This window comes from Polaribacter sp. (assembly GCF_051251875.1).
GTDB lineage: Bacteria > Bacteroidota > Bacteroidia > Flavobacteriales > Flavobacteriaceae > Polaribacter.
Map to the genome: position 1 here is coordinate 1 of NZ_JBPOGL010000033.1, position 43,072 is coordinate 43,072.

General features: G+C 30.7%; 36 protein-coding genes. 22 read left to right on the top strand and 14 right to left on the bottom strand.

The window, feature by feature from the left end:
- Positions 1-159: 159 nt before the first annotated feature.
- Complete coding sequence (locus tag ACSHW5_RS13545; protein ID WP_435676679.1) at positions 160-366, bottom strand: hypothetical protein; 207 nt, start codon at positions 364-366, stop codon at positions 160-162.
- Between the two features lie 156 nt (positions 367-522).
- Here ACSHW5_RS13545 and ACSHW5_RS13550 point away from each other — a divergent pair, with 156 nt between their 5' ends.
- Positions 523-906 (top strand): hypothetical protein, encoded by a 384-nt coding sequence (locus ACSHW5_RS13550; RefSeq protein ID WP_435676680.1) that lies wholly within the window; start codon positions 523-525, stop codon positions 904-906.
- Positions 907-1,089: 183 nt separating this feature from the next.
- Here ACSHW5_RS13550 and ACSHW5_RS13555 read toward each other — a convergent pair whose 3' ends face one another.
- The 3 genes from ACSHW5_RS13555 to ACSHW5_RS13565 form a co-directional block, all read right to left on the bottom strand.
- Entirely contained in the window at positions 1,090-1,383 is a 294-nt protein-coding gene (locus tag ACSHW5_RS13555; RefSeq protein ID WP_435676681.1) for a thioredoxin family protein, read from the bottom strand.
- Positions 1,384-1,468: 85 nt separating this feature from the next.
- Complete coding sequence (locus ACSHW5_RS13560) at positions 1,469-2,692, bottom strand: metallophosphoesterase (protein WP_435676682.1); 1,224 nt, start codon at positions 2,690-2,692, stop codon at positions 1,469-1,471.
- Positions 2,693-2,840: 148 nt separating this feature from the next.
- Positions 2,841-3,668, bottom strand: a complete 828-nt coding sequence (locus ACSHW5_RS13565; RefSeq protein WP_435676683.1) for a universal stress protein — start codon at positions 3,666-3,668, stop codon at positions 2,841-2,843.
- A gap of 341 nt (positions 3,669-4,009) precedes the next feature.
- Between ACSHW5_RS13565 and rimP the strand changes: the two genes are divergently transcribed.
- The 3 genes from rimP to infB are packed head-to-tail and all read left to right on the top strand — an operon-like array spanning position 4,010 to position 8,718.
- Entirely contained in the window at positions 4,010-4,471 is a 462-nt protein-coding gene (gene rimP / locus ACSHW5_RS13570) for a ribosome assembly cofactor RimP (RefSeq protein ID WP_435676684.1), read from the top strand.
- Positions 4,472-4,483: 12 nt separating this feature from the next.
- Entirely contained in the window at positions 4,484-5,740 is a 1,257-nt protein-coding gene (gene nusA, locus ACSHW5_RS13575; protein WP_435676685.1) for a transcription termination factor NusA, read from the top strand.
- 59 nt (positions 5,741-5,799) lie between these two features.
- The gene (gene infB / locus ACSHW5_RS13580; protein WP_435676686.1) at positions 5,800-8,718 is read left to right on the top strand and encodes a translation initiation factor IF-2; all 2,919 of its coding nucleotides are present in this window, start codon (positions 5,800-5,802) and stop codon (positions 8,716-8,718) included.
- Between the two features lie 112 nt (positions 8,719-8,830).
- Here the strand turns inward: infB and ACSHW5_RS13585 are convergent, their stop codons facing one another.
- Complete coding sequence (locus ACSHW5_RS13585) at positions 8,831-9,202, bottom strand: SPOR domain-containing protein (protein ID WP_435676687.1); 372 nt, start codon at positions 9,200-9,202, stop codon at positions 8,831-8,833.
- Positions 9,203-9,398: 196 nt separating this feature from the next.
- Here ACSHW5_RS13585 and ACSHW5_RS13590 point away from each other — a divergent pair, with 196 nt between their 5' ends.
- The 16 genes from ACSHW5_RS13590 to ACSHW5_RS13665 all read left to right on the top strand — a co-directional run bounded on the left by ACSHW5_RS13590 (position 9,399) and on the right by ACSHW5_RS13665 (position 33,214).
- Positions 9,399-10,700, top strand: a complete 1,302-nt coding sequence (locus tag ACSHW5_RS13590) for a cytochrome c3 family protein (protein ID WP_435676688.1) — start codon at positions 9,399-9,401, stop codon at positions 10,698-10,700.
- A gap of 73 nt (positions 10,701-10,773) precedes the next feature.
- On the top strand, positions 10,774-13,836 hold the full coding sequence (locus ACSHW5_RS13595) for a TAT-variant-translocated molybdopterin oxidoreductase (RefSeq protein ID WP_435676689.1): 3,063 nt from the start codon (positions 10,774-10,776) through the stop codon (positions 13,834-13,836).
- A 101-nt stretch (positions 13,837-13,937) separates the two neighbouring features.
- Positions 13,938-15,389 (top strand): NrfD/PsrC family molybdoenzyme membrane anchor subunit, encoded by a 1,452-nt coding sequence (gene nrfD / locus ACSHW5_RS13600; RefSeq protein WP_435676690.1) that lies wholly within the window; start codon positions 13,938-13,940, stop codon positions 15,387-15,389.
- A gap of 2 nt (positions 15,390-15,391) precedes the next feature.
- The gene (locus ACSHW5_RS13605) at positions 15,392-15,919 is read left to right on the top strand and encodes a DUF3341 domain-containing protein (protein ID WP_435676691.1); all 528 of its coding nucleotides are present in this window, start codon (positions 15,392-15,394) and stop codon (positions 15,917-15,919) included.
- 10 nt (positions 15,920-15,929) lie between these two features.
- The gene (locus tag ACSHW5_RS13610) at positions 15,930-16,469 is read left to right on the top strand and encodes a c-type cytochrome (RefSeq protein WP_435676692.1); all 540 of its coding nucleotides are present in this window, start codon (positions 15,930-15,932) and stop codon (positions 16,467-16,469) included.
- A 26-nt stretch (positions 16,470-16,495) separates the two neighbouring features.
- Positions 16,496-17,938 carry a quinol:cytochrome C oxidoreductase gene (locus ACSHW5_RS13615; protein WP_435676693.1) on the top strand — a complete coding sequence of 481 codons (1,443 nt, stop codon included), beginning with the start codon at positions 16,496-16,498 and terminating at the stop codon, positions 17,936-17,938.
- Between the two features lie 37 nt (positions 17,939-17,975).
- Positions 17,976-18,983, top strand: coding sequence for a cytochrome c oxidase subunit II (locus ACSHW5_RS13620; RefSeq protein WP_435676694.1), 1,008 nt, complete (start codon positions 17,976-17,978; stop codon positions 18,981-18,983).
- A 32-nt stretch (positions 18,984-19,015) separates the two neighbouring features.
- A complete protein-coding gene (locus tag ACSHW5_RS13625; RefSeq protein ID WP_435676695.1) occupies positions 19,016-20,797 on the top strand; it encodes a cytochrome c oxidase subunit I in 1,782 nt (593 codons plus the stop codon).
- A 108-nt stretch (positions 20,798-20,905) separates the two neighbouring features.
- A complete protein-coding gene (gene ruvB, locus ACSHW5_RS13630; RefSeq protein WP_435676696.1) occupies positions 20,906-21,928 on the top strand; it encodes a Holliday junction branch migration DNA helicase RuvB in 1,023 nt (340 codons plus the stop codon).
- 85 nt (positions 21,929-22,013) lie between these two features.
- Positions 22,014-23,741, top strand: coding sequence for a SulP family inorganic anion transporter (locus ACSHW5_RS13635; RefSeq protein ID WP_435676697.1), 1,728 nt, complete (start codon positions 22,014-22,016; stop codon positions 23,739-23,741).
- A gap of 167 nt (positions 23,742-23,908) precedes the next feature.
- The gene (locus tag ACSHW5_RS13640) at positions 23,909-25,315 is read left to right on the top strand and encodes an MBL fold metallo-hydrolase (RefSeq protein ID WP_435676698.1); all 1,407 of its coding nucleotides are present in this window, start codon (positions 23,909-23,911) and stop codon (positions 25,313-25,315) included.
- Between the two features lie 4 nt (positions 25,316-25,319).
- Positions 25,320-25,685, top strand: coding sequence for a rhodanese-like domain-containing protein (locus tag ACSHW5_RS13645; protein WP_435676699.1), 366 nt, complete (start codon positions 25,320-25,322; stop codon positions 25,683-25,685).
- 5 nt (positions 25,686-25,690) lie between these two features.
- Positions 25,691-25,957: a heavy-metal-associated domain-containing protein gene (locus ACSHW5_RS13650; protein ID WP_435676700.1), complete on the top strand. Its 267-nt coding sequence runs from the start codon at positions 25,691-25,693 to the stop codon at positions 25,955-25,957.
- 76 nt (positions 25,958-26,033) lie between these two features.
- The gene (locus tag ACSHW5_RS13655) at positions 26,034-29,315 is read left to right on the top strand and encodes a tetratricopeptide repeat protein (protein ID WP_435676701.1); all 3,282 of its coding nucleotides are present in this window, start codon (positions 26,034-26,036) and stop codon (positions 29,313-29,315) included.
- Entirely contained in the window at positions 29,302-31,227 is a 1,926-nt protein-coding gene (locus ACSHW5_RS13660; RefSeq protein ID WP_435676702.1) for a transglutaminase-like domain-containing protein, read from the top strand. Before ACSHW5_RS13655 ends, ACSHW5_RS13660 begins: the two co-directional genes overlap by 14 nt.
- Before the next feature lie 19 nt (positions 31,228-31,246).
- Positions 31,247-33,214: a DUF3857 domain-containing protein gene (locus tag ACSHW5_RS13665; protein ID WP_435676703.1), complete on the top strand. Its 1,968-nt coding sequence runs from the start codon at positions 31,247-31,249 to the stop codon at positions 33,212-33,214.
- A gap of 168 nt (positions 33,215-33,382) precedes the next feature.
- On the opposite strand, the gene ACSHW5_RS13670 is transcribed toward ACSHW5_RS13665, so the two are convergent.
- The 7 genes from ACSHW5_RS13670 to ACSHW5_RS13700 form a co-directional block, all read right to left on the bottom strand.
- The gene (locus ACSHW5_RS13670; protein ID WP_435676704.1) at positions 33,383-34,246 is read right to left on the bottom strand and encodes a sigma-70 family RNA polymerase sigma factor; all 864 of its coding nucleotides are present in this window, start codon (positions 34,244-34,246) and stop codon (positions 33,383-33,385) included.
- 32 nt (positions 34,247-34,278) lie between these two features.
- Entirely contained in the window at positions 34,279-34,470 is a 192-nt protein-coding gene (locus ACSHW5_RS13675; protein WP_435676705.1) for a hypothetical protein, read from the bottom strand.
- 297 nt (positions 34,471-34,767) lie between these two features.
- Positions 34,768-37,116, bottom strand: a complete 2,349-nt coding sequence (locus ACSHW5_RS13680) for a TonB-dependent receptor (RefSeq protein WP_435676706.1) — start codon at positions 37,114-37,116, stop codon at positions 34,768-34,770.
- Between the two features lie 591 nt (positions 37,117-37,707).
- Positions 37,708-38,112: an alternative ribosome rescue aminoacyl-tRNA hydrolase ArfB gene (arfB, locus tag ACSHW5_RS13685; protein WP_435676707.1), complete on the bottom strand. Its 405-nt coding sequence runs from the start codon at positions 38,110-38,112 to the stop codon at positions 37,708-37,710.
- A gap of 87 nt (positions 38,113-38,199) precedes the next feature.
- A complete protein-coding gene (locus ACSHW5_RS13690; protein WP_435676708.1) occupies positions 38,200-38,859 on the bottom strand; it encodes an AAA family ATPase in 660 nt (219 codons plus the stop codon).
- Positions 38,820-39,452 (bottom strand): nicotinamide riboside transporter PnuC, encoded by a 633-nt coding sequence (pnuC, locus tag ACSHW5_RS13695; RefSeq protein WP_435676709.1) that lies wholly within the window; start codon positions 39,450-39,452, stop codon positions 38,820-38,822. The genes ACSHW5_RS13690 and pnuC overlap by 40 nt, the downstream gene beginning before the upstream one ends.
- A 125-nt stretch (positions 39,453-39,577) precedes the next feature.
- A complete protein-coding gene (locus tag ACSHW5_RS13700) occupies positions 39,578-40,204 on the bottom strand; it encodes a 4'-phosphopantetheinyl transferase family protein (protein WP_435676710.1) in 627 nt (208 codons plus the stop codon).
- A gap of 62 nt (positions 40,205-40,266) precedes the next feature.
- Between ACSHW5_RS13700 and ahcY the strand changes: the two genes are divergently transcribed.
- Positions 40,267-41,580, top strand: coding sequence for an adenosylhomocysteinase (gene ahcY / locus ACSHW5_RS13705; protein WP_435676711.1), 1,314 nt, complete (start codon positions 40,267-40,269; stop codon positions 41,578-41,580).
- 401 nt (positions 41,581-41,981) lie between these two features.
- Here ahcY and ACSHW5_RS13710 read toward each other — a convergent pair whose 3' ends face one another.
- Complete coding sequence (locus ACSHW5_RS13710; RefSeq protein WP_435676712.1) at positions 41,982-42,140, bottom strand: hypothetical protein; 159 nt, start codon at positions 42,138-42,140, stop codon at positions 41,982-41,984.
- Positions 42,140-42,391 carry a hypothetical protein gene (locus ACSHW5_RS13715; protein WP_435676713.1) on the bottom strand — a complete coding sequence of 84 codons (252 nt, stop codon included), beginning with the start codon at positions 42,389-42,391 and terminating at the stop codon, positions 42,140-42,142. Before ACSHW5_RS13715 ends, ACSHW5_RS13710 begins: the two co-directional genes overlap by 1 nt.
- 136 nt (positions 42,392-42,527) lie before the next feature.
- On the opposite strand from ACSHW5_RS13715, the gene ACSHW5_RS13720 reads away from it, so the two are divergent.
- Complete coding sequence (locus ACSHW5_RS13720; RefSeq protein ID WP_435676714.1) at positions 42,528-43,013, top strand: DUF1569 domain-containing protein; 486 nt, start codon at positions 42,528-42,530, stop codon at positions 43,011-43,013.
- The last annotated feature ends 59 nt before the right edge of the window (positions 43,014-43,072 follow it).

Below are 43,072 nucleotides of genomic sequence, written 5' to 3' on the forward strand. Positions count from 1 at the left end.
AATTCCACCATGAGGAACATTATAATTTTCAAGTTTCAGAAAATTAAAATTCCACCATGAGGAACATTATAATTTTCTAGTTTCAGAGAATTAAAATGTAGGAATAATCTAAATAGTATTACTTAATGAAAAGCCGATTCTGAAAAGAGTCGGTTTTTTTTAATTTCCAGCTAAAATACGAATGGCAACAAAAATAGCAATCACTAAGATTCCGTAAATTAGTACCTTTTTACCAGTATTTTTATAATAACGCTCATGATTTTTAATGTCTTTTCTATAGCTATAAATCATTAATGCTATAAAAGAAACAATAAAAAAGATCATAAAAATAATTCTACCTGTGGTAAAATATGCGTTTAAAAACATGCTTTTATTCTTTATAAGTTGTGAATTAATAGGCTAGAATAACGCTCTGTTTTTCATAAAGTTTCTATATATTGACTTTTTAAAAAATAGAGAATAATTTCTTTTGCAAAATTACAACTTAAAAAAAGAACTTCTTTAAAATTATAATTCAAAAAAATGAAAAACAAAATAGCCGCAGTTACGGAGTTTCACACCGCTTTTAAGTTAAATATGAATAAAAAACCAATAGCAGATATTGGTAAAGATAGAAACTTGCTACGTTTTAACTTAATGAAAGAAGAAAATGAAGAGTATTTAGAAGCAGCAGAAAACAATGATTTGGTTGAGGTTGCTGATGCCTTAGGAGATATGCTTTACATTTTATGTGGCACCATAATAGAACACGGAATGCAAGAAAAAATTGAAGAAGTTTTTAATGAAATTCAACGTAGTAATATGAGTAAATTAGGTGAAGATGGTACACCTATTTATAGAGAAGATGGTAAAGTTTTAAAAGGTCCAAATTATTTTAAACCGAATATTTCGGAAATTTTAAAGTGAATTTTTTATGATGTTGGCTATTGTAAATTATTAAATCAGAGAATATCTTTCAAATCTTGGTTACCAACTATCGCCATAATTCTACGATAGTATTATTTATTTTGTAATATATGAGTAAAATAGGTAAAGATGGTGCTCTAATTTATAGAGAAGATGGTAAAGTTTTAAAAGTAATTAGAAACGTTACAAATATTGCAATATCAACCCAATTAAGGTTTTTGCATCTTGTGCGCCGGTTTGACGCCATTTCATTTCGCCATTTTTGTAAATCATAAACGTAGGATTTCCTTTTACCCGCAACGCTTCGGCTAAGGTTTCATTCTTTTTAATATCAATTTTTATAACCTTTGCTTTATCACCTAAAGCAGCAGCTACATCTCTTAAGGTGCCAATACTATTTTCTGCTTCACTCCAATCTGCATAAAAATCGATAAGAACAGGCTTGTCTGCATTTATTAATTCGCCAAATTTTGTCATAAATTAAAGTCTTTAAAAGGAAAACATCAACATTATTAAATCGTTTATAGACAAATATAAGAATTCTATTTGAATATGTTAACTATCAACCTTTTTTCAATTCAATTACTGTGATTTCTGGCCAAATTCCTACTCTTCCGGGAAAGGCATGATACCCAAAACCTCTATTTACGTTGATGTATCTTCCAAATTCTTCATACAAACCTGCCCATTGTTTGTATGCATATTTAGACGGACTCCATTTTATCCAACCAGGAATTTCTATCCCCATTTGTAATCCATGTGTGTGACCGCTTAAGGTTAACTGATAATTAAAATCGTCATTTTTTACTTTATATTCCCAATGACTGGGATCGTGAGACATTAATATTTTAAAATCTTCTTGGTTGATGTTGGCAGTTGCTTTTGGTAAGTCTCCTGCCTGATTAAATCCTTTTCCCCAGTTTTCTACACCAATTAGAGCAATCTTTTGTCCATCTTTTTCTAAATAACGATGTTCATCTAGCAATAAATCGAAACCTATTTTTTGATGAATATCTTTTACTTGTTGAAAATTATTGATTTTATCTTGTGGATTTTTCCAATCCATATAATCTCCATAATCATGATTTCCAAGAATAGAATACTTACCTTCTTTAGCTTCTAATTTGTCAAAAACATCAATCCAAATATCCATTTCATCAGCTTTATTATTTACAATATCACCGGTAAAAAGCATGAGATCAGATTTTTGTTCATTTATCAAATCAACACCATATTTAATTTTTTCTTTGTTGGTAAAACTTCCAGAATGAATGTCTGATATATGTGTAATTGTATAGCCATCAAAAGCGGGTGGTAAATCTTTAAAGGTTAAACTGTATTTTATGACTTTGTAATTGTATTTTCCTTGAATTATACCGTAGATAAAGGCTGCAAACGGAATGGAAGCCAAGCCTAAAGCCAATTGCGAAATAAATTTTCTTCTACTGGCTAGGTATTTTGTTTCATTTGATGAAATTGCAGAAATCAGTTTAAAAACATATCTGTAAATATCTTCTCCAAACAAGAATAATAAAATAATTAATTTAGGAATTAGAAAGGTAAGTACAATACCAGCAGTCATTTGAAAATACGGGGTTTGACCGTTACTTCTAGAGTAATTTAAAACCATGTACAATAAATTTATATAAACGGCAAGACTTATAAAAAGTGAAAAATACCGGACAAATTTATTTTTTGAAATGGTTTTAAAGGCTTGAAAAGTATAAATTTCTAGAATAATAATAAAGACAGAAAGTATAATGAGAGGAAAAACCCAACGTGGCATACATTTAATTTTTTTCCAAATTTAGGGTATTTATGGCTTTACTATTTTAATTTTTAGAAGAGTTTAACATAAAAAAAGTAAAAGAAAAGTTTTAAAGAAAGAATCAATAACCAACCTAAAAATAGTTATTGATTCTTGTGTTTTACTTTTACACTTTAATAGTTAACATGGGTTTTAAAGCGTTTTTAGATAAGTTTTTGGTTACACTTGCAGAAAATAAATGAGATAAACCACTTCTACCATGTGTACATAAGGCAATAACGTCTGCATTTATTTCTCTAGAAAAATTTAAAATTCCTTTTTCTACAGAAGTATCACTATAAACATTTATAGAATGTTTAGGCATTTCATATTCTGCTATAAAATCTTTTACCTTTTGTTTTGCATTTTTTGTGCTCTCAAAACGAGAAGGCGTATTTACTTTTAATAAATGCACTTTACTTTTAAATTGATTGGCAAAATCTAAAAATTTTCCAAAAACAACTTTGTTGTCACTTTTAAAACTAGAGGCAAAAACTAAGTTTTTTAATTTAAATTTATCATCGTCTTTTTTAATAACAATTACAGGTCTTGTAGAGGTTCTAACAACTTTTTCTGTATTAGAGCCAATAAGTATTTCTTCAAATTCAGAATGTCCTTTAGATCCCATAATAATTAAATCTGCATCTATTTTATCTGCATATTTCTGAATGCCTTCATACGGGGCTTGAAATCTAATTGAGTAATGAATTTCACTACCTTCAGGAAAAAATTTAGATTTATACTCTAAAATGCGTTCTCTAATTTTACGTAAGTACAACATGCTTTCTGGAATGCTAAAGTTGCTTCTAGAGCCCATGTCTACAACACCCGTAGGTAATTCTATCATGTGCAATAAATAGACAGCGCTGTTAGATTTTTTGGCAATTTTTGCAGCCATTTTTGTTGCGTATTCAGATTGTTTAGAAAAATCGATAGGAACTAAAATTTTTTTCATAAGTAAAAAGAAATTAAATTATCTTGTATCTAAAGTTACAATAAATAATTGAATTAAAGAGTATTCTTAAAGTTCAAATACTTAAAAAAGTAATCTGAGATTGTAGACCAATGTTGCGTTTACACACTATTTTTTAGTTACTTTACTGTAAATATGTAAATTATATTTAACTTTAAATAGCTATTTTTATTGTGTCCTTAAAGAGTTCTTAATTATTTTTGAAGAAAGTCTGTTTGGTAAATCATAAACATTTACTATATTTGCACCGAAATTTACAATAAAATGGAGGAATGAAGGGGACTTAAAGTCCCCTCTTTTTATATTTTATTCTAAGATTAAAGATGGATCAAAACAAAGTAAAAGATTTAATTGACGAGGCTTTAGCACTAAATGAGTCTTTGTATTTAGTTGATTTAGACATATCAACAAATAATAAAATTCAGATAACTGTAGATGGTGATAATGGTGTTCCTTTAAGTGAATGCATTAGAATTAGTAGAAATGTAGAAAACAGTTTAGATAGAGAAGAAGAAGATTTTTCGCTAGAAGTTTCTACACCAGATATTTCTCATCCATTAAAATTAAAGAGACAGTATATTAAGAACATCAATAGAATACTAAAAGTAAAAACGGCAGAACAAGAATTTGAAGGAACTCTTATAGCTGCAAATGATGTTGATATTGTTTTACAATGGAAAGCCAGAGAACCGAAACCTATAGGGAAAGGAAAAGTTACTGTAGAGAAAACAGTAACATTAAATTTTAAGGATATTAAAGAAGCAAAAGTGAAGATTGTATTTTAAGTAAAATATAGCATGGAGAATATAGCATTAATTGATTCGTTTTCAGAATTTAAAGATAATAAAAGTATAGACAGAGTTACATTAATGTCTATTTTAGAAGAAGTATTTAGAGCTGCCTTAAAACGTAAATTTGGTTCTGATGATAATTTTGATATCATTATAAACCCAGATAAAGGAGATTTAGAGATTTGGAGAAATAGAGTTGTAGTAGCAGATGGTTTTTCTGAAGATGATAATGAAGAAATAGAATTGGCGGAAGCAAGAAAAATTGAGCCAGATTTTGAAATTGGTGAAGATGTTTCTGAAGAAGTAAAATTAATAGATTTAGGAAGAAGAGCTATTTTGGCATTGCGTCAGAACTTAATTTCTAAAATATATGAACATGATAGTACAAATATCTTTAAACACTTTAAAGAGTTAGAAGGAGAATTGTATAGTGCAGAAGTGCATCATATTAGACATAATGCTATTATTTTATTAGATGATGAAGGTAATGAAATAGTATTGCCTAAAAGCGAACAAATAAGATCAGACTTTTTTAGAAAAGGAGATTCTGTAAGAGGTGTTATTAAAACGGTAGAATTAAGAGGTAATAAACCTGCAATTATTTTATCTAGAACATCGCCAAGTTTCTTAAATAAATTGTTTGAACAAGAAATACCAGAAGTTTTTGACGGTTTAATTACTGTTGAAGGTGTGGCAAGAATACCAGGAGAAAAAGCAAAAGTGGCGGTAGATTCTTATGATGATAGAATAGATCCTGTAGGTGCTTGTGTTGGTGTTAAAGGTTCTAGAATTCACGGTATTGTACGTGAATTAGGAAATGAAAACATAGATGTTATCAACTATACTAAAAACGAACAGTTGTATATTTCTAGAGCATTAAGTCCTGCAAAAGTGACTTCTATGGAAATAGAAATGTATGAAGAAGAAAGAAATGGTAAAAAAGGTCGTGTAAAAGTACTTTTAAAACCAGAAGAAGTTTCTAAAGCAATTGGTAGAGGTGGTGTAAATATACGTTTAGCAAGTGAGTTAACAGGATATGAAATAGACGTTCAAAGAGAAGGTTTAGAAGAAGAAGATGTAGAGTTAACAGAGTTTGGAGACGAGATTGAAGATTGGATTATTAAAGAATTTAAAAATATTGGTTTAGATACCGCAAGAAGTGTTTTAGAAACTAGCGTGGCAGAATTGGTGAAGAGAACCGATTTAGAAGAAGAAACGATCTTAGATGTTCAACGAATATTAAAAGAAGAATTCGAAGAATAAATAATAAGAAAGTAAGGTAAAAACCATATTTTTACAAATTAAAGGCTAAAAAATAATATATGTCTGAAGGCAAAACAATGAGGCTTAATAAAGTACTAAGGGAATTAAATATTTCTTTGGATAGAGCAGTAGAATATTTAGCAGATAAAGGTCATGAGATAGAATCTAGACCTACTACTAAAATTCCTGGTAATGTCTATCAAGTTTTACTAGACGGCTTCCAAAAAGATGCAAGCAAAAAAGCGGCGTCTAAGGAAGTTGGTGAAGAAAAACGTAAAGAAAAAGAAGCAATTCGTTTAGAAATTGAAGCTAAATTAGAAAAGAAAAGAGCAGAAGAAGTTCAGCGACAAGAAGTTTTAAAAGCCAAAGCAGATAAACTATCGTTTAAAACCGTTGGTAAAATTGACATTGACAATTTAGGAAATAAAAAACCTGTTGTTAAAGCTGTTGAAGAAAAACCAATCGAAATAAAACCAGAGGTAACAAAAGTAGCTGAAACGCCAGTAACACCTTCTATAGAAAAAGAAACTACACCAGTAGTTAAGGCTTCTGAGAAAAAGGAAATTACTGAGCCAGTTAAAGAAGTACCTTCAGTTGAAAAAGAAGTTCCAAAAGCAGCAGAACCTACCGTTAAAAAAGTAGATAAAGTTGTTAGTGAAACTAAAGTAGAAAAAGCAGTTAAAGAAACGGCTAAAGTTGATGAGAAAAAACCGCTAGTTAAAAAAGAAACAAATCAAGTTTCTAATAAAAAAGCGGAAGCACCTGTTGAAATAACAGCAGAGAATGCAGAAACTATCAAGACGCAATACAAAAAGTTAGACGGTCCTAAAATCACAGGTAAAAAAATTGATTTAAAACAATTTGAAAGACCTAAGAAAAAGAAACCAGAACCTAAAAAAGATGCAAACGCAGACAAAAAGAAGCGTAAGCGTATTGTTACTAAGGCCGGAGGAAATACCAGCAATAGAAGTAGACCAGGAGCTGCAAGGCCAGGAACTGCTAGACCAGGAAACAATAGACCTGGTTTTAGAGGTGGTAGAAACCAAAGACCAGCTGTAGTTAAAAAAGAAGAACCAACAGAAGCAGATATTCAAAAGCAAGTAAGAGAAACTCTTGAGAAATTGCAAGGAAAATCTTCTAGAGGTAAAGGAGCAAAATACCGTAGAAGCAAAAGAGATGCACATAGAGAACAATCTGAAGCAGAACTAGAAGCACAATCATTAGATAACAAAATCTTAAAGGTAACAGAATTTGTTACTGTAAGTGAAGTGGCAACAATGATGGAGGTTCCTGTAACCAATATTATTTCTGCTTGTATGTCTTTAGGTTTAATGGTAACAATGAATCAGCGTTTAGATGCAGAAACATTAGTTATTGTTGCAGAAGAATTTAATCATAAAGTAGAATTTGTTGGGGCTGAGGTTGAAGAAGCTATTGAAGAGGTAGAAGATAAACCAGAAGATTTAGAAACACGTGCGCCAATTATTACGGTAATGGGTCACGTAGATCATGGTAAAACATCGCTACTAGATTACATAAGAAAAGCAAATGTAATTGAAGGTGAAAGCGGAGGAATTACACAACATATTGGAGCGTATTCTGTAAAAGTTGGAGATCAAAAGATTGCATTTTTAGATACTCCTGGTCACGAAGCCTTTACGGCAATGCGTGCACGTGGGGCACAAGTAACAGATTTAGTAATTATTGTTGTTGCTGCTGATGATGATGTAATGCCACAAACAAAAGAGGCTATTTCTCATGCACAAGCTGCAGGAGTACCAATCATATTTGCTATTAATAAAATTGATAAGCCAAACGCGAATCCGGATAATGTGAAAACTCAATTATCTTCAATGAATTTATTAATTGAAGAATGGGGAGGAAGCATTCAATCGCAAGATATTTCTGCTAAAACAGGAGAAGGAATTCCAGAATTATTAGAAAAAGTATTATTAGAAGCAGAAATTTTAGAATTAAAAGCAAATCCTGATAAAAATGCTGTTGGTACCGTAGTAGAGGCTCAATTAGATAAAGGTAGAGGGTATGTAACCACTATTTTAGTACAAGCTGGAACTTTAAAAATTGGAGATTACTTATTAGCAGGTAAACATAGTGGTAAAGTAAAAGCTATGTTTGATGATAAAGGCAAGAAAGTAAAAATAGCAAAACCATCAACACCAATCTCAATATTAGGGTTAGATGGAGCGCCACAAGCAGGAGATAAGTTTGTTGTTTTTGATGACGAAAGAGAAGCAAAACAAATTGCAACCAAACGTTCGCAATTACAACGTGAGCAATCTGTAAGAACTCAGAAAACATTAACGTTGGATGAAATTGGTCGTAGAATTGCGTTGGGTGACTTTAAAGAATTAAACATTATCTTAAAAGGAGATGTAGATGGTTCTGTAGAAGCATTAACAAATTCATTCCAAAAATTATCTACAGAAGAAATTCAAGTAAATATTTTACATAAAGGAGTAGGAGCAATTACAGAAAGTGATGTATTATTAGCAACAGCTTCAGATGCAATTATAGTAGGATTTAACGTTCGTCCGCAAGGAAATGCAAGAGTAATAGCAGATAAGGAAGAAGTAGATATTAGAACATATTCTATTATTTATGATGCTATTAATGACTTGAAAGATGCCATGGAAGGAATGCTTTCTCCAGTGATGAAAGAAGAAGTAAGTGGTAATGTTGAAATTAGAGAAGTTTATAAAATTTCTAAAGTTGGAAATATTGCTGGTTGTATGGTAATGTCTGGTAAAATCTTTAGAGATTCTAAAATTAGAATTATTAGAGACGGAATTGTGGTTCATGACGGTGTCTTATCATCTTTAAAACGTTTTAAAGACGATGTAAAAGAAGTAGCTAAAGGTTATGATTGTGGACTTCAAATTAAGAATTACAATGATATTGTAGAAGGAGATGTTATTGAAGCTTACAAAGAAGTTGCCGTTAAAAAGAAATTGAAATAATCATTTCTTTATAAAATAGTAAAAGCCGAAATTCTTATGAATTTCGGCTTTTTTTATGTTGTTCTTGTTTTTAGTAGGTGGGAGAATATAATTCTGTTTACTGCTAAATTGATTATTTCCCCATCGGAACAGCAATAATGCCAGAGAATTTATCCTTAAAGAGAATAATATCTTTATCCGCTTCTAGTTTTGTTTTATAATTGCCAACATGCACTTTCCATTCAGGAGCATTATAAACCAGTTTAGAATAGTTTCCAGGAAACTCTACACTAAAAAGAGCTTGATACTTTCTTGCGTTGTTTTCGTTTCCGTTATACAATTGAATGCGATATCCAAACCCATTCTTTTTATTATACGCTCTTTTCTTTGCAATTAACTCTTTAATTTGAGTACTGCTTTTTGTGCCGTTTTGAGCTGAAATAGAGGTAACACTGGTACAAAACACCATTGTAATAATTGTCAAAAACAATTTATTTTTCATCATAATTTAACTTTGTACAAAAGTAACAACTTGTTTCAGAATATATTGAATAATTTTGTTATTTAGAATTGTTATAAATTAAATTTAACATTCCTTTAGCGTTTTGAAATATGGCAATAAATAGTACTTTTGTCAAACTGTTTAAAAAAACGTTTTTTAGACGAATTTATACACATTACTAAAATAATAGTTTGTAAATATGAAAAGTGTAGCACTACACATTAGACTTACTTCAGTAGTTATAAAGAGTTTTACAATTCTTTTGTTTTTTGCATTTAGCATTTCTTCTTATTCACAAGATGTAGATGAAGCGCGTCAAAAAGAGGGAAAGAAATTATTTAAATCTTTATGTGCTTCTTGTCATAAGTTGGATAAAAAATTAGTTGGACCTGCCTTAGGTGGTATCGAATCTAAAAGAGAAAATGCATGGTTAAAATCTTGGATTAAGAACAATGCAGAGTTAAGAGCATCTGGAGATTCAGAAGCTAACGCAATTTTTGATGAGTATAAAGGAGCTGCAATGACAGCCTTTCCTCAATTATCAGATGAAAATATAGATGATATTTTATATTATACAACTGTAGGTGAGTTAAAAAAGAAAGAAGTTGTAGCGGACAATGCTACTTCTAATGCTTCTTCTGCTGGCGCTCCAGGTTGGTTAATATATATATTAGCTGGTGCAATAATTGTTGCTTTTTTAATGATAGCAAGTTTGTTAAAACAAGTAAGCGAATTAAAAGGGAATAACAAGCCAGAAGATAAGTCTAATATAAAAAGAGATTTACAAGAACTTTGGATTGGTTTAAAAAACAATACTTTTTTAAAGGTGTTGGCTACTATCTTTTTACTGTTAATGGGTGCTTATGTAGTTTTTGGAACCTTATTTAAAGTAGGTGTAGATGAAGGGTATCAACCAATTCAGCCAATAGCATTCTCTCATAAAATACATGCAGGAGATAATAAAATAGATTGTGAATATTGTCACTCATCTGCAAAACATAGTAAAACTTCTGGTATTCCATCAGTAAATGTTTGTATGAATTGTCATAAGAATATTTCTGAAGTTGCAGAAGAAACTGTTGTAGAAATGGACGGATATACACTTGGTAAAGCTGAGTTAGATTTAGAAATTGCTAAAGTTTACAAAGCTGCAGGTTGGGATGCTGATAATTTAGAATTTACAGGAGAAACAAAACCTATTAAATGGGTTAGAGTTCATAATTTACCAGATTTTGTATATTACAATCACTCGCAACACGTTACGGTTGCTGGGTTAAAATGTCAGAAATGTCATGGACCAGTTGAAGAAATGGAAGAATTACATCAGTATTCTCCGTTAACAATGGGTTGGTGTATAGATTGTCATAAAGAAACAAAAGTAAACCTTAAAGGAAATGAATACTATGCCAAAGTTCATGAAGAATTGGCTAAAAAGTTCAATGTAGAGCAAGTTACAATTGCGCAATTAGGGGGTAAAGAGTGTGGCAAATGTCACTATTAATTAAAGAAGAAAGATAGTTTGATTTTGGTGAAAGCTAAAATCTAATAACTAAAAAACTAATAACTAAATATAAATGGCTTCAAACAAAAAATACTGGAAAAGTGTTGAGGAACTTAAAGGAAGTTCTATTGTTGAAACGTTAAGTAAAAATGAATTTGTAGAAGAAATTCCTACAGATAAGTTTTTAGGTGATAAAGAAACATTAGAGAATTCTTCTACGTCTCGAAGAGACTTCTTAAAATATGTTGGATTCACTACAGCTGCAGCGTCATTGGCTGCATGTGAAGGACCTGTAAGAAAGTCTATTCCTTTTGTTGTAAAGCCTAATGATATTATTGCAGGTGTTGCAGATTGGTATGCAACTTCTATGGCAGATGGATATGATTTTGCAAATGTGTTGGTTAAAACACGTGAAGGTCGTCCGATTCAAATAATGCCTAATAAGGAAGCAAACGGAACAACAAGCGCAAGAGTACAAGCCGCAGTTTTATCTTTATATGATGAAAAATTACGTTTAAAAGAACCTCAGGATACAGAGTCTTTTTTAACTTGGGATGATGCGGATGCTCAAATAATTGCCAAACTTAACACGTTAAAGGAAGCAGGCAAACCTGTTGTTTTATTAACCGGTTCAATGGCAAGTCCATCAACAGATAAAATTATTGAAGGTTTTATTGCCGCTTATCCAAATGTAAAACATGTAGTTTATGATGCAGTTTCAGAATCTGGAGCGGCGGATGCTTTTATGGCCATGTATGGTAAACGTGTTTTACCAAATTATCATTTAGACAAAGCAAAAACAATTGTTTCTTTTGGTGCTGATTTCCTTGGAGATTTCCATGGAGGATTTGAAAAAGAATTTATTGCTGGTAGAAAACCAGAAACAGGACACATGTCTTACCATGTTCAGTTTGAAAGTAACATGTCTTTAACGGGTGCAAATTCTGATAAAAGAGTGGTTGTAAAACCATCTGATCAGGTGTTTGCTTTGTTAAATTTATACAACGCTATTACTGGTGCTAATGTTGCTTCTAAAGCTACAGCTGTTGATGCAGATGTAAAGAAGATGGCAGTAGAACTAAAAAAAGCTGGTTCTAAAGGTGTTGTGTTAACAGGATTGAATGACGTTAACGCTCAGTTAATTTCTTTGGAAATTAACAAAGCATTAAATAGTGAAATTATTGATACTGTAAATACATTAAATATCCGTAAAGGAAATGATGTAGAAATTGCTCAATTAGTTTCAGATATGAAAGCAGGTAAAGTTGCAGGATTGATTTCTTACAATGTAGATCCTATATATTCATTATCTAATTCATCAGATTTTTCTGAAGGATTAAAAAAATTAGAATTATCAGTAGCATTATCAACAGAGAACAATGCAACAGTAAATGCCTCTAATTATGCATTACCAACGCCACATTTCTTAGAATCTTGGGGTGATACTCTGTTCGATGAAATAACGTACGGTTTAATGCAGCCAACTATACAGCCATTATTTAATACGCGTCAAGTACAAGACGTATTATTAAAATGGTCTGGAGAAACAAAAAATTACTACCAATATTTAAAAGATTTTGCTGTAACCAACTATTTATATGGTACTTCTTGGAACAAAGCATTACATAATGGTTTCAATAATGTAGAAATTGTTGAAGATGAAAATGATTTTGTTTCTGAAGTTGTAATAACTGATGTTGCTAATCAATTAGCAAGTTCAGCTAAAAAATCTTCTGGTTTTGAATTAAATTTATATACTAAAACTGGTTTAGGAGACGGTAAGCAAGCAAACAATCCTTGGTTACAAGAATTTCCAGATCCTATTACAAGAGCTTCTTGGGATAACTATTTAATGATGTCTATTTCGGATGCCAGAGAATTAGGTTTTTCAAATCCTGTTAAAGATAATGGAGCTATTAATGGTGATTATGCCAAAGTAACTGTAAATGGTGTTGCTGTAGTTGTTCCTGTAATGGTGCAACCAGGTCAGGCAAAAGGGTCTGTTGGTTTATCATTAGGTTACGGAAAAACTTTTGGATTAAAAGAAGAGATGCAAGTGGGTGTAAATGCATACCCATTATATGCTAACGGTAATAATATTCAATACGGAGTTGCTATAGAAAAAGTATCAGGAACACATGAGTTTGCTTGTACACAAGTACAGAAAACAATTGCTGGTCGTCATGATATTTTAAAAGTAGCTTCTTTAAAAGATTATAATACTGTAGATCCTAAAGATCATAAAAATGGATGGAATGTTCCTTCTAAGGTTTCTTATGATCATCAAGAGGTAGAAGCAAATTCTATTAATATTTGGGATGAACACAACAGAGAAGTTGGTCATCATTTTAATTTATCTATAGATTTAACTTCTTGTACAGGTTGTGGTGCTTGTGTTATTGCTTGTCATGCAGAAAATAATGTACCAGTTGTAGGTAAAAAAGAAGTAAGAGTTGGTAGAGATATGCATTGGTTGCGTATTGATAGATATTACTCTTCTGAGGTAGAAACAAGAGAAGAAGCAAAAGAATTAGGATTAAGTAGAGCAGCAACTTACGAAGCGTTAGAAACTGAAGCTGAAAATCCTGAAGTTACTTTTCAACCGATGATGTGTCAGCACTGTAATCATGCTCCTTGTGAGACTGTTTGTCCGGTTGCGGCAACATCACATGGTCGTCAAGGTCAAAATCAAATGGCATATAACAGATGTGTGGGTACAAGATATTGTGCAAACAACTGTCCATATAGAGTTCGTCGTTTTAACTGGTTTAATTATTCAAATAATAACGAGTTTGACTTCAACATGAATAACGAATATGGTAAAATGGTGTTAAACCCAGATGTTGTAGTTCGATCTAGAGGTGTTATGGAAAAATGTTCTATGTGTATTCAAATGACACAAGCAACAATTTTAAAAGCAAAGAAAGAAGGAAGAGCAGTTGATACAGATGAGTTTGAAACAGCATGTTCATCAGCATGTACTACAGGAGCCATGGTCTTTGGAGATATAAACAACAAGAAAGACAAAATAGCTGCATTGGTAGAAGATAAAAGAGCTTATGGCGTGTTAGATTATTTACAGACAAAACCGAATGTAATCTATCAAGTTAAAGTTAAGAATACAAACGAAGCATAAAAAGGATTCAAATTTTAAAGTTCAAGGTTGTAAGGCTTTGTAATTTTAATTCATTGAAAGTTTAAGAATATAAAGATTAAAAACTAAGTAATTATATAAATATGTCTCATTACGAAGCACCCATAAGGGAACCTTTAGTATTAGGTGATAAAAGTTACCACGATATTACCGAAGACATTGCAAGACCTATAGAAGGTGCTGCAAATAAAAACTGGTACATTGCATTTTATATTTCTTTGGCAGCAATGCTTTGGGGATTTGGATGTATTTTCTACACGGTAGGAACAGGTATTGGTGTCTGGGGATTGAACAAGAACATTGGATGGGCTTGGGATATTACCAACTTTGTATGGTGGGTAGGTATTGGTCACGCAGGAACATTAATTTCGGCGGTACTTTTATTATTCCGTCAAAAATGGAGAATGGCAATTAACCGTTCTGCAGAAGCAATGACCATCTTTGCCGTTTTTCAAGCAGGATTGTTTCCTATTATTCACATGGGACGTCCATGGAATGGGTATTGGGTATTACCAATGCCGAATCAGTTTGGTTCGTTATGGGTAAACTTTAACTCACCATTATTATGGGATGTTTTTGCAATTTCAACGTATTTATCTGTATCATTGGTTTTCTGGTGGACAGGTTTATTACCAGATTTTGCAATGATTAGAGATAGAGCAGTAAAACCTTTCCAAAAGAAAATATATGCTTTACTATCATTTGGTTGGTCTGGTAGAGCAAAAGATTGGCAACGTTTTGAAGAAGTTTCTTTGGTTCTTGCTGGTTTGGCAACACCATTAGTACTTTCTGTACATACAATTGTATCAATGGACTTTGCTACTTCTATTAACCCAGGTTGGCACTCAACAATTTTTCCTCCTTATTTCGTAGCTGGAGCTATCTTTTCAGGATTTGCAATGGTACAAACCTTATTAGGTATTATGAGAAAGGTTACTAATTTAGAAGATTATATTACACGTTTGCACGTAGAATATATGAACATAGTAATTATCTTAACAGGTGGAATTGTAGCTGTAGCATATGCAACTGAATTTTTTATTGCTTGGTATACAGGATCTCCTTATGAATATTATACATATTTATCTGTAGGTGCTGCAACAGGACCTTATGCATGGGCATTCTACTCTTTATTATTCTTTAATATTCTAACACCTCAGATATTATGGTTTAAGAAAATAAGAAGAAGCTTTATATGGTCTTTCATTATTTCAATATTTATTAATATAGGAATGTGGTTTGAGCGTTTTGATATTATTGCAATTGTATTAAGTAAAGGTCATTTACCATCTACATGGTGGCGTTTTGAACCAACATTTGTAGATGTAGGTATATTTATAGGAACTATTGGTTTTTTCTTTGTATTATTCTTATTATATGCAAGAACATTTCCAGTAATTGCGCAAGCGGAAGTAAAAACCATTTTAAAATCTTCGGGAGAATTTTATAAGAAAAGAAGAGATGGTAAAGATGCTACAGGACCGATAGAAGCAAAACCAAGAGTAGTTAACTCTGATAAAAAAGATAAAGAATAATTATGGAATCATCAAAAGTTATTCACGCGTTTTATAATGATGATGAAGTACTGATGGATGCAGTGAAAGCTGTAAAAGCAGAACATCATCATATTGAAGAAGTATTTTGTCCTTTTCCTGTACACGGATTAGACAAAGCAATGGGATTAGCACCAACAAGATTGGCAATTACTGCTTTTTTCTACGGAATTACAGGGTTATCATTTGCAATTTGGATGACTAATTATATGATGATTCAAGATTGGCCACAAGATATTGGAGGTAAACCAAGTTTTTCTTGGGCAGAAAATATGCCAGCTTTTGTTCCAATTATGTTTGAATTAACGGTATTTTTTGCAGCCCATTTAATGGTAATTACTTTTTATATGAGAAGTAGAATATGGCCATTTAAGGAAGCAGAAAATCCTGATCCAAGAACAACAGATGATCATTTTTTAATGGAAATTCCTGTGCATAATAATGAGGCTGAATTAAAGGCTTTATTAGAAACAACAGGAGCTGTAGAAATTAATGTAGTTGATAAGCACTAAAGAAGAGATAATGAGGAATTTTAAATTAATTATCGGTTTAGTAATCATTACAAGTTTAGTTTCTTGTAATGATAAACGCACACCACGCTCTCAATATATGCCAGATATGTATGTATCTGTACCTTATGATGTTAATGGAGTAAATGGAATTAATGGTAACGCCGTTAACTTAAAACCTGTAGATGGTACAATTGCAAGAGGAGGAACTCCTGCGTATGATATACCAGATACTAATGAAGGTTATGAGAAGTCTAAATCTGAAGTTAATCCTTTAGAAGTAACGGAAGATAATTTGGCAAACGGAAAAGCAATGTACACTATTTATTGTGCAACTTGTCATGGAACTAAAGGAGACGGAAATGGAATTTTATCTCAAAGAGAGAAATTTTCTGGGATTCCTAACTATAAAGATAGAGATATTAATGCGGGAAGTATTTATCATGTAATTATGCACGGTAAAAACCTTATGGGTTCTCACGCATCTCAATTAACGTATAAAGAACGTTGGCAGATAGTACAATACGTAGAAAAATTACGTTCAGAATTATAATTACAAAAAGGTAGAATACGAAAGATATGTATCAATTCTCTGGTAAATTAAAAACATTTTCAATAGCACTTATCATTATAGGGGCCTTAGGAATTGCTTATGGGTTTTATTCGGCACCTAAAAATGTTGAAGAAGCAAAAGAAATTATAGCTCATCAAGCGTCTTCTCATGGTAGTCATGGAGATTCGCATGAAGTAACTATAGAAGAACATCATTCAGAGGTTTCTGAAGAAGCTCACGGGCATGAAGAGTCTAAAATAGAAGCACATGGTTCTGTTGATGCTCATCACGAAAATCATGATGATGCGCATGCAGAGCATGTTTTTCATCAACTAAAAAATAAACCTTGGTCTGCAATTTATGTAGCATTGTTTTTCTTTTTAGGAATTTCATTATTAACCCTTGCATTTTATGCGGCCCAAAGAGTTGCTCAAGCTGGTTGGTCTATCGTTTTATTTAGAGTGATGGAAGCAATCACGGCAAATTTAGTACCAACTTCTGTTATTATGGTCGTGGTAATTATAACTTCTGTGTTGCATATAAATCATTTATTTCCTTGGATGGCTGATGGTGTTTTTGACCCAGCAAGTCCTAATTATGATGCTGTAATAGATGGGAAATCTTGGTGGATGAATATACCAGGTTGGACTATTAGAAGTATTATCTATTTATCAATTTGGAATGCTTACCGATGGTTTATTAGAAGAAATTCTATCAAAGAAGATACTGCAAATGATAATAGAAAATCGTATAAATTAAATTATAATGTATCTGTAGTATTTATATTCTTATTTATGCTTTCAGAATCTATGATGTCTTGGGATTGGATAATGGGTCTTGATCCTCACTGGTTTTCTACTTTATTTGGTTGGTATGTATTGGCAAGTTTATTAGTTAGTGCATTAACTGTAATAGCATTTGTAACAATTTACTTACGCTCTAAAGGTGCTTTACCAACTGTAAATGATAGCCATATTCATGATTTAGCAAAATATATGTTTGGTTTTTCTGTATTCTGGTCATATTTATGGTTTGCACAATTTATGTTAATTTGGTATGCAAATATTCCTGAAGAAACAACGTATTTTGCAATGCGTTTTAATGAATACAAATTACCGTTTTTAGCAATGGTAGTTATGAATTTTATTTTTCCAATCTTGTTGTTGTTAAACAGTGATTTTAAAAGTATACCATGGTTTGTAGTTATTGGAGGTTTGGTAATTTTAGGAGGTCATTATGTAGATATATTTGTAATGGTAATGCCAGCAACAGTAGGTGCTCAATGGTATTTTGGAATTCCGGAAATAAGTGCATTATTATTCTTTTTGGGAGTCTTTATATTTACTGTATTTAGTTCATTTGCAAAAGCGAATCCAATACCAAAAGGAAACCCATTCTTACAAGAAAGTGAGCATTTCCATTATTACAATATAGAACACAGAGGAGAAGGATCAAATGATCATCATTAATAAATAGTTGAATTAAAATAATTAAGACAAGATAAATATGTTAGCGCTATTTTATATTTTTATAGGTGTTGCAATAGGAGTTAGCTTTTGGCAGATTACTAGAATTTTAAATTTTAGAAGTGTTATAGCTACAGACAAGGACAACATTATACAAGCAAGAAATTCCATTTATTTTATGGTGTTTCTTTATGCAATGATGATTTATTGCTTAATTTTTATGAATGTAGTTCTATTGCCAGAATCTGCTTCTTTTGAAGGAGAACATGATGATAATCTTTTTGATATCTCATTTTGGTTAATTGGAATTGTTCAATTTTTAATGCAGTTTTTAATCTTTTATTTCCCTTATAAATATAAAGGTAAAGAAGGTCAAAAAGCAAAATTTTATTCAGACAGTCACAAGTTAGAATTAATTTGGACAGTTACACCAGCAGTTGTTTTGGTTGCTTTAATCGGTTATGGTTTATGGCAATGGAATAATGTTATGGATTTATCTGATGAAAAAGACGCAATTGTAATTGAAGTATATTCTCAACAATTTAGATGGGATGCCCGTTATGCAGGAGAAGATAATATGCTAGGTTTAGGTAATGTAAATTACATTAAAGGTTTAAACACTATGGGTGTTGATATGACTGATTTAAACTCTAGTGATGATAAACAAGTTACTGAATTGTATTTACCAAAAGGTAGAAAAATACATTTTAAGTTCCGTTCTCAAGATGTATTGCACTCTGCTTATATGCCTCACTTTAGAGCACAAATGAATTGTGTTCCTGGAATGGTTACAGAATTTGGATTTACGCCAAAGTATACCACAGAGGAAATGAGACAACAACCTGAAGTAATTGAAAAATCTGCAGGAATCAATAAAATAAGAAAAGCTAAAGGAGAAGATCCTTATGTGTTTGATTATTTGTTGTTGTGTAACAAAATTTGTGGTGCTTCTCATTACAACATGCAAATGAAAATTACGGTTGTAGAAGAAGACGAATACAATAAATGGATTGCAGAACAACCAACTTTAGCTTCAGTTATAAAATAATTTAATTAAAAGATACTACAAATAAATAGATTATGTCAGATCATCATCATAAAGAAACATTTGTAACAAAATATATTTTTAGCCAAGATCATAAAATGATTTCTAAGCAGTTCTTAGTAACTGGTATGTTTATGGGAATTATTGGTGTATTTATGTCTATGTTATTCCGTATGCAAATTGCGTGGCCAGAAGAATCGTTTTCTGTAATAGAAGCTTTTTTAGGACACCATCAAACAGATGGAGTTATGAATCCGGATATGTACTTAGCATTGGTAACAATACATGGTACAATAATGGTTTTCTTCGTATTAACCGCAGGTTTAAGTGGTACATTCTCTAATTTACTAATTCCATTGCAAATTGGAGCAAGAGATATGGCATCAGGATTTCTAAACATGATTTCTTACTGGTTATTCTTTATTTCTAGTATTATTATGGTTATTTCTTTATTTGTGGAAGCTGGACCAGCTTCTGCGGGTTGGACAATATACCCTCCTTTAAGTGCATTGCCACAAGCAATTCCAGGTTCTGGAGCAGGTATGACATTATGGTTGGTTTCAATAGCAATATTTATTGCATCTTCTTTAATTGGTTCTTTAAATTATATAGTTACTGTATTTAATTTAAGAACTAAAGGAATGTCTATGACAAGATTGCCATTAACAATTTGGGCTTTCTTTATTACAGCAGTTATTGGTGTTGTTTCGTTTCCGGTATTATTATCAGCTGCTTTATTGTTGATTTTTGATAGAAGTTTTGGTACCTCATTTTACTTATCAGATATTTTTATTTCTGGAGAAGTATTACATTATCAAGGAGGTTCGCCAGTATTGTTTGAACATTTATTTTGGTTCTTAGGACACCCTGAAGTTTACATTGTTATTTTACCTGCAATGGGTATCGTTTCTGAAATTTTGGCCATTAATTCTCGTAAACCAATTTTTGGTTATCGCGCAATGATTGGTTCTATTTTGGCTATTGCATTCTTATCTACAATTGTATGGGGTCACCACATGTTTATTTCTGGTATGAATCCTTTCTTAGGTTCTGTATTTACATTTACAACTTTATTAATTGCTATTCCATCCGCGGTAAAATCCTTTAACTGGCTTACTACATTGTGGAAAGGAAACCTGCAATTAAATCCTGCAATGTTATTTTCTATTGGTTTTGTTTCTACTTTTGTTACAGGAGGTTTAACAGGTATTGTTTTAGGAGATTCTGCATTAGATATTAATATTCACGATACGTATTTTGTAATAGCACATTTCCATTTAGTAATGGGTGTTTCTGCAATCTTTGGTATGTTTGCTGGTGTGTATCACTGGTTTCCAAAAATGTATGGTAGAATGATGAATAAATCATTAGGGTATTGGCATTTTTGGTTAAGCATAATTTGTGCTTATGGCGTTTTCTGGCCAATGCACTTTATAGGTTTGGCAGGTTTACCACGTAGATATTATACAAACACTAATTTCCCTATGTTTGATGATTTATCAGATATTAATAAAGTAATTACATTGTTTGCTTTGGTTGGTGGTTTTGCTCAGATTTTCTTTTTAGCAAACTTCTTTATCTCTATTTATAGAGGAAAGAAAGCAACTCAGAATCCTTGGAAAGCAACTACTTTAGAATGGACAACTCCAGTTGAACATATTCATGGTAACTGGCCAGGAAAACTTCCTGAAGTACATAGATGGTCTTATGATTATAGTAAAAGAGTAGATGCAAATGATGATGATAGTGCTTATCTACACGGTCAAGATTTTGTGTTACAAACCACACCATTATTAGATGGTGAAGAACAGTCATAAATAAAATTTAGTTAAAATTTAAAAAACCTTTCCAATTCGGAAAGGTTTTTTTTGTTATGTAACAATGGGTACATTTTTTCTGATTCAAAATCTCTTATATTTGTAGTTATGAATGAAAACTTAAATCCTGAAAACGACAATCTTTCAAATGAAGATTTAGACGTAGAAAAAAAATTACGTCCGCTTTCTTTTGATGATTTTACGGGACAAGACCAAGCAATTGAAAACTTAAAGATTTTTGTTGAAGCGGCTAATCAAAGAGAAGAAGCTTTAGATCACACACTTTTTCATGGACCTCCAGGCTTGGGGAAAACAACACTCGCACATATTTTAGCAAACGAATTGCAAGTTGGAATAAAAGTTACTTCTGGCCCTGTTTTAGACAAACCAGGAGATTTAGCTGGCTTATTAACAAACCTTGATGAGCGTGATGTTTTATTTATTGATGAAATACACAGATTAAGTCCTATTGTAGAAGAGTATTTATATTCTGCAATGGAAGATTATAAAATTGATATTATGATAGAATCTGGCCCAAATGCCAGAACAGTTCAAATCAATTTAGAACCATTTACTTTAATAGGAGCAACAACTCGTTCTGGACTATTAACTGCGCCAATGCGTGCACGTTTTGGAATTAGTAGCAGATTACAATATTATAAAACGGAATTATTAACAACCATTATTCAAAGAAGTGCAAAAATTTTAAAAGTTCCTATTTCTATGGAATCTGCAATAGAGATTGCTGGTAGAAGTAGAGGAACACCCAGAATTGCAAACGCTTTGTTAAGAAGAGTTAGGGATTTTGCACAAATTAAGGGAGATGGAACCATTACAATAGAAATAGCAAAATATGCCTTAAAAGCTTTAAATGTAGATGCACATGGTTTGGATGAAATGGATAATAAAATTTTGAAAACCATTATTGATAAATTTAAAGGTGGCCCCGTAGGTTTAAGTACTATTGCCACGGCAGTTTCTGAGAACACAGAAACCATTGAAGAAGTGTATGAACCTTTTTTAATACAGCAAGGTTTTATCATGAGAACACCAAGAGGTAGAGAAGTTACAGATTTAGCATACAAACATTTAGGAAGAGTAAAAGGAAAAAATCAAGGAGAATTATTTTAGATTAAGAAAAAAGAGAAAATAAATAAGAGTTTAAAAAAAGATAAGAGTAAGAATTCCTTCCCTTTGGGAAGGTTAGGATGGGCTTATGAACATAAAAAAAATTATACCAATTTTAGAATGGTTACCAAACTACAATTCGTCTTTATTTAAAGGTGATTTGATAGCCGGAGTTACTGTGGGTATTATTTTAATTCCTCAAGGAATAGCCTATGCTTTAATTGCAGGTTTGCCACCAATTTATGGTTTGTATTGTGCATTGGTACCACAGGTAATGTATGCAATTTTTGGGTCGTCAAGGCAAGTCGCTGTAGGTCCTGTTGCTATGGATTCATTAATTGTGGCAACGGGGGTTTCAACGTTGGCTTTGGCAGGTTCTGATAGTTATATTTCTATAGCTATTTTGTTGGCTTTAATGGTAGGAGCAATCCAATTTATTATGGGTGTTTTTAGTTTAGGTTTCATCGTAAACTTTCTTTCTAAACCGGTAATAACCGGTTTTACATCTGCCGTTGCATTAATTATTGGATTTAATCAATTTAGAAATTTATTAGGAGTAGATTTTACTCAAAGCGATCAAATACAGGTTGTTTTAGAAGATATTTGGCTCCATATTTCAACATTTAATCATCCTACAACTGTTATTGGATTAATTTGTGTTGTGGTAATTATTGCTTTTAGAAAAATTAACAAGAAAATACCGAATGCTTTAATTGTAGTCATTTTTGGAATTTTAGTAATGAAATATTTTGGAAAGTCTTTTATAGATGTTTCTATAGTAAAAGATATACCTTCTGGTTTGCCTGTTTTTGGAATTCCAACATTCGATTTAGATCAAATTAAAGAGTTATTACCAATAGCATTAACTTTAGTAATGGTTGGTTATTTAGAAACTATATCTATTGGCAAATCTTTAGAGTCAAAACAAGATGAATATAGAATAAGGCCAAACCAAGAATTAATTGCTTTAGGTTTAAGTAATATGGTAGGCTCATTGTTTAAAGCATATCCTACAACCTCTAGTTTTTCACGTTCTGCAATAAACCAAGAAAGTGGAGCAAAAACAGGAATGGCTGCTTTAATTTCTGTAGTTATGGTTGTTTTTACTTTATTATTTTTAACACCATTGTTTTATCATCTACCTAAAACAGTATTAGCGGCAATTATTATTGTGGCTGTTTTTGGTTTGGTTAATATTAAAGAAGCCGTTTTTTTATGGAAAGCAAATCACTTAGATTTTTGGTTAATGTTTGCTACATTTTTGGCAACGCTTACATTAGGTATTGAATATGGAATTATTGTAGGCGTAGGTCTTTCTTTAATTGTTTTAATTTACAGAACCTCCAGACCGCATGTAGCCGAGTTAGGTAAAGTACCAAACTCAAATTTTTATAGAAATAAAAATCGTTTTGATGAAGTTATCATAGAAGATGATATTTTAATTTTTAGGTTTGATGCACAAATTTTTTACGCAAACTCAGCATATTTTAGAGACAAGTTAGATGAAATGGCCTCCAAGAAAGGAACTGCTTTAAAAATAATAGTTTTAGATGCAGAAAGTATTAATAGGGTAGATAGTACAGGAGTAGAAATGTTAAAAGAGCGTATTAAATTCTATAAAAAGAAAGGAGTTACGTTTTACTTTGCGGGTGTTAAAGGTCCGGTTAGAGATGATTTTTTTAAAAGTGGTATGCTGGCAATAATAAATGTCAATCATTTTTTTATGCGTTCTAATGATGCTGTAAAATTCTATAAGACTGGAGATAGAAAACAACAAGAAAAGTATGCGAAATATATTCATCAGGCGTACGACTAATAAGAATATAATTATAGTTTTACTGTTTCTAAAATTTTAGCAAATAGTAATTCTTAAAGAATAAGTGCTCAACTTTAAAGAGCAAAAACAATCAATTGTTAACAAACAAGGGTTATTTGAGAGGTTTCCTTTTCAAGTTACTTAAAGTTTAAGAAAAGCTATTTATAATGATCATAGAACAAATTTATACAGGGTGTTTGGCTCAAGGAGCTTATTATATAGAAAGTAATGGCGAAGTTGCTATTATAGATCCATTAAGAGAAGTACAAGATTATGTTGATAGAGCGGCTAAAAATAATGCTAAAATCAACTATATTTTTGAAACTCATTTTCATGCAGATTTTGTAAGCGGTCACGTAACTTTGGCAGAGAAAACAGGTGCTAAAATTGTATTTGGTCCATCGGCAGAAACAAACTTTGATGCCATTATTGCAAAAGATAATCAAGTTTTTAAAGTTGGTAAGATTACCATAACAGTATTACACACTCCAGGACATACTATGGAAAGTTCTTGTTTTTTATTGAAAGATGAAAACGGAAAAGATTATGCTCTTTTTAGTGGAGATACGTTGTTTTTAGGTGATGTTGGTCGTCCTGATTTAGCACAAAAAGGAACCATTACAGAAAAGGATTTAGCAGGATATTTATTCGATAGTTTGCGTAATAAAGTGATGACGTTAGCAGATGATGTAATTGTGTATCCGGCGCACGGAGCAGGTTCTGCCTGTGGAAAAAACCTGAGTAGTGAAACCGTAGGAACCATTGGCAATCAAAAAGAAACCAATTATGCGTTAAGAGCTAATATGACCAAAGAAGAATTTATAAAAGAAGTTACCGACGGTTTATTACCACCGCCAGCATATTTTCCTTTAAATGTGAAATTGAACAAAGAAGGATATCAAGATATAGATGAAATTCTTAAAATTAGCGAAAAGCCATTGTCTGTTAATGAATTTGAAATTATAGCCAATGAAACAGGCGCTGTAGTTTTAGATGTTCGTAATGAAACAGAGTTTATAAAAGGCTTTATACCACAATCTATTTTTATTGGTATTGATGGAGGTTTTGCCCCTTGGGTTGGCGCATTAATTAAAGACATTAAACAGCCAATTTTATTGGTAACTCCTTCCGGTAGAGAAGAAGATACCATTACACGTTTGTCTAGAGTTGGTTTTGATAATGTATTGGGATATTTAGACGGAAGTTTTGAAGCATGGAAAAAAGCAGGGAAAGAAATAGATACTTTAAGCTCTGTATCTGCTGATGTTTTAGAAGCTAAAATTGATGAAAATGCACCTGTATTTGATGTTAGAAAACCGGGTGAATATGAAAGTGAACACATTAAAGTTGCAATAACTACTCCGTTAGATTCTTTAAATGATCATATTTCTAAATTTCCAAAAAAAGAAGACTTTTATGTACATTGTGGCGGTGGTTATCGCTCAGTAATTGCAGCTTCTATTTTAAAAGCACGAGGTATACATAATGTAATTGACGTTGCAGGTGGTTATGCTGCCATTAGAAATACAACAATAGAAAGAACAGCGGCTGTTTGCCCATCAACTTTAAAATAAAATTATGAAAAATTTTTTATGCATGTTTTTTTCGAGCTTCCTTTTTCTTAATTGTGGAAAAAAGCAAGAAATTAAATCGATAACAACAGTAGAACTAAAAGAATTACTTTCTAAAGGGAAAATTCAATTATTAGATGTTAGAACGCCTAAAGAGGTAAAAGAAGGTGCTATTAAAAAAGCTTTATTTGTTAATTTTTTTGATAAAGACTTTACAGAAAAAGCAGTTAAGAAATTGCATAAAAACAAACCTGTTTATTTATATTGCAGAAGTGGTAATAGAAGTGGTAAAGCTTCTAAATTATTGCAAGAAAAAGGTTTTGACGTATACAACGTTATAGGCGGTTATACAAAATGGAAACAAGAAAATTAAAAATTATGAAAACTCAGATACAAATAGAAAATTTAAAATGTGGTGGCTGTGCTGCCACTATTAAAAAAGGAATAATAGGGATAGCAGGTGTAAATGAAGTAGAAGTTGATGTAGAAAAATCTATAGTTTCAATTTCTTCGGAAAATGATAATTTACAGGAAATAAAATTAAAACTATCTAAGTTAGGATATCCGGAAGTTGGTGATAAAAATACCATTGTACACAAAGCAAAGTCTTTTGTAAGTTGCGCTGTTGGTAGGATGGATTCTTAAAAATCACACTAAAAAAGAGGCCAAAAAACTATAAAAAATAAGGTTTTTTGCGCTCTTTTTTTATTATTTTAGTTCTATGAAAAAAGTACTGATTGCTATGTTACTTGTGGCTAATTTTAGCTTCTCACAAGAAAAAATTCCGTTTAGAGATTATAAAGATATTGTCGAAAAAATTCCTAAAATAGAAGGTAATGATAAGAAATTAGAACTTGTTAATACTCTAAGCAAGAACGATTCTGCATACTACTCTTTGTTAACAACCAAATCCTATTATTTACTTCAATTAAAAAAAAATGAAGAAGCTATAAGTGCAGTAAATGAAGGGATTAATAACCATCATACGCATTCAAAAGTTTTTTTTTATATAAATAAAGGAGTTGCTTTAGCAAATTTAAAAAGGTATGATGAAGCTATTGAAAATTATAATCAAGGTATTAAATTATACCCTAAAAACGGTCTATTATGGTTTAATAAAGGTGTAGTTTTAGAAGAACAAGGCAAATTAAATGAAGCCATAAATGTTTATAAAAAAGCAATTGCATTAAATCCTATTTATAGAAAACCACACCTGAAAATTGGTAATATTTACTACAAACAAGAGCGTTTAACCCAAGCATTAATGTGTTTTAATATGTATTTGCTTTTAGAACCAGATGGCGAAGGAGCATTTAATATTCTTAAATCATTAAATAATATTGTAATAGCCAAAAACTCTAATATAAGAGATCGCAAAATTGTTTTAGATGATGAAGATGATTCTTTTGAAGAGATAGATTTAGTTTTGACTAGTAAATTAGCGATGAATGAAAAATATAGCACAGGAAATGATATAAATATTGCTTTAACTAGGCAAAATCACGCTATGATTTCTCAATTAAAGGATTTTGAAGGGAATGGAGGCTTCTGGGATAAAACGTATGTTCCTTTTTATAAATGGATTTTAGAAAATAACAAATTTGATGATTTTGTCTTCACACTTGCTTATTCAATAGAGAATGAGGAATATAAAAAAATAATAGAAAAAAACACAAAAAAAATTGTTGCCTTTTTAGAAGAATTAAAAACAGAGTGGAGAAAAAGAGTATCAAAAAATAACACCCTTTTTAACGGAGAACTACAAGATGTTACTTATGAATATAATAATTCTTATGTTGATGCTGTGGGGAAAAAAGTGGATGGAAATACTATCGGAAACTGGGAGTTTTATAATGATTCAGGAAGATTAACAAGCACTGGAAGTTTTAATAATTTAGGCAAAAGAAGTGGAAAATGGTCTTGGTATTACTCTCAAAATAAAGTAAAAGATGTAGCATTCTATACTGATGGAAAGTTAGAAGGAAAGAACTTTATGTTTCACGAGAATGGCAAAAAATATGTAAATTCTATTTATAAAAACGATTCGTTACATGGCAAGTATGAATACTTTAATAACAAAGGAGCTTTAGTTCAAAGAAAATTTTTTAAATCGGGTGTATTAGATGGTATTTATAAGTCCTATTTTAAAGTTGGTGAAAAACTTCTTGAGTTTTATATTCCTTATAAAGAGGGTAAAATTGATGGAGAAGTTGTCGAGTATTATACCAACGGAAATGTGTATGCTAAGACGAATTATACTGCTGGGAATAAGACGGGTTTAGAAAAAGTGTATCATTATAATCAAAAAATATCAGCTGAGATTTCATATAAAAATGGCGAGTTAAACGGCAGTTATAAATTGTATCATTCTAATGGAAATATAAATGAAGAAGGGCAAAGTTTAGAGGGTTTTTACGATGGTCCTTGGAAAACGTATTATTCGGATGGCACACTTCAAATCGACTATAATTACAGAAAAGGAAAACTACATGATTTGTATAAATATTATGACACAGATGGTAAGCTCTTTTATGAATTTATGTATAGAAAAGGAGAAATAATTGCTTATAAATTTTTTAATAAAGACGGTTCTGTTTTAAAAGCAGCAAAAAAGAAAGGCGGAGAATTTTATTATGAAGGTTTTTCTCCAAAAGGAAACAAAACAACAGAAGGATTGTATGATATTTCAGGAGGAAAAATAGGGGAATGGAAATTTTACACAAATAATGGAGTATTACGCAACAAAGGAAACTTCAAGGAAAATAAAATTATCGGAGATTACTTTACCTACTTTAAAAATGGAAAAATAGACAATATTTCACCTTACAAAGAAGATGTTTTAGATGGTTATTATGTAGGAAATTATATCAATGGACAAATGAGTGCTCAAGGTTGGTATAAAGATGGAAATCAACATGGTGAATGGCAATATTATTATATAGATGGCACACTAAAAGCAATTAGCTTTTTCCATAGTGGACAATTAAATGGCGAACAAAAATATTACGGTGTAAATGGTAAGTTAACTTCTACTGCCAATTATAATTTTGATGATTTAATTTATGAAAACATTTATGGGAAAGAGGAAAAACTTTTGGAAAAAATAGATTATGTTTCTAAAGAAAATGAATATACCTTAGAATTGAAACATTTTAATGGTAAAACAAAGAGTACAGTTTCCTATGTAAATCAAGTAAAACATGGAGTTTATAAAACTTATTACTTTATGGGGAATAAAAAAATTATTGGAAGTTATCATAATGGAGAACAAAATGGACTTTGGACTTGGTATTATGAAAACGGAAATGTAGAAAGTAAAGCTACCTATGTTAGCGGAAAAGTACAAGGAAAAATTATAAACTATACGGAAAAAGGAATTGTTGAAGGAGATTATACTTTTGAGAATGATTTAGAAATTGGTACTAGTTTAAGGTTTTATGAAAATGGAGTCAAAAGCTCTAGTACACAGTATTATGAAGGCAATAAACATGGAAAAAAAATAAATTATGATAGTTCAGGACAATTACAACTAATTCGTTTTTACAATTATGGAGAAATTGTGGGGTATAGTTATTTAGATAAAAACGGAACAGAAATTGATATGATACCGTTAAACCAAGAAAGTGGTGAGATTTTAGCTTTTTTTGAGAATGGAAAACCATCTATAAACACAGAATATAAGTTTGGAGAATTAGAAAGTAGTTATAAATCATATTTCTTTAATGGTACTATTTTTGGGGAATTTCCTTACAAGGATGGTAAATATCATGGTGTTGTAAAAAAGTATTTTTTAAATGGTACATTAAAAGAAGAAACAACTTACTTTCATGGACAAAAACATGGTAAAAGCAATCTTTATTTCGAAAATGGAAATAAGAAAGAAGAACTGATGTTTTCTAATGATTTAGAACATGGAACGTTATATTTCTACGGTGAAAAAGGAAAATTAAAAATGAAAAAGGAGTATTTAAATGGAGAAATATACACGGTTGAAAATTTATAAATTAAGTCTTATTGCATTTTTTCTATTAGTAGCAACAGGCTTAAATGCTCAGTATTCTAAAGAGTTTTTAAAATACAGCAAATTATACCCAGAAGCAGCTAGAGTTAGGTTGCATCAAGAAACCATAATTACCATAGAAACAGGTAAAGAAGGATTGGAAATTAATCAAGAATTTATAGAAGAAGATTTGTATTTAAATGAATCTGCAACCTATAATTCTAAAAATACCTTAAACTTTTCTGCATTTTTTGAGATGAATGAGGTTGAAGCTTCATCAATGTCTTATGAGGATAATGATTATATAGAAACAAGAGTAGAAAAATTTACAGAGAAAGATGAAATTAATCAATCTTTTTATGACGATTCAAAATTGTTAAATTATGTATATCCAAATTTAAAAAAAGGATCAAAATCAAAATTAAAATATTCTCAGAAAATTAAAAATCCGCGTTTTTTAACGCCTTTTTATTTTGGTGATTATTTTCCGGTAAAAACAAATAAAGTAACCATTGTTGCAGACAAAGAGGTGAATTTAGAATTCAGAAATTTTAATATTACAGATGATGCCATAAAATTTACCAAAAAAGAAAAAAGAAGTAAAATAATTTATACATGGGAGTTAAATAATCAACCAGAATATGATTATGAGCCCAGTACGCCAAGTTATAAAACTATTTTGCCTCATATTGTGCCAATCATAACTTCTTATAAGGTTAAAAATGAAAAAGTAAAATTATTGGGAGAAATTTCAGATTTATATAATTGGTATTATTCTTTGGTAGAAAATGTAAATACAGAAGCGCCAAACCAAGAATTGGTAACTTTGGTACATGAAATTACTGCAGATAAAAATACTGATTTAGAAAAGGTAAAAGCCATTTATTATTGGACACAGCAAAATATAAAATACATTGCTTTTGAATATGCGCTAGGTGGTTTTATCCCAAGAGAATCTAATGAAGTTTTTAGGAAAAAATATGGAGATTGTAAAGACAATTCTAGCATCTTGTATAGAATGTTAGAAATTGCTGGCGTAAAAGGGAACTTAACGTGGATTGGTACAAGAAGTATTCCGTATACATATCAAGAAGTACCAACACCAGTTGTAGACAATCACATGATTCTTTCTTATGAAAATCAAGGAAAAACCTACTATTTAGATGCAACAGGTAGGTATATTAAATTTGGTATTCCTACTTCTTTTATTCAAGGAAAAGAAGCATTGGTAGGATACGGAAAAGAATTTAAAATTAAAAAAGTACCCATTATTGACGCAAAACAGAATGCAATTATAGATACTACCTACATTAAAATTGAAAATGGAAGTGTTATTGGAACTTCAAAAACAAGTATAACTGGTTACCCTAAAATTGATTTTTTTAACGATTTAGAAAACGAAAATACACCCACTAAACTAAAACAATTCTACAACAGCATGTTTGAAAAAGGGAATAATAAGTTTTTAGTAAGTAGTTTTAAAGAGATCAATAAATATGATTATGACAATGATTTTATAGTTGATTATAATTTTGAAATTAATAATTATTCTAAAAATTTGGGTGATGAAATTTATATCAACCTAAACTTAAACAATGATGTGTCTTTTTATAAAACAGATAAAAAGCGAGAGTATGCTATAGAATTCGATTATAAAAGATATTTTAGCTACACCACAACTTTAGAAGTTCCTAAAGGGTATACAATAGATTATTTACCAGAAGCTTTAAACGTTTCTAATGAACTGTTAACATGTGCTATTACGTATAAAGTACAGGGGAATAAAGTTATTTACAATCAAACAATTGAATTTAATTTCTTAACATTAAATTTAAAGGAACAAAAAATAGTAAATGAAAAGATTAAAAAAATTGTGAGAAGCTATAAAGAAATAGTAGTTTTAAAAAAAGAATAAAATAGAATAAAAAAGAATGATGAGGATTAAAATTAGTTTATTAGTAGCGGTATTATTTACTATTCAAATAGCAGTATCACAAGAAATGCCCTTTTTTAAAAGTTATGATTGGGAAGAAAATCCAAGTTATAAAATAACGGAAGGTAGCACAGAAGGTATGATTGCTATCAAAGAAAAAACAGTAACAGAGTTTTATTTTGAAGAAGAAAATTTAGTAGAATACTTTTTAGAACATAAAGTTTTATGGTTAAATTCTGATGATGCTATTGAAGAATATAATAAAATCTATTTGCCATTTTCATCAAGAGCAGAACTACAAATAAACAAAGCAAGAGTGATAACGCCAGAAGGAAAGTTAATCAACTTAGATAAATCTAAAATATTAACTGCGGATGATGAAGAAACGGGTAACACGTATAAGTATTATGCTTTAGAAGGAATTACAAAAGGAAGTTTTATAGAGTATTTGTATGTAGTTAAAAGACCTCCAACGTATATGGGTAAAAAAGTAAACCTACAAGATTCTTATACTATTCATAATGCAGAATTCGATTTGTTTTCTCCAAAAAATTTAGTCTTTAAATTCAAAAGTTTTAATCAATTACCAGAAGTAGAATTAGATACATTAACTTCGGAAAAATTACATTGGAAACTGCATGAAAATTCAATAAAGAAGTTAGAAAACGAATACCAAGCGGCATACAATGCATCAAGAAAGTTTTTGGTCTATAAAATGGATAAAAACATTGCAAATAATAAAGCTGATATTGTTTCTTACTCTAGTATTTCTCAGAATTTATATGATTCTTATTATCCTGATTATTCACAAAAGACAACAGATTTACTAAACAATTTTATAAAAGAGTTACAACTACCGGTTAATGCAGATGAAGAAACTATTGTTAGAAAATTAGATTTTTTTATAAAAACAAATCTGTATTCTCAAGATGTGTATAATGAAGATTTAAAAGATTTAGAACAAATTTTAACACATAAAGTGGCAAATGAAACCGGAATTATAAAACTATTTATTGCGGTGTTAAGAACATTGAACGTAAAACATGAGCTTGTTTTAACTAGTAATAGAAATGAAATAAAGTTTGATCCAGATTTTGAAGCAACCAACTTTTTAACAGATTTTTTACTTTATTTTCCTACCTCTAAAAAGTACTTGTCTCCAAATGCTTTTGGAACAAGATATGGCTTTCCAATGCCTTTTGTAATGGATAATTACGGCTTGTTTGTAAAAGAAGTAACCGTTGGTGATTATAAGTCTGCAATAGGGATAATTAAATATATTAAGCCTGTAAAAGTAGAAGAAACAGTAGATGTTATGAAAGTTACCATAGATTTTAATAAAGAAAATCTAACAGAAAATAGTGTAAATTTCAATAGAGCTTTTAGCGGTTACTATGCTATGAATATTCAACCTTTTATGCATTTAATACAAGGAGAAAGAAAGCAAGATTTAATTGATAGTTTTATAGAAAACATTACTACAGAACTTGAAATTACAGATAGAAAACTAGTAAATGATGAATCTGAGTTATTTGGATTAAAACCTTTACAATTTATTATAGATTTTACAACAGAAGCTTTTGTTGAAAAAGCAGGAAGAAAGTATTTGTTTAAAATTGGTGATTTAATTGGCCCACAAATTCAGTTGTACCAAGAAAAGAAAAGAGTATTGCCATTAGAAGAGCAGTTTCATAGAAGTTATTACAGAACATTAACAATTAACATTCCTGAAGGCTATAAAATTACAAATTTAGACGATATTAATATTGACAATTCTTTTTCTAAAAATAGTAAAGAATTATTCTCTTTTAAATCTTTTTACAAATTAGATGGAGATAAAGTTACCATTACAGCAGATGAACATTACAGAGAAAATATTGTGGATGTTTCTATGTATGAAGAATACAGAACTGTAATTAATAGTGCTGCAGATTTTAATAAAATTGTGTTGTTGTTAGAACCAAAATAATTGGTTTTACAAATAAAAGAAACATGCAAATATCCTGTTTGTATGCAAATTATCAATTGGAAAACTATACATATTTTGAAAAAAAATTCCCAAGCTAAAAACTTGGGAATTTTAATAGTAATTTATTTGGGGTTACAAATATTATTTCAATTTCAGAAAAAAAATAGTTTATCCTAAATAAGATTTTAAAACGTGCGTTTTAGATCTCGATTGTAATCTTTTAATGGCTTTTTGTTTTACTTGACGCACTCTTTCTCTAGACAAGTCGAACATTTCTCCTATTTCAGATAAGCTACAAGGAGCAGGAAGATTGATACCATAAAACATTTTAATAACTTTTGCCTCTTTGTGAGGTAACGATTCTATTGCTCTATTTATTTCAATACTTAAAGATTGATTCATTAAGTTTTTGTCTGGTCTAGGAGATTCATCAGACTGTAAAACATTGTATAAATTAGAATCTTCACCTTCTTTAAACGGCGCATCCATAGAAACGTGTCTTCCAGAATTTTTTAAAGATTGTGCTACTTCAGTTTCTGTCATGTCTAACTGTTTTGCAATTTCTTTATTCGTTGGCATGCGTTGTTCATCTTGTTCTAAACGAGCGTATATTTTTCGTATTTTATTAATACTACCAATTTTATTTAAAGGCAAACGCACAATTCTAGACTGTTCTGCCAAGGCTTGCATTATAGATTGTCTAATCCACCAAACAGCATAAGAAATAAACTTAAAACCTCTGGTTTCATCAAAACGTTTTGCTGCTTTTACCAAACCTAAATTTCCTTCATTGATCAAATCAGATAGTTTTAAACCTTGTCCTTGATATTGTTTTGCTACAGAAACAACAAATCTTAAATTTGCTTTTACAAGTTTATCTAAAGCTCTGTTGTCTCCTTTTTTTATCAGTAAAGCCAATTCTACTTCTTCATCAGCAGTAATAAGCCCAATTTTACTAATTTCTTGAAAATATTTTTCTAAAGATTTGGCATCACGATTGGTTACTTGTTTTACAATTTTAAGTTGTCTCATATATTATTTCGATTTTTTTAAGTTAAATTATTTTATATAAATAAATTACAGTCATCACAATTTTTGATTTCTCCGTAATACGTTTCTCTGTATTTATGAACTGTCTTAATAGGAATACCTAAAACATACTTTTTTATATAGGTTACTTTAGAGTTTAAGATGCCCATTGCCGATGAGTAATATTTTTCTTGTTTTGTTTTTCTTTTAAATTGAATTATTTTCATAGAAATGAATTTTAAGGATGCACATAAATGCATTCTAATTAGTGTTAATAAGAATTGAGGGAAGAAAAAAATAAGTGCAAAATTTTGCAGAATATGAAACTAGAAAGCACAAGAAATGAACTTGTTCAAATGATTACAATCAATTTGAAAAATTCTTGTGTTTTTAAAAAAGAAATGGGAAGTGTATTTCATGAAATCTCAATATACAAAAAAACGAGCGATTTTCAATAGAAAATGCTCGTTTTGTTTGTTTTTAGTCCATTTTTAATCAATTTTGATTAAAAAATAACGTTTATGCTAGAATTTTAAGGTAACTCCAATTAAAAAATTTCTAGTGGCTTGTGGGTAATAACCAGCATAATCTAAGGTAGTAATCTTACTTGCGTCAGACCAATTATCATCATAGGTGCCATAATAACCTCGGTCTACATATTCTCTATTAAATATGTTATTTATCAAAGCAGAAAACACAATAGATCTAAAAACTTTATTCGGATTTATTTCATAGACAACATTTAAATCAGACGTAAAATAGTCGTTTAAAACATCATTATCAGAAATAGCGCTGCTAAAATTACTCATAAATTGTTTGCCTACAAATTTAGATAAAAATGAAATTTGTAATTTTTCTAAAGGTTTGTAAATAAACATGTTTCCAACCACAACATCCGGAGAAAAAGATAAATCTGTATTTCCTAAAGCTTGCGGAGTTGGGTTTCCGTCTCTTGTAATAAAAAAGTCTCTGTTTTTGTTAGAACTAAACGCAGCATTTGGTTTTATAGAAAATTGATCACTTATAGTAATGTCTGCATCAATCTCTAAACCTAAGCGGTAACTATCTCCAGAAGTTGCTCTTACAGGCGCGCCAACATCATCTAAAGCACCTGTTAACACCAACTGATTTTTATAATTCATGTAGTAAATGTTGGTGTTCAATTTAAAGCTTTCAGACTTTAATCTCCAACCAAATTCTAAATCATTTAATGTTTCATGTGTTGTAACTCCAGCTTCAAAATCGTTTCTATTTGGCTCTCTGTTTGCCACAGCAAAAGAGGTGTATAAATTATTATCGTCGTTTATTTTATAGGTTAAACCAACCTTAGGATTAAAGAAATTAAAATCTGCATCTACATCAATAGGTGCTCGTTTAGAAGTTAACCCTTTGGTTTTATAATTTACAAAACGTCCTTGCACATCTGCATAACCAGATAATTTATCACTAATATCAAAAGTAGCTTTCGCAAAAATTGAAAAGTCTGTTTTTTTGGCATCAGAAAAATAATAACGATCTCTAATATTTGTATTTGGCGCTAAATCTTCTCCCCAAATTACTTCACCAAAATGATTTCCGGTATACTTAGAATAGGAAATTCCAGAAATTAAATTTAGTTTGTTTGTTTTATAATTTGTGTTGAAGTTTACAACGTAAAAATCGTTTTCTAACCAACGTCTTACTATGAGATCAGAACCATCAACAATTAAATCATTAAAAGCTGCAGCATCTTCATCTTCTTTGTATTGTTCATAAAAACCAGCACCTTTTGTGTAGTTTAAACCTAGGTTTGTAGACCATTTTTCATTCAACTGTTCATTCCAATGCAATTGGTAATGGTTTTGGTCGTAATCATCTACTTCATTTTCGTATGTATACGGGTTTTGTCTTCTATCTTCCTTTAATTCATCCGCAGTTAAACCATACCAAGCTTGATATGTTTTTTCTTTTCCTCCAAAAGTAACCGCTTTTATCAAGGTGTTTTCATCTGTGTAACTTCCTTGTAAATAATAAGATCTTAAATCTGCAGAAGCTCTATCTACATAACCATCAGAATTAATTTTAGACAAACGTCCGGCAACTTCAAAGTGCTCATTAATTTTACCTGTGCTAAATTTTACGGTGTGTTTTCTAGTTCCGTAAGAACCAAAAGAATTCGAAATTTCTGCAGAAGCATCTTCGGAAACCGCATCGGTTAAAATATTTAAACTTGCTCCAAAAGCTCCAGATCCATTTGTTGAAGTACCAACGCCACGTTGTAGTTGTAAATTTTGAGTAGAAGAAGCAAAATCGCTTAAATTTACCCAAAAAGAACCATGACTTTCGGCGTCGTTATACGGAATTCCGTTTACAGTAACATTAATTCTTTCTCCGTTAGAACCACGCACACTCATGTACGTGTAACCCACACCTGCACCAGCATCTGAAGACGAAACCACAGAAGGCATGTAATTAAGTAAAATAGGAATATCTTGTCCTAAATTACGTGTAGCAATTTCCTTTTTAGAAAGGTTAGAGAATGTAACAGGAACATCTGCATTCACTCTTACTGCAGAAACCAAAACTTCTTCTAAAACGGTAGAATTATACGCTAAAGAAAATGAAATGTTCTCATTTTTGCTGACAGTAATTTCTTTAGAAACTGTTTTGTACCCCATAAAAGAAACCTGAATGGTAAATTTTCCTTTAAGAAGTTGTACGCTAAACTTTCCATCAAAATCTGTAGAAGTTCCTTTGTTGTTTTCTTTTACCAAAATAGTTGCTCCTGGTAAAGAATCATTGTTTTCATCTACCACTTTTCCGTTAAGTGTAAATGTCTGGGCGTTTGCAAGTATACTTGCAAACAAGAATAAAAAAAAGATATTTTTTTTCATTTTAAAAAATTTTAAAACGAATAAAAAGAGGTAATTATTCTTGTGATTAATATTGAATAATTAGTTGCTGCCATTACGAGGAGTTTACGACCTGGTAATCTCTTCAATAAGAAAGATTGCTTCAGAAAAAAATCTTCGCAATGACATTCGATATTTCCTAAACAGCATTACCTGTTCTAGGTTCAATGGGTATGATCTCAGCCTTTTAGAAGTTTAAAGTTTAAAAAGTTAAAAGTTTGAAAGTCTACTAAGACTAAAAACTAAAAACTAAAAACTAAAAACTGTAATTAGCACCCCTTTATGAGAACGGCGCAAAATTAACTCAGTTTTTTGACATACAAAACAACAAAAGCATTTTTTTTAGAAGCTATTTCTTGCTTGGAGTTTATTTTGAGCACAGTAGAAAGTCTGTATCCTTTTTTCTGCTGTCATTACGAAGTTTACTTTTTTGTACACTGCGGCAATCTCATTATTAGAAACAGATTGCATCGTTCCTGGAAATTATGCCTTTTTAAAAAGCAATAATAAGAATGTTATTCCTAAATGAGTCTTTTGACGATTGCGGAATCTTAAGTTAAAAAAATGTAGTTTTTACTCTAAGCCAGGTTTCTTTCTCAATGTTTTTTTAGCCGAATTTCTCTTTTTCTTTTCGATATTTTTTCGAACAGAAGATTTGCTCGGTTTTGTAGGTCTTCTTTTTTTTGGACGAATTAAATTTACCCGTAACAATTCTAAAAAACGTTTGATAGCCAATTCTTTATTTCTGTGTTGAGAACGAGATTCATCACAAAATAAAACCAACATATTTTCTTTAGTCAACTTACTAGAAAGTTTGGTTTTTAGCAATATTTTTTCATTCTCAGAAAGCGAAAGTGAGTTTTCTAAATCAAAAGTTAACTCAATTTTAGACGACACTTTATTTACATGTTGTCCGCCAGCACCAGAACTTCTAATGCCTTTAAAATTTAGTTCTCTTATGATGTTTTCTTTGTTCATTTGGTTTAAAAATAGAATTTAGATTATAGACAAAAGAATATAGAAGAGCTTTTTTGCTCTATTCTCTAACTTCTTTTTTCTATTTTTTTAATACTCAAACGGAGTGCCAAAATCGCTTGTGTTTTGATGTAAAAAATGCATGTCTATATCTTGTAAAGAATCTGAAAAAGTGTGTAAATTTTCTTTGTTTTTTAAGATTTTATCAATGGCTTTTGTGGCAATTTTTAAACGAGTTTCTTTGTCGCCTTTTAATAGAATATAAGGTCTGTTGTTGTCTATTAAAGATTTTTCAAAAGCATTAAACATTTCTAAGCGCAGTTCTGGTCTGTCTCGCAAATCATCTTCTTCCCAAGGAGTATCTATATAGGTTAGCAAATACAAATCATAGGAGTTTTTACTTGCTGCTTCGTTTAATTTTTCATCAACAAAACCACCATAAAACTCTTCGGAGTATACTTTGGTTTCTAATAAGTCTGTATCACAAATTAAAATTTTATCGGCTTTTTTAGCCAAAGCATTTTCTAATTTCATTTGTCCAACTGCAATGGGAAGTAAATCTTCTTTTTCGCAAGTTTTACGCTCATTATTCCATTTTTCTTGCAAATATTCACGCGCAAATTCTGGAGCCCAAACCGTATTATAATAACGTGCTAAATGACGAGAAAGTGTTGTTTTTCCGGAAGATTCTGGGCCAAAAAGTACAATTTTTACAATGTTAATTGGGGTTTGTTTAAGTGTTTTTTCCATGCTAAATAACCAAAGATTGCTATAAAAGTAAAAATTAAATATTGAATACTAGTAAAAGTAAACCCTTTATAAAAATATAAAGGAGCAGAAATTATGTCTCCAACAATCCAATAAATCCAGTTTTCTATTTTTCGTTTTGCCATTAACCACATTCCTACAAAGAAAATAGCGGTAGTAATGGTATCTACATAAGCCGTCCAATTTGTCCATTTTTCAAAATAAGTATACACGGCATACACAAAAATAAGTGTGGCTATAAAAATAAGAATACTCAGCTTTTTTTCTTTTAATGTTGTTCTGCTTATTGGCGTTTCATGTTCTCCGTCACTTTTATAGGTCCATATATACCAACCATAAACACTCATTATAAAATAGTAGGCGTTTATCATCATATCACCTAAAAGTTCCCATTTTAAAAGAAGGTAGACAAAAATTAGGGTGCTAATCATTCCTGTAGGAAACACCCAAATTTTATTTTGTTTAGAATACCAAACAGACAAAAAACCAAAAATTATAGCAATAATTTCTAAAGTAACATCTATGGTTTCATAGGTTTTATATTGCCCAAAAAGGGAATCGAAAATTTCTGACATTTTGTTTTTTAAGATTGTAAATGTAAAAAATTATAAGATGCTGAAGCAGTTTCTGCTGTATCAATTTAATGGGCTTTTTTATTTTATGTAGTAGTACAAGATTGTTTTTGGTTTCAACTTAAAAATTAATACGCATAGACACAGGTAAATCCTTCAAATTCTAAAAATTGAATATTATAAGAAGATTCTTCACCATTATACCGAATTTCACCAGTAGTTTTTTCATCAGCAAACTTAAAATCTTCAATATAAATATGATGTAAGAATGCTAGTTTTTGTTTTCCGTAAATTTTATACAAACTCTCTTTTGCTCCCCAAACAATGGTTAATTTACTAATTAAAGCCTCTGAATTTGCAATGGTTTTATATTCTTCAATAGGAGTAAATTTAAAGGCGATTTTTAAAATTTTATCACGTTGTTTTTCAATATCAATTCCAACGGGAGTTTCATAAGAAAAAATAATACCGGTAAACTCAAAAGAATGGGTAATAGAAATATACCTTCCGTTGGTTAAATGCGGTTTTCCATGTTCATCATAATGCAAATCTGCATCTGTTAAACCTACTTCTTTTAATAAATGCCTAATACTTAAAAAACCTTTTTGATGAATTTCAGAATGCATAGAATTATACCTAGTTTCATTACTTTCTGTAAGTGAAATGCCAGTTTTTAATTCATCTATAGTTTCTTCAATTTTCCAAATGAAAACTTTAGTTGTGTTGCTGATAGTTAATGTTTTGTAAAGAGCCATAATTTTTAAAATCTATGTCGTAACTTTGCAGTCGCAAAAATTAGAATATAAATATACACAATATGAGCACAAAAACAGCATACGTACCGTTTAAAGTTAAAGATATTTCTTTAGCTGATTGGGGAAGAAAGGAAATTAACTTGGCAGAAGCAGAGATGCCAGGACTAATGTCTTTAAGAGAAGAATATAAAAATGAGCAACCATTAAAAGGCGCTAGAATTGCAGGTTGTCTTCATATGACAATTCAAACAGCAGTTTTAATTGAAACTTTACAAGCGTTAGGTGCAGAAGTAACTTGGAGTTCTTGTAATATTTTTTCTACACAAGACCAAGCAGCAGCAGCAATTGCAGCAACAGGAACACCTGTGTATGCGTGGAAAGGTTTAAGTGAAGAAGAATTTGATTGGTGTATAGAGCAAACTTTGTTTTTTGGAGAAGACAGAAAACCTTTAAATTTAATTTTAGATGATGGTGGAGATTTAACCAACATGGTTTTAGATAAATATCCAGAATTAGCTGCAGGAATTAACGGTTTATCAGAAGAAACTACTACAGGTGTTCACAGATTGTATGAGCGTGTAAAAGCAGGAACTTTACCAATGCCAGCAATTAACGTAAACGATTCTGTTACAAAATCTAAATTTGATAACAAATATGGTTGTAAAGAATCTGCAGTAGATGCAATTCGTAGAGCAACAGACATTATGTTAGCCGGTAAACGTGTAACTGTTTGTGGTTACGGAGATGTTGGTAAAGGAACAGCAGCCTCTTTTAAAGGAGCAGGTTCTATTGTAACGGTTACAGAAATAGACCCAATTTGTGCGTTACAAGCTGCAATGGACGGTTTTGAAGTTAAGCGTTTAGAAACTGTTGTTGGTAATTCAGACATTATTATTACTACAACTGGTAACAAAGATATTATACAAGGGCGTCATTTCGAAGCAATGAAAGACAAAGTGATTGTATGTAACATTGGGCACTTTGATAATGAAATTGACATGGCTTGGTTAAACGGAAATCATGGTCATACAAAAGATACTATCAAACCACAGGTTGATAAATATAACATCAACGGAAACGATATTATTTTGTTAGCAGAAGGACGTTTGGTAAATTTAGGATGTGCAACAGGTCACCCAAGTTTTGTAATGTCTAACTCATTTACAAACCAAACTTTAGCACAAATAGAACTTTGGAAAAACAAAGAAGCTTACGGAAACGAAGTGTACATGTTACCAAAACACTTAGATGAAAAAGTAGCAAAATTACATTTAGCAAAAATAGGCGTAGAGCTTACAGAATTGCGTGAAGAGCAAGCATCTTATATTGGAGTCACCGTAGATGGTCCTTATAAACCAGAACACTATAGATACTAAATAGTTGTTGGTTTTTGGTTGTTAGTTATTAGTGACAAAAACTCGAAACAACGTTGTCATTCCGAAATGAGTTTTTTTAAGTCTTTAGACTTGGCTCAAGATAAACTAATGAGGAATCTCATAAATATAGAAACCCTTTCATTTATTTGAAAGGGTTTTTTCTATATTGAGCTTGTCGAAATATGGGCGTTTTAACAGGCTTTCACTACTCGCTTTTTTGTTGAAAAAACAAAAAGAGCTCAAACAGACCGTTCAATCCTTAACGCGAGCTTTATCTTTTAAAAAATATGTTCACTTTGATTAAAGATTAACAGAACAATTTCAATTTTGTTTTTATTTGAAATTCTATATATTAAAGAAATATGTTTATTAATTACACATTTATGTAAATCTAAATAAGCCTATTTTGGACAGATATGATTGTGAATATTTATATTTTCTATTAGCTCATTTACTTGAAATTCAAGTTTTTCAACCGTTTCCATTCCCCATTTATAAAAAACTTGTTCAATAATATCTAAAAAAGAATTTTCAGCATTTTTAGACCAAACAATATCCACTATGCTTGTTTTAGAGAAGTAATTTTGCTTTTTACAGAAGACATCACTTCTTTATGAGAAACAATATTTCCGTTTTCTAAATCTTGTAAACCTTTAGAAATTGACTTTTTTTCAGAAGAAGAAAGTGTATTGTACCAATCATCAGGTGAGTTTTTACGAGATAAAACTTCACGAATTTTTTTAATCGTTGAAGTGTCTTGCAATTCAATAATTTGCTGAATTAAAAGATATTTTTCTGATTGAATGTCCATATGTAACAAATATAGTAAAAAGTAAAGATAGTTTCTAAAAAAAAGATGAGGTTGTTATAACTAACCCAAGCTTGTTATTATTAAAAAAGCTTTTATTATTTTAGAAAATACTACCTTTCAAAAAAATAAATTCTAAATGAAAACAATAAATACATCAACATTAGAAAACAGATTAAAAACTTTAGAAAGCTATATTTCGCATAGTAAAAGTATAGATACTAAGGTTTCTAAAGCAACTGTTGCATGGCATTTAGACCATAGTTTAAAAGTGATAAATGCGGTAGCAAAAAGTATGGAAAGTTCAAATCCAATATTATTTAGAAATAACTTTAGTCTTATTGGTAAAATATGCCTTAAAATTGGTTTCTTTCCAAGAGGAAAAGCAAAAGCACCAAAATATGTAAAACCACCAGAAGTAATTTTAGATTCAGAAATTATTACACAATTAGCAGCAGCAAGAGCGCATATTAAGGCAATTAAAAATTTAGATAAAAACGCCTATTTTAGACATCCTTTATTCGGTCATATCAACAAGAAAAGGGTTTTTCGTTTTTTAGATACACATACAAACCATCACTTAAAAATTGTAAAAAGTATCTTAAAAAACGTGAGTTCGAGCTAATCAATCGCAATACTCGGTAACATATTGGGTATTTTTATAGAAGGTTTTTTAGGTAAAAA

Excerpts from the sequence above, each read along its gene's own strand:
- ACSHW5_RS13545 (WP_435676679.1), bottom strand. The coding sequence starts at position 366 with ATGTTTTTAAACGCATATTTTACCACAGGTAGAATTATTTTTATGATC.
- ACSHW5_RS13550 (WP_435676680.1), top strand. The coding sequence starts at position 523 with ATGAAAAACAAAATAGCCGCAGTTACGGAGTTTCACACCGCTTTTAAG.
- ACSHW5_RS13555 (WP_435676681.1), bottom strand. The coding sequence starts at position 1,383 with ATGACAAAATTTGGCGAATTAATAAATGCAGACAAGCCTGTTCTTATC.
- ACSHW5_RS13560 (WP_435676682.1), bottom strand. The coding sequence starts at position 2,692 with ATGCCACGTTGGGTTTTTCCTCTCATTATACTTTCTGTCTTTATTATT.
- ACSHW5_RS13565 (WP_435676683.1), bottom strand. The coding sequence starts at position 3,668 with ATGAAAAAAATTTTAGTTCCTATCGATTTTTCTAAACAATCTGAATAC.
- rimP (WP_435676684.1), top strand. The coding sequence starts at position 4,010 with ATGGATCAAAACAAAGTAAAAGATTTAATTGACGAGGCTTTAGCACTA.
- nusA (WP_435676685.1), top strand. The coding sequence starts at position 4,484 with ATGGAGAATATAGCATTAATTGATTCGTTTTCAGAATTTAAAGATAAT.
- infB (WP_435676686.1), top strand. The coding sequence starts at position 5,800 with ATGTCTGAAGGCAAAACAATGAGGCTTAATAAAGTACTAAGGGAATTA.
- ACSHW5_RS13585 (WP_435676687.1), bottom strand. The coding sequence starts at position 9,202 with ATGATGAAAAATAAATTGTTTTTGACAATTATTACAATGGTGTTTTGT.
- ACSHW5_RS13590 (WP_435676688.1), top strand. The coding sequence starts at position 9,399 with ATGAAAAGTGTAGCACTACACATTAGACTTACTTCAGTAGTTATAAAG.
- ACSHW5_RS13595 (WP_435676689.1), top strand. The coding sequence starts at position 10,774 with ATGGCTTCAAACAAAAAATACTGGAAAAGTGTTGAGGAACTTAAAGGA.
- nrfD (WP_435676690.1), top strand. The coding sequence starts at position 13,938 with ATGTCTCATTACGAAGCACCCATAAGGGAACCTTTAGTATTAGGTGAT.
- ACSHW5_RS13605 (WP_435676691.1), top strand. The coding sequence starts at position 15,392 with ATGGAATCATCAAAAGTTATTCACGCGTTTTATAATGATGATGAAGTA.
- ACSHW5_RS13610 (WP_435676692.1), top strand. The coding sequence starts at position 15,930 with ATGAGGAATTTTAAATTAATTATCGGTTTAGTAATCATTACAAGTTTA.
- ACSHW5_RS13615 (WP_435676693.1), top strand. The coding sequence starts at position 16,496 with ATGTATCAATTCTCTGGTAAATTAAAAACATTTTCAATAGCACTTATC.
- ACSHW5_RS13620 (WP_435676694.1), top strand. The coding sequence starts at position 17,976 with ATGTTAGCGCTATTTTATATTTTTATAGGTGTTGCAATAGGAGTTAGC.
- ACSHW5_RS13625 (WP_435676695.1), top strand. The coding sequence starts at position 19,016 with ATGTCAGATCATCATCATAAAGAAACATTTGTAACAAAATATATTTTT.
- ruvB (WP_435676696.1), top strand. The coding sequence starts at position 20,906 with ATGAATGAAAACTTAAATCCTGAAAACGACAATCTTTCAAATGAAGAT.
- ACSHW5_RS13635 (WP_435676697.1), top strand. The coding sequence starts at position 22,014 with ATGAACATAAAAAAAATTATACCAATTTTAGAATGGTTACCAAACTAC.
- ACSHW5_RS13640 (WP_435676698.1), top strand. The coding sequence starts at position 23,909 with ATGATCATAGAACAAATTTATACAGGGTGTTTGGCTCAAGGAGCTTAT.
- ACSHW5_RS13645 (WP_435676699.1), top strand. The coding sequence starts at position 25,320 with ATGAAAAATTTTTTATGCATGTTTTTTTCGAGCTTCCTTTTTCTTAAT.
- ACSHW5_RS13650 (WP_435676700.1), top strand. The coding sequence starts at position 25,691 with ATGAAAACTCAGATACAAATAGAAAATTTAAAATGTGGTGGCTGTGCT.
- ACSHW5_RS13655 (WP_435676701.1), top strand. The coding sequence starts at position 26,034 with ATGAAAAAAGTACTGATTGCTATGTTACTTGTGGCTAATTTTAGCTTC.
- ACSHW5_RS13665 (WP_435676703.1), top strand. The coding sequence starts at position 31,247 with ATGAGGATTAAAATTAGTTTATTAGTAGCGGTATTATTTACTATTCAA.
- ACSHW5_RS13670 (WP_435676704.1), bottom strand. The coding sequence starts at position 34,246 with ATGAGACAACTTAAAATTGTAAAACAAGTAACCAATCGTGATGCCAAA.
- ACSHW5_RS13675 (WP_435676705.1), bottom strand. The coding sequence starts at position 34,470 with ATGAAAATAATTCAATTTAAAAGAAAAACAAAACAAGAAAAATATTAC.
- ACSHW5_RS13680 (WP_435676706.1), bottom strand. The coding sequence starts at position 37,116 with ATGAAAAAAAATATCTTTTTTTTATTCTTGTTTGCAAGTATACTTGCA.
- arfB (WP_435676707.1), bottom strand. The coding sequence starts at position 38,112 with ATGAACAAAGAAAACATCATAAGAGAACTAAATTTTAAAGGCATTAGA.
- ACSHW5_RS13690 (WP_435676708.1), bottom strand. The coding sequence starts at position 38,859 with ATGGAAAAAACACTTAAACAAACCCCAATTAACATTGTAAAAATTGTA.
- pnuC (WP_435676709.1), bottom strand. The coding sequence starts at position 39,452 with ATGTCAGAAATTTTCGATTCCCTTTTTGGGCAATATAAAACCTATGAA.
- ACSHW5_RS13700 (WP_435676710.1), bottom strand. The coding sequence starts at position 40,204 with ATGGCTCTTTACAAAACATTAACTATCAGCAACACAACTAAAGTTTTC.
- ahcY (WP_435676711.1), top strand. The coding sequence starts at position 40,267 with ATGAGCACAAAAACAGCATACGTACCGTTTAAAGTTAAAGATATTTCT.
- ACSHW5_RS13715 (WP_435676713.1), bottom strand. The coding sequence starts at position 42,391 with ATGGACATTCAATCAGAAAAATATCTTTTAATTCAGCAAATTATTGAA.
- ACSHW5_RS13720 (WP_435676714.1), top strand. The coding sequence starts at position 42,528 with ATGAAAACAATAAATACATCAACATTAGAAAACAGATTAAAAACTTTA.